64 protein-coding genes (1 of these 64 running past the window's edge) are annotated in these 53048 nt (G+C 69.5%); 37 read left to right on the top strand and 27 right to left on the bottom strand.

Translation table 11 applies throughout. The features are described 5' to 3' along the window. Positions 1–1001 carry the 3' portion of a 2-succinyl-5-enolpyruvyl-6-hydroxy-3-cyclohexene-1-carboxylic-acid synthase gene (menD, locus tag ACQUS7_RS11940; RefSeq protein ID WP_435147279.1) on the top strand. Its footprint begins 772 nt before the window's first position, so only the last 1001 of its 1773 coding nucleotides appear in the window; the start codon falls outside the window, past its left edge; the stop codon is at positions 999–1001. Between the two features lie 21 nt (positions 1002–1022). Here the strand turns inward: menD and ACQUS7_RS11935 are convergent, their stop codons facing one another. Next, the gene (locus ACQUS7_RS11935) at positions 1023–2342 is read right to left on the bottom strand and encodes a PQQ-binding-like beta-propeller repeat protein (RefSeq protein WP_435147276.1); all 1320 of its coding nucleotides are present in this window, start codon (positions 2340–2342) and stop codon (positions 1023–1025) included. Between the two features lie 133 nt (positions 2343–2475). Here ACQUS7_RS11935 and ACQUS7_RS11930 point away from each other — a divergent pair, with 133 nt between their 5' ends. Both ACQUS7_RS11930 and ACQUS7_RS11925 read left to right on the top strand, forming a co-directional pair. Further along, positions 2476–3816, top strand: a complete 1341-nt coding sequence (locus tag ACQUS7_RS11930) for a GTPase (RefSeq protein WP_435147273.1) — start codon at positions 2476–2478, stop codon at positions 3814–3816. Between the two features lie 152 nt (positions 3817–3968). Next, the gene (locus ACQUS7_RS11925; RefSeq protein ID WP_435147270.1) at positions 3969–4715 is read left to right on the top strand and encodes a CPBP family glutamic-type intramembrane protease; all 747 of its coding nucleotides are present in this window, start codon (positions 3969–3971) and stop codon (positions 4713–4715) included. Between the two features lies 1 nt (position 4716). Here the strand turns inward: ACQUS7_RS11925 and ACQUS7_RS11920 are convergent, their stop codons facing one another. Next, positions 4717–5166, bottom strand: a complete 450-nt coding sequence (locus ACQUS7_RS11920) for a hypothetical protein (RefSeq protein ID WP_435147267.1) — start codon at positions 5164–5166, stop codon at positions 4717–4719. A 136-nt stretch (positions 5167–5302) separates the two neighbouring features. Here ACQUS7_RS11920 and ACQUS7_RS11915 point away from each other — a divergent pair, with 136 nt between their 5' ends. From ACQUS7_RS11915 to ACQUS7_RS11900, 4 genes are all read left to right on the top strand, one after another. Then, positions 5303–6250, top strand: a complete 948-nt coding sequence (locus ACQUS7_RS11915; protein WP_435125203.1) for a 1,4-dihydroxy-2-naphthoyl-CoA synthase — start codon at positions 5303–5305, stop codon at positions 6248–6250. Between the two features lie 80 nt (positions 6251–6330). Continuing rightward, complete coding sequence (locus ACQUS7_RS11910) at positions 6331–7260, top strand: NAD-dependent epimerase/dehydratase family protein (RefSeq protein ID WP_435125206.1); 930 nt, start codon at positions 6331–6333, stop codon at positions 7258–7260. A gap of 181 nt (positions 7261–7441) precedes the next feature. Next, entirely contained in the window at positions 7442–7621 is a 180-nt protein-coding gene (locus ACQUS7_RS11905; RefSeq protein WP_435147263.1) for an FmdB family zinc ribbon protein, read from the top strand. 72 nt (positions 7622–7693) lie between these two features. Further along, on the top strand, positions 7694–8482 hold the full coding sequence (locus ACQUS7_RS11900) for a DUF2797 domain-containing protein (RefSeq protein WP_435147260.1): 789 nt from the start codon (positions 7694–7696) through the stop codon (positions 8480–8482). A 230-nt stretch (positions 8483–8712) separates the two neighbouring features. Here the strand turns inward: ACQUS7_RS11900 and ACQUS7_RS11895 are convergent, their stop codons facing one another. Both ACQUS7_RS11895 and ACQUS7_RS11890 read right to left on the bottom strand, forming a co-directional pair. Next, positions 8713–10443: a DNA mismatch repair protein gene (locus tag ACQUS7_RS11895; RefSeq protein WP_435147257.1), complete on the bottom strand. Its 1731-nt coding sequence runs from the start codon at positions 10441–10443 to the stop codon at positions 8713–8715. Positions 10444–10566: 123 nt separating this feature from the next. Then, positions 10567–11997 (bottom strand): FAD-dependent oxidoreductase, encoded by a 1431-nt coding sequence (locus tag ACQUS7_RS11890; protein ID WP_435147254.1) that lies wholly within the window; start codon positions 11995–11997, stop codon positions 10567–10569. 109 nt (positions 11998–12106) lie between these two features. Here ACQUS7_RS11890 and ACQUS7_RS11885 point away from each other — a divergent pair, with 109 nt between their 5' ends. From ACQUS7_RS11885 to ACQUS7_RS11875, 3 genes are read left to right on the top strand one after another with little or no spacing between them, the layout of a single operon-like run. Further along, positions 12107–13267, top strand: a complete 1161-nt coding sequence (locus tag ACQUS7_RS11885; RefSeq protein WP_435147252.1) for a hypothetical protein — start codon at positions 12107–12109, stop codon at positions 13265–13267. Further along, positions 13264–14019, top strand: coding sequence for an ABC transporter ATP-binding protein (locus ACQUS7_RS11880; protein ID WP_435147250.1), 756 nt, complete (start codon positions 13264–13266; stop codon positions 14017–14019). Before ACQUS7_RS11885 ends, ACQUS7_RS11880 begins: the two co-directional genes overlap by 4 nt. Next, positions 14016–15197 carry an ABC transporter permease gene (locus ACQUS7_RS11875; RefSeq protein ID WP_435125223.1) on the top strand — a complete coding sequence of 394 codons (1182 nt, stop codon included), beginning with the start codon at positions 14016–14018 and terminating at the stop codon, positions 15195–15197. Before ACQUS7_RS11880 ends, ACQUS7_RS11875 begins: the two co-directional genes overlap by 4 nt. 225 nt (positions 15198–15422) lie before the next feature. Here ACQUS7_RS11875 and ACQUS7_RS11870 read toward each other — a convergent pair whose 3' ends face one another. Beyond that, entirely contained in the window at positions 15423–15836 is a 414-nt protein-coding gene (locus ACQUS7_RS11870) for a ribbon-helix-helix domain-containing protein (RefSeq protein ID WP_435125226.1), read from the bottom strand. A 152-nt stretch (positions 15837–15988) separates the two neighbouring features. On the opposite strand from ACQUS7_RS11870, the gene ACQUS7_RS11865 reads away from it, so the two are divergent. Then, complete coding sequence (locus ACQUS7_RS11865) at positions 15989–17320, top strand: MFS transporter (protein ID WP_435147247.1); 1332 nt, start codon at positions 15989–15991, stop codon at positions 17318–17320. Between the two features lie 66 nt (positions 17321–17386). Here ACQUS7_RS11865 and ACQUS7_RS11860 read toward each other — a convergent pair whose 3' ends face one another. The 7 genes from ACQUS7_RS11860 to ACQUS7_RS11830 all read right to left on the bottom strand — a co-directional run bounded on the left by ACQUS7_RS11860 (position 17387) and on the right by ACQUS7_RS11830 (position 27342). After that, positions 17387–18967 carry a methyl-accepting chemotaxis protein gene (locus ACQUS7_RS11860; protein WP_435147245.1) on the bottom strand — a complete coding sequence of 527 codons (1581 nt, stop codon included), beginning with the start codon at positions 18965–18967 and terminating at the stop codon, positions 17387–17389. Then, entirely contained in the window at positions 18968–19327 is a 360-nt protein-coding gene (locus tag ACQUS7_RS11855; RefSeq protein WP_435147243.1) for a hypothetical protein, read from the bottom strand. Between the two features lie 90 nt (positions 19328–19417). Further along, on the bottom strand, positions 19418–20578 hold the full coding sequence (locus ACQUS7_RS11850; RefSeq protein WP_435147240.1) for an acyl-CoA dehydrogenase family protein: 1161 nt from the start codon (positions 20576–20578) through the stop codon (positions 19418–19420). Positions 20579–20691: 113 nt separating this feature from the next. Continuing rightward, entirely contained in the window at positions 20692–22491 is a 1800-nt protein-coding gene (gene menE, locus ACQUS7_RS11845) for an o-succinylbenzoate--CoA ligase (RefSeq protein WP_435147238.1), read from the bottom strand. A 112-nt stretch (positions 22492–22603) separates the two neighbouring features. Next, complete coding sequence (locus ACQUS7_RS11840; protein ID WP_435147235.1) at positions 22604–25012, bottom strand: thermonuclease family protein; 2409 nt, start codon at positions 25010–25012, stop codon at positions 22604–22606. Positions 25013–25116: 104 nt separating this feature from the next. Beyond that, positions 25117–25509: a methylmalonyl-CoA epimerase gene (gene mce, locus ACQUS7_RS11835; RefSeq protein ID WP_435125243.1), complete on the bottom strand. Its 393-nt coding sequence runs from the start codon at positions 25507–25509 to the stop codon at positions 25117–25119. Between the two features lie 150 nt (positions 25510–25659). Further along, complete coding sequence (locus ACQUS7_RS11830; RefSeq protein ID WP_435147233.1) at positions 25660–27342, bottom strand: acyl-CoA mutase large subunit family protein; 1683 nt, start codon at positions 27340–27342, stop codon at positions 25660–25662. A gap of 107 nt (positions 27343–27449) precedes the next feature. Between ACQUS7_RS11830 and ACQUS7_RS11825 the strand changes: the two genes are divergently transcribed. Together ACQUS7_RS11825 and ACQUS7_RS11820 are read left to right on the top strand one after the other, a co-directional pair. Further along, positions 27450–27905, top strand: a complete 456-nt coding sequence (locus ACQUS7_RS11825; protein WP_435125247.1) for a CopD family protein — start codon at positions 27450–27452, stop codon at positions 27903–27905. A 135-nt stretch (positions 27906–28040) separates the two neighbouring features. Continuing rightward, the gene (locus ACQUS7_RS11820) at positions 28041–28700 is read left to right on the top strand and encodes an O-methyltransferase (RefSeq protein WP_435147231.1); all 660 of its coding nucleotides are present in this window, start codon (positions 28041–28043) and stop codon (positions 28698–28700) included. A 210-nt stretch (positions 28701–28910) separates the two neighbouring features. Here the strand turns inward: ACQUS7_RS11820 and ACQUS7_RS11815 are convergent, their stop codons facing one another. Continuing rightward, the gene (locus ACQUS7_RS11815) at positions 28911–29684 is read right to left on the bottom strand and encodes a creatininase family protein (RefSeq protein WP_435125252.1); all 774 of its coding nucleotides are present in this window, start codon (positions 29682–29684) and stop codon (positions 28911–28913) included. Between the two features lie 101 nt (positions 29685–29785). Here ACQUS7_RS11815 and ACQUS7_RS11810 point away from each other — a divergent pair, with 101 nt between their 5' ends. The 7 genes from ACQUS7_RS11810 to ACQUS7_RS11780 all read left to right on the top strand — a co-directional run bounded on the left by ACQUS7_RS11810 (position 29786) and on the right by ACQUS7_RS11780 (position 34675). Continuing rightward, positions 29786–30187: a nascent polypeptide-associated complex protein gene (locus ACQUS7_RS11810; RefSeq protein ID WP_435125255.1), complete on the top strand. Its 402-nt coding sequence runs from the start codon at positions 29786–29788 to the stop codon at positions 30185–30187. Further along, positions 30184–30930: a methyltransferase domain-containing protein gene (locus tag ACQUS7_RS11805; RefSeq protein WP_435147228.1), complete on the top strand. Its 747-nt coding sequence runs from the start codon at positions 30184–30186 to the stop codon at positions 30928–30930. The genes ACQUS7_RS11810 and ACQUS7_RS11805 overlap by 4 nt, the downstream gene beginning before the upstream one ends. Before the next feature lie 36 nt (positions 30931–30966). Beyond that, positions 30967–31815 carry a transcriptional regulator TbsP domain-containing protein gene (locus ACQUS7_RS11800; protein ID WP_435147226.1) on the top strand — a complete coding sequence of 283 codons (849 nt, stop codon included), beginning with the start codon at positions 30967–30969 and terminating at the stop codon, positions 31813–31815. 64 nt (positions 31816–31879) lie between these two features. Continuing rightward, on the top strand, positions 31880–32413 hold the full coding sequence (locus tag ACQUS7_RS11795; protein ID WP_435147223.1) for a transcription factor: 534 nt from the start codon (positions 31880–31882) through the stop codon (positions 32411–32413). Beyond that, a complete protein-coding gene (locus tag ACQUS7_RS11790; protein ID WP_435125265.1) occupies positions 32414–33085 on the top strand; it encodes a DUF2110 family protein in 672 nt (223 codons plus the stop codon). Then, entirely contained in the window at positions 33082–33882 is an 801-nt protein-coding gene (locus tag ACQUS7_RS11785) for a DUF5803 family protein (protein ID WP_435147221.1), read from the top strand. The genes ACQUS7_RS11790 and ACQUS7_RS11785 overlap by 4 nt, the downstream gene beginning before the upstream one ends. Positions 33883–33967: 85 nt before the next feature. Beyond that, positions 33968–34675 (top strand): competence/damage-inducible protein A, encoded by a 708-nt coding sequence (locus ACQUS7_RS11780; protein ID WP_435125270.1) that lies wholly within the window; start codon positions 33968–33970, stop codon positions 34673–34675. Positions 34676–34768: 93 nt separating this feature from the next. On the opposite strand, the gene ACQUS7_RS11775 is transcribed toward ACQUS7_RS11780, so the two are convergent. The 3 genes from ACQUS7_RS11775 to ACQUS7_RS11765 all read right to left on the bottom strand — a co-directional run bounded on the left by ACQUS7_RS11775 (position 34769) and on the right by ACQUS7_RS11765 (position 36219). Beyond that, positions 34769–34891: a hypothetical protein gene (locus ACQUS7_RS11775; RefSeq protein WP_435125273.1), complete on the bottom strand. Its 123-nt coding sequence runs from the start codon at positions 34889–34891 to the stop codon at positions 34769–34771. Positions 34892–35014: 123 nt separating this feature from the next. Beyond that, on the bottom strand, positions 35015–35824 hold the full coding sequence (surE, locus tag ACQUS7_RS11770) for a 5'/3'-nucleotidase SurE (RefSeq protein ID WP_435125275.1): 810 nt from the start codon (positions 35822–35824) through the stop codon (positions 35015–35017). Between the two features lie 38 nt (positions 35825–35862). Next, the gene (locus tag ACQUS7_RS11765) at positions 35863–36219 is read right to left on the bottom strand and encodes a PRC-barrel domain-containing protein (protein ID WP_435147219.1); all 357 of its coding nucleotides are present in this window, start codon (positions 36217–36219) and stop codon (positions 35863–35865) included. A 135-nt stretch (positions 36220–36354) separates the two neighbouring features. On the opposite strand from ACQUS7_RS11765, the gene ACQUS7_RS11760 reads away from it, so the two are divergent. The 3 genes from ACQUS7_RS11760 to ACQUS7_RS11750 all read left to right on the top strand — a co-directional run bounded on the left by ACQUS7_RS11760 (position 36355) and on the right by ACQUS7_RS11750 (position 38268). Next, positions 36355–36663: a DUF5798 family protein gene (locus tag ACQUS7_RS11760; RefSeq protein ID WP_435125282.1), complete on the top strand. Its 309-nt coding sequence runs from the start codon at positions 36355–36357 to the stop codon at positions 36661–36663. 75 nt (positions 36664–36738) lie between these two features. Continuing rightward, a complete protein-coding gene (locus tag ACQUS7_RS11755; protein WP_435147216.1) occupies positions 36739–37719 on the top strand; it encodes a PLP-dependent cysteine synthase family protein in 981 nt (326 codons plus the stop codon). 150 nt (positions 37720–37869) lie between these two features. Further along, on the top strand, positions 37870–38268 hold the full coding sequence (locus tag ACQUS7_RS11750) for an OsmC family protein (RefSeq protein WP_435125287.1): 399 nt from the start codon (positions 37870–37872) through the stop codon (positions 38266–38268). A gap of 127 nt (positions 38269–38395) precedes the next feature. Here ACQUS7_RS11750 and ACQUS7_RS11745 read toward each other — a convergent pair whose 3' ends face one another. Next, on the bottom strand, positions 38396–38539 hold the full coding sequence (locus tag ACQUS7_RS11745) for a hypothetical protein (protein WP_435147214.1): 144 nt from the start codon (positions 38537–38539) through the stop codon (positions 38396–38398). Between the two features lie 208 nt (positions 38540–38747). Between ACQUS7_RS11745 and ACQUS7_RS11740 the strand changes: the two genes are divergently transcribed. Together ACQUS7_RS11740 and ACQUS7_RS11735 are read left to right on the top strand one after the other, a co-directional pair. Continuing rightward, positions 38748–39500: a GTP cyclohydrolase IIa gene (locus ACQUS7_RS11740; RefSeq protein WP_435147212.1), complete on the top strand. Its 753-nt coding sequence runs from the start codon at positions 38748–38750 to the stop codon at positions 39498–39500. Between the two features lie 126 nt (positions 39501–39626). Further along, positions 39627–39863, top strand: a complete 237-nt coding sequence (locus ACQUS7_RS11735) for a hypothetical protein (RefSeq protein ID WP_435125296.1) — start codon at positions 39627–39629, stop codon at positions 39861–39863. 94 nt (positions 39864–39957) lie between these two features. On the opposite strand, the gene eif1A is transcribed toward ACQUS7_RS11735, so the two are convergent. Next, the gene (gene eif1A, locus ACQUS7_RS11730) at positions 39958–40242 is read right to left on the bottom strand and encodes a translation initiation factor eIF-1A (RefSeq protein WP_435125299.1); all 285 of its coding nucleotides are present in this window, start codon (positions 40240–40242) and stop codon (positions 39958–39960) included. Positions 40243–40450: 208 nt separating this feature from the next. Here eif1A and ACQUS7_RS11725 point away from each other — a divergent pair, with 208 nt between their 5' ends. The 4 genes from ACQUS7_RS11725 (at position 40451) to ACQUS7_RS11710 (ending at position 42130) form a co-directional block, all read left to right on the top strand. Next, positions 40451–40678 carry a DUF7385 family protein gene (locus ACQUS7_RS11725; RefSeq protein ID WP_435125301.1) on the top strand — a complete coding sequence of 76 codons (228 nt, stop codon included), beginning with the start codon at positions 40451–40453 and terminating at the stop codon, positions 40676–40678. A 43-nt stretch (positions 40679–40721) separates the two neighbouring features. Then, entirely contained in the window at positions 40722–40865 is a 144-nt protein-coding gene (locus ACQUS7_RS11720; protein WP_435147209.1) for a hypothetical protein, read from the top strand. 101 nt (positions 40866–40966) lie between these two features. Continuing rightward, positions 40967–41503 carry a VIT1/CCC1 transporter family protein gene (locus ACQUS7_RS11715; RefSeq protein ID WP_435125306.1) on the top strand — a complete coding sequence of 179 codons (537 nt, stop codon included), beginning with the start codon at positions 40967–40969 and terminating at the stop codon, positions 41501–41503. A 120-nt stretch (positions 41504–41623) separates the two neighbouring features. Then, entirely contained in the window at positions 41624–42130 is a 507-nt protein-coding gene (locus tag ACQUS7_RS11710) for an SLC13 family permease (RefSeq protein WP_435147206.1), read from the top strand. Between the two features lie 135 nt (positions 42131–42265). Here the strand turns inward: ACQUS7_RS11710 and ACQUS7_RS11705 are convergent, their stop codons facing one another. The 8 genes from ACQUS7_RS11705 to ACQUS7_RS11670 form a co-directional block, all read right to left on the bottom strand. Then, positions 42266–43348, bottom strand: coding sequence for a tyrosine-type recombinase/integrase (locus tag ACQUS7_RS11705; protein ID WP_435147205.1), 1083 nt, complete (start codon positions 43346–43348; stop codon positions 42266–42268). Continuing rightward, positions 43345–43548 (bottom strand): hypothetical protein, encoded by a 204-nt coding sequence (locus ACQUS7_RS11700; protein ID WP_435147203.1) that lies wholly within the window; start codon positions 43546–43548, stop codon positions 43345–43347. The genes ACQUS7_RS11705 and ACQUS7_RS11700 overlap by 4 nt, the downstream gene beginning before the upstream one ends. A 393-nt stretch (positions 43549–43941) precedes the next feature. Further along, the gene (locus ACQUS7_RS11695; protein WP_435147201.1) at positions 43942–44163 is read right to left on the bottom strand and encodes a hypothetical protein; all 222 of its coding nucleotides are present in this window, start codon (positions 44161–44163) and stop codon (positions 43942–43944) included. Then, positions 44156–44734: a J domain-containing protein gene (locus tag ACQUS7_RS11690; RefSeq protein ID WP_435147199.1), complete on the bottom strand. Its 579-nt coding sequence runs from the start codon at positions 44732–44734 to the stop codon at positions 44156–44158. Before ACQUS7_RS11690 ends, ACQUS7_RS11695 begins: the two co-directional genes overlap by 8 nt. Beyond that, on the bottom strand, positions 44731–44964 hold the full coding sequence (locus tag ACQUS7_RS11685; RefSeq protein ID WP_435147197.1) for a hypothetical protein: 234 nt from the start codon (positions 44962–44964) through the stop codon (positions 44731–44733). Before ACQUS7_RS11685 ends, ACQUS7_RS11690 begins: the two co-directional genes overlap by 4 nt. Beyond that, positions 44961–45455, bottom strand: coding sequence for a hypothetical protein (locus tag ACQUS7_RS11680; RefSeq protein WP_435147195.1), 495 nt, complete (start codon positions 45453–45455; stop codon positions 44961–44963). Before ACQUS7_RS11680 ends, ACQUS7_RS11685 begins: the two co-directional genes overlap by 4 nt. Further along, the gene (locus ACQUS7_RS11675; RefSeq protein WP_435147193.1) at positions 45452–46012 is read right to left on the bottom strand and encodes a hypothetical protein; all 561 of its coding nucleotides are present in this window, start codon (positions 46010–46012) and stop codon (positions 45452–45454) included. The genes ACQUS7_RS11680 and ACQUS7_RS11675 overlap by 4 nt, the downstream gene beginning before the upstream one ends. Beyond that, a complete protein-coding gene (locus ACQUS7_RS11670) occupies positions 46009–46602 on the bottom strand; it encodes a DUF7563 family protein (RefSeq protein ID WP_435147191.1) in 594 nt (197 codons plus the stop codon). The genes ACQUS7_RS11675 and ACQUS7_RS11670 overlap by 4 nt, the downstream gene beginning before the upstream one ends. A 699-nt stretch (positions 46603–47301) precedes the next feature. On the opposite strand from ACQUS7_RS11670, the gene ACQUS7_RS11665 reads away from it, so the two are divergent. Next, positions 47302–47607, top strand: a complete 306-nt coding sequence (locus tag ACQUS7_RS11665; protein ID WP_435147189.1) for an ArsR family transcriptional regulator — start codon at positions 47302–47304, stop codon at positions 47605–47607. A 49-nt stretch (positions 47608–47656) separates the two neighbouring features. Here ACQUS7_RS11665 and ACQUS7_RS11660 read toward each other — a convergent pair whose 3' ends face one another. Then, on the bottom strand, positions 47657–48250 hold the full coding sequence (locus tag ACQUS7_RS11660; RefSeq protein WP_435147187.1) for a hypothetical protein: 594 nt from the start codon (positions 48248–48250) through the stop codon (positions 47657–47659). Between the two features lie 125 nt (positions 48251–48375). Here ACQUS7_RS11660 and ACQUS7_RS11655 point away from each other — a divergent pair, with 125 nt between their 5' ends. From ACQUS7_RS11655 to ACQUS7_RS11625, 7 genes are all read left to right on the top strand, one after another. Next, complete coding sequence (locus ACQUS7_RS11655; protein ID WP_435147185.1) at positions 48376–48951, top strand: hypothetical protein; 576 nt, start codon at positions 48376–48378, stop codon at positions 48949–48951. 138 nt (positions 48952–49089) lie between these two features. Beyond that, complete coding sequence (locus ACQUS7_RS11650) at positions 49090–49629, top strand: hypothetical protein (RefSeq protein ID WP_435147183.1); 540 nt, start codon at positions 49090–49092, stop codon at positions 49627–49629. Between the two features lie 114 nt (positions 49630–49743). Further along, a complete protein-coding gene (locus tag ACQUS7_RS11645) occupies positions 49744–50220 on the top strand; it encodes a hypothetical protein (protein ID WP_435147181.1) in 477 nt (158 codons plus the stop codon). Between the two features lie 346 nt (positions 50221–50566). After that, positions 50567–50848: a type II toxin-antitoxin system HicB family antitoxin gene (locus tag ACQUS7_RS11640; RefSeq protein ID WP_435147179.1), complete on the top strand. Its 282-nt coding sequence runs from the start codon at positions 50567–50569 to the stop codon at positions 50846–50848. Continuing rightward, positions 50849–51091, top strand: coding sequence for a type II toxin-antitoxin system HicA family toxin (locus ACQUS7_RS11635; RefSeq protein WP_435147177.1), 243 nt, complete (start codon positions 50849–50851; stop codon positions 51089–51091). Positions 51092–51129: 38 nt separating this feature from the next. Beyond that, complete coding sequence (locus ACQUS7_RS11630; RefSeq protein WP_435147174.1) at positions 51130–51489, top strand: homing endonuclease associated repeat-containing protein; 360 nt, start codon at positions 51130–51132, stop codon at positions 51487–51489. Between the two features lie 441 nt (positions 51490–51930). Continuing rightward, positions 51931–53048: surface glycoprotein (locus tag ACQUS7_RS11625; protein WP_435147172.1), on the top strand; the 1118-nt coding region annotated here is incomplete at its 3' end.

Here is a 53048-nt window from a genome sequence, read left to right as displayed (position 1 = left end):
TCCCGGTGCTCGCCGACCCGCTCTCCGGGCTCAGATTCAGTTCGTCGACGCGGGTCGCGCCGGTGCTCGGCGGCTACGACGGCTTCCTCGCGGACGGCGCCCCGGCGTCGTGGCCGGACCCGGAGGTCGTGCTGCGAATCGGCGCGTCGCCGACGTCGAAGCCGCTGCGGCGCTACCTCGCCGACACGGACGCCCGGCAGTTCGTCGTCGACCCGGCGGCCGGCTGGCGGGAGGCCGAGTTCGCCGCCACCGACCTCGTCGTCGCTGACCCGTCGCGGCTCGCCGCCATCGTCGCGCGCCGCATCACCGGGCCGTCGTCGGCGGCGTGGCGCGACCGCTGGGAGGCCGCCGAGCGGACGCACTGGGACGCCGTCGACGACGCCGTCGCCGGCGACGAGCCGTTCGAGGGGCGCGTGCTCGCCGACGTCGCGGAACTGGCGCCGGAGCCGGCGACCGTGTTCGTGTCGAACTCGATGCCGGTGCGGGACGCCGACCGGTTCGCGAGGCCGCGCGCGAAGAGCCTCACGGTGCTCGGGAACCGCGGCGCCTCCGGCATCGACGGCATCACGTCGACGGCGCTCGGCGCCGGCTCCGCGACGACGGACGACCTGACGCTCGTCACCGGCGACCTCGCGTACTACCACGACATGAACGGGCTGCTCGCGCTCGGCCGCTGCGACGTCGACGCCACCGTCGTCTGCGTCAACAACGACGGCGGCGGTATCTTCCACATGCTCCCCATCGAGCGGTTCGACCCGCCGTTCACCCAGCAGTTCAAGACGCCGCACGACCTCGACTTCGCGGCGACCGAGGCGCTGTACGACCTCGAGTTCGCCCGCGTCGACGCCGCCGACCGCGACGGCTTCCGCGACCTGTACCGCGACGCCGTCGGCAGCGACGGCACGCAGGTCATCGAGGTCGACAGCGACGCCGAGCGGAGCCACGCCGTCCGCGACCGCGTCGCCGCCGACGTCGCAGAGCGCCTCCGGAGCGACGAGTAGCGGGCGGCCGAGAGCGGTCACTCAGAACGGCACCTTGAGGAGGTCGCCGCCGGCGGTCGCGAGGTACGCGCCGTCGGCGTCGGCGGCCGGCGTCGGCGGGTACTCGCCGCTGAGCGTCGCGCGCCAGCGCTCGTCGCCGTCGCTGACGCCGTGGGCGTACACGGTCCGCGCCCCGCCGTCGCTGGAGACGACGGCGTCGCCGCCGCGGGCGCGCGGGAGCGCGACGTCCGACGTGTCGGCGCTCCACAGTTCGTCGCCGCTGCCGCGGTCGACGGCGACGACGCTGGCGCCGGCGTTCGTGTACAGCGCCTCGTCGTCGAACGGGACGCCGGTGAGGAGGCCGCCGCGGTCGTACCGCCACCGCTCGGTGCCGTCGGGCGACAGCCGGAGCACGGCGTCGCCGCCGACGTAGAGGTCGTCCGGGGTGCGCAGCGACGACACCGTCGCGTCCCGAAGCGACCACTGCTCGTCGCCGGACGCGGCGTCGAGCGCGACCAGCGACGGCCCGTCCGCGTTCTGCGCGAACGGCTGGAGGCCGACGAACAGCCGGCCGCTTCCGACCGCGCTCGCGCCGATGTCGGCGTCGCCGTCCGGCGAGTACCGGAACCGGTGGGTGCCGCCCGCCAGCCCGAGGCAGTCGACGGCGCCGTACGTCTCCACCGCGGCGTAGCGCCGCCCGACCGCGCCGTCCATGCCGTCGCCGGTGTCGGCGCGCCACCGCCGCGTCCCGTTGTGGAGGTTCACGGCGAACGTCGTCTCCTCGCGGCCGCCGCCGATGGCGTCGTCGTGGGTCGGAATCACCGCCGCGCCGTCGCCGAACCCGGCGACCTGGTGGAACTTCCGGAGCGGCGACTCGTACCGCCAGCGCTCGTCGCCGCCGGGCGTCAGCGCGTGCAGCACGTAGTCGTGCGCGCCGGTGCCGACGCTGACGCCGACCAGCGCGTACAGCGTCCCGTCGTGGACGTGCAGCGACGCCGTCGGCCGGCCGTACTCGGCGTCGACCGTCACCGGCGACTCGAACGTCCACCGCGTCTCCCCGGACGCCGCGTCGAGGCCGTACACGGTGGTGTCGACGACGACGGCGACGCGGTCGGCGACGACCGCCGGGTCGGTCCTGAGGGTCCCGTCGAACGACCGCGTCCACGTCGCCGCCGCGCCGGTGAGTTCGACGCCGGCGGCGTCGGGCGTCTCGCTCGTCGGCGTCGACGACGTCGCCGGGGGCGTCTCAGTCGGGGTGTCGGCGTCGGTCGGGTTCGGCGTCTCGCCGCCGCCGTCGGCGCAGCCGGCGAGCGCGACGAAGCCGGCGCCGGCGAGCTGGAGGGCGCGTCTGCGGGAAACCATGAGTCGGTTCCACCACCGCCGCTCCGGGGTATGTGCTTTGTGGGCAGCCAAGCGGACGGCTGCGACAGGCGGTGCCGTCGGCGGCAGACCGTGCGGCCGTCGGTGTTTTCCGGGCGCCGTCGCACAGTCCGGTGTGAAACGAGTCGTCATCGCGGGCGCCGCGGGCCGGGACTTCCACGACTTCAACGTCGCCTTCCGCGGCCGGGAAGACGCCGAGGTCGTGGCGTTCACCCGCGCGCCCGGACAGAACCTCGGCGAGGCCGACGGCGGCTTCCGGCGCTACCCGGCGGCGCTCGCCGGCGACGGCTACCCGGACGGCATCCCCGTCGAGCCGGAGGCCGACCTCGAACGGCTGGTCCGCGACCGCGACGTCGACGAGGTGCTGTTCTCCTACTCCGACGTCAGCCACGAACACGTCATGCACGTCGCCTCGCGGGCGATGGCGGCCGGCGCCGAATTCCGGCTGCTCGGCCCGGACGCCGTGATGCTGTCCGCTGACGTCCCGGTGCTCGCCGTCGACGCCGTCCGCACCGGCTGCGGGAAGTCGCAGGCGTCGCGGGCGCTCGCCGCCGAACTCGACTCCCGCGGCGTCACGCCCGTCGTGGTCCGCGAGCCGATGCCGTACGGCGACCTCGTCGAGCGCCGCGTCCAGCGGTTCGAGACGCGCGCCGACCTCGACGAGGCCGGCGTCACCATCGAAGAGCGCGAGGAGTACGAACAGCACGTCGACCGCGGCCACGTCGTCTACGCCGGCGTCGACTACGAGGCCGTCGTCGAGCAGGCGGCCGCCGAGGCCGACGTGCTGGTGTGGGACGGTGGCAACAACGAACTCCCGTTCGTCCGGCCGGACGTCCACCTCGTGCTCGCCGACCCGCTCCGCCCCGGCGCCGAAACCGGCTACCACCCCGGCGAGACGAACCTCAGGCTCGCGGACGCCGTCCTGCTGAACAAGGAGAACAGCGCCGACCCCGACGACGTCGACGCCGTCGCGTCGGCGGTCCGCGAGACGAACCCCGATGCCGACGTGCTGCACGCGGATTCCGTCGTCACCGTCGACGACCCAGACCGGGTCGCGGACGCCCGCGTGCTGGTGGTGGAGGACGGCCCGACGCTCACCCACGGCGACGCCGCCTTCGGCGCGGGCAGCGTCGCCGCCGAGCAGTTCGGCGCCGCCGAGCGCGTCGACCCGCGGGACGCCGCCGTCGGCTCCATCGCGGACGTGTTCGACCGCTACGACCACCTCGGGCCGGTGCTGCCCGCGATGGGGTACACCGACGAGCAGCGCGCCGACCTCGAAGCCACCATCCGGCGCTGCGACTGCGACGTCGTGCTCGCCGGGACGCCGCACGACCTCGGCCGAATCGTCGACGTCGACGTCCCGGTCGTCCGCGTCCGCTACCGCATCGAACCGCACGAATGGTCGTTCGCCGGGTTCGTCGACGACCACGCCGCCGAACTCGGCCTCGACGACTGACCGCCTCGCTCTCTCCCCGCCCGCCTCTCACCGCTCCACCAGTTGCCTGTCCGACAGAACTAAGGCGGAGTGTAAAACAGGCTTTACTGTCAAGCGAACTTTACGGAAAGCGAGCTTGACGATAATGCCGCACAGACGGCCCTCCAGCAACCATGTCCGAATCACGCTCCCGAGACTGGCTCCCCGTATCGTCCGGCAGCTACGGCGTCGCCGCCGCGCTCGCGGTGGCGGCGTGGGTGCTGCTCGAAGTCGCGTTCAGACACGGCGTCGCCGCCGTCCTCGCCGACCCGCTCGGCACCGCCCTCGGCGCGGACATGGCGGCGACGCTGCTGTTCCTCCCGGTCGCCGCGTTCGTCATCACCGAACTCGGCTCGGCCGCCGGCGTCGACCGCGCCGACTGGGACTACGACGTGGCGCTGCGTCCGCTCGTCGCCGGCGTCGGCGGCACCGTCCTGTTCTTCGCGCTGTACCTCGCCGCGCTCGCCGGGCTGGTCGCGGCGCTCGGCGCACCTCAGTCGGCCGGACTCGGCGGCGGCGGTGCCGGCGGAACCGGGACGCCGACGTGGGCGCTCGCGTTGTTCGTGGCCGTGAACGGCGTCGCCGTCCCGGTCGCAGAGGAGCTGGCGTGGCGCGGCGTCGTCCAGACGGCGCTGACCGAACGCCTCGGCGTCGCCGCCGCGGTCGCCGTCACCGCGGTCGCGTTCGTGCTCAAGCACCTCGTCGTCGACGCGCCGGTGCTGCTCGGCGCCTCCGCGCTCGTCGTCGGGACGCGGCTGGCGTCGCTGGTGCTGCTGTCGACCGTGCTCTGTCTGCTCCGCGCGAGATACGGCACCGCGAGCAGCACCGTCGCGCACGTCTGCATGAACGTCCCGGCGTCGCTCGCCGCCCTGCTGGCGTAGGTCACCGCGACAGCCGACCGCTCCCGACGTACGCCAGCGCCAGCGCCCCCGCGAGGACGACGACGCTGGCCGCGGCCTCGGGAAGCACCGACGCTCGCTCGTTCGCCAGCCCGACCAGGAGCAGCACCCCGGCGGCCGCGGCGGCAGCGGGGTGCGCCGCGAGTTCCCCGCCGAACAGCCGCGCCGACCAGTACAGCATCGTGACCTGTGACGCCAGGACGTCGCCGAGCGGACGGTTCTCGTCGGGGTTCTCCGCCGGTTCGGCGTCGGCGAGCGCCGCGGCGTCGACCGCGACGACGTCGCCGGTGTGGACGCGTCGGCCCTCACCGTCCGCGACCCGGAGCAACGCGGCTGTCTCCGCCTCCTCGTCGACGCCGACGACGCGGTAGGTGCCGTGGGGGTGGTCGCCGCCGGTCAGCCGGACGTGGTCGTACACGGCAGGCGCGGTCATCACCGCCGACGTCGCACGCGACCGCCGTAAATCCGGAGGGCGGCGCTCGCGGTGTTCACGCTGGTCCCGCCTCGCGGTCGGCGGCCGCGCGCGGCGAGACGGACACTTTTTGCGGTCGGCGGGCGCGCCATCCAGTATGAGCGACGACGACCGCACCGGCGACGACTCGGTTTCGGCGCTGTTCGACCCGGCGCGCTGGGAGCCGGTGGACGGCAGCGACGCGTTCGACGACGTCACGTACCACCGCGCGGTCGACTCCGCGACGGTCCGCATCGCGTTCGACCGGCCGGCCGTCCGGAACGCGTTCCGGCCCGGCACCGTCGACGAACTGTACGCCGCCCTGGAGGACGCGCGGAAGCAGGCGGACGTCGGCTGCGTGCTGCTCACCGGGAACGGGCCGTCGCCGAAGGACGGCGGCTGGGCGTTCTGCGCTGGCGGCGACCAGTCGGTGCGCGGCGAGTCCGGCTACGAGTACCGCGGCGGCGACGAGGCCGACGAGAGCGAGGACGAACTCGTCCGGCAGGCGAAGGCCGGCAGGCTCCACGTCCTGGAGGTGCAGCGGCTCATCCGGTTCATGCCGAAGCCGGTCGTCGCGGTCGTCCCCGGCTGGGCGGTCGGCGGCGGGCACTCGCTGCACGTCGTCTGCGACCTGACGCTGGCGAGCGACGAGCACGCCAAGTTCCTGCAGACCGACCCGGACGTCGCGAGCTTCGACGGCGGCTTCGGCTCCGCCTACCTCGCCAAGCAGGTCGGCCAGAAGAAGGCGCGGGAGGTGTTCTTCCGCGGGAAGACCTACTCCGCCGAGGAGGCGGTCGACATGGGGATGGCGAACGAGGCGGTGCCGCACGACGACCTGGAGGACGTGGCGCTGGAGTGGGCCGACGAGATGACCGCGAAGTCGCCGACGGCGATGCGGATGCTGAAGTACGCGTTCAACATGACCGACGACGGCATGGTCGGCCAGCAGCTGTTCGCCGGCGAAGCAACCCGGCTCGCCTACATGACGCCGGAGGCCCGCGAGGGCCGCGACGCCTTCCTCGACGGCCGCGACCCGGACTTCTCCGACTACCCCTGGCACTACTGACGCGGCGCCGCAGGGCTCCGGGGGCCGTCAGCGACGCGCCGGACCGGAAGACACTTTTCGCCGTCCGCCTCCCTCCCGACATGAACCTCTCCGGGAAGTCCGTGCTGGTGACCGGGGGCGCGGGCCTCATCGGGTCGCACCTCGCGTCGTCGCTCGCGGCGGACAACGACGTCCGGGTCGCCGACGACTGCTCGAAGGGCGACCCGGGTCGGCTGCCCGACGACGTCGAGTTCGTCGAGGCGGACATGACCGACGAGGGCGACGTGGCGGCGGCGGTCACGGGCGACCTCGACGTCGTGTTCCACCTCGCGGCGTACACGGACACGAACTTCGACGACGACCGGCGGCTGTTCGAGGAGAACTCGGAGATGACGTACAACGTCCTCGAACGGATGGACGAGGTCGGTGTCACGAACGTCGCGTTCACGTCGTCGTCGACGGTGTACGGCGAGGCGCCGCGGCCGACGCCGGAGGACTACGCACCGCTGGAGCCCATCAGCATCTACGGCTCGTCGAAGCTCGCCGACGAGGCGCTGCTTTCGACGTACGCGCACAGCTACGGGTTCACGGCGTGGGTGTTCCGGTTCGCGAACATCGTCGGGCCGTACCAGCGCGGGAACGTCGTCCCGGACTTCATCCAGAAGCTGCAGGCGGACCCGGAGACGCTCGAAATCCTCGGGAACGGCCGGCAGGAGAAGTCGTATCTGCACGTGACCGACTGCGTCGACGCCATCCGCCACGTCGTCGAACACGCGGAGCGCGACCTGAACACGTACAACCTCGGGTCGCGGACGACGACGTCCGTGAACCGCATCGCCGACATCGTCGCCGACGAGATGGGGCTGGACCCGACGTACGAGTACACCGGCGGCGACCGCGGCTGGACCGGCGACGTCCCGAAGATGCGGCTCTCCGTCGAGAAGCTCTCCGCGCTCGGCTGGGAGCCGCCGGCGTCGAGCGACGACGCGATTCGCCGCGGCGTCCGCGACCTCCTTGACGAACTCGCCTGACGCCGCCGATGCGGCCGCCGCCGACGGAACGACCCGCGCCGTCGTGACCTCGGGCGACCGAACGACCTGCGCCGCCGTAGCCGCCGGCGACGTGCGTCGGACGGCCGTCGTCTCCGCGTCTCGCGCGCGTCGGCCTCAGCCGAAGATTCACATGGGAACGGACGCCTAGCCCCGCGTCAACATGGGGATCGTCGAAGCGGTCGCCAGGGCGGTGGTCGGCGGCGAGTCGGGGGTGGCGGAGGACACCTTCCGGTACCGCTGTGTCGACTGCGACACGGAGTTCGAGCGCCCGAAGACCCGGATGGTCCGCGTCCGGTGCCCGGAGTGCGGCTCGATGAACCTCCGGGACGCGGCGGGGTGACGGCGCCGCCGCGTTCGGCCCGGTTCGCCCCGCATAGACACGCCTTTAGCGGACGGGGCGCTACGAGGGGGCGTGCAAATCGTCGGGTACGAGACGCCGGACGGCGCGCTGTACGTCACCGACAGCGACGCCGCCCCCGACGCGGCGGACTCCGCTTCGGTCGGCGTCGACCGCGTCGCGCTGGAGCCGGGCGATAGCCTCGACTGGACGCTCGGCGACCGGCACTGCGCCGGCACGATACACGACGGTAGCCACGTCGGCTGTGACGCCGCGGCGGCGCCGTACTGCCGCGACCACCGGTCAACGTGGGTGTGCGCGCGCTGCACCGGGACGTGCCTGAAAGACGAGATGGACTGCTTCGACGACCACGCCGTCTACCTCGCCGCGTTCGCCCCGGACACCGTGAAGGTGGGCGTGACGAAGGAGTGGCGGCTCGACACGCGGCTCCGCGAGCAGGGCGCCGACCGCGCCGCGCACGTCCGGACCGTCGAGAACGGCCGCCTCGCCCGCGAAATCGAGGCCGGCATCGCCGAACACATCCCGGACCGGGTTCGCGTCCCCACCAAAATCGACGGGCTCGCCGCCGCGGTCGACGACGACGCCTGGGACGCCGTCCTCGCCGACTACGACCCCATCGAGACGTTCAGCTTCGACTACGGACTCGGCCTCGACGACCGCCCGGTCGCGGAGACGCTCGCCAGCGGCACCGTCGTCGGCACCAAGGGCCGCATCCTCGTGCTGGAGAACGCGGGCACCGCCTACGCCGTCGACATGCGCGACCTCGTCGGCCACGAAATCCGCGTCGGCGACGACGGAGACGCCGGACGCGACGTCCAGTCGAGCCTCGGCGCGTTCGGCTGACCCGCTGGACGTCGACGCTGCGGCGCTCGCCGCAGCCAGGTGGTCGGCGCCGCGGCGCTGCGCGGCTACGCGCCGGCTCCTCGTTCCTCCGCGGCTCGACGCGCATCGACGGTGAGCAGCGCCGCAGCCGCGACGAGCAGCAGCGTCGGCGCGACGAAGAACCAGCCGACGCTGAACAGTCCGATGAGCGAGACGACGGCGCAGACGGCTCCCGGAGGGGCCGCGTCGGCTCAGTTCCAGTCGGCGTCCGAGAGCGTGCGCTGGACGGCTTCCTCGCCGACGGCCGCGGCGAGCCGCTCGAACCCCTGCCGCTCGGTGCGGTCGGAGGCGTTCGCGACGAGCCGGGAGACGATGAACTCCGGCGTCGACTTCCCGACGGTGCCGAACCGCGGCTGGTAGTCCACCTTCAGTTCGAGGTCGCTGGTCAGCCCCTCCGCGAAGATGCCGTCGACGCGGGCGACGTCCGGCAGCGGCGACAGGTCGTCCGCGAGGTGCGTGACGTACGCGCCGAGCGCGCCGCGGTCCACGGTGAGCTCGACGAGGCCGTTCAGCAGGTCGGCGGCCCGGCCGGGCTCCGTGATGGCCTCGAACTCGTCGACGAGCATCAGCGTCCGGCCCTCGCCGGAGAGCGGCGGGACGATGGACTTCAGCGTGGATTCGAGCACGCCGGCGTTGAACGACGCGTGCCGCCGGTGGAAGACGACGGTGTCGAACGTCCCGACTTCGGCCGCGGCGGCCGGCACCGGCAGCCCCATCGACGCGAGCACGACCACCTGACACAGCGTCTCCAGCAGCGTCGTCTTCCCGCCGGAGTTCGCGCCGGTCAGCACCGCGACGCGGTCGCCGCTCGGCGCCTCGACGTCCAGGCCGTGGTCGCCGACGGCGTACGTCACCGGCTGGACGTCGTCGCCGAGGAACAGGTTCCGGGCGCCCTCGACGGCGACGCCGTCCTCCGCGTGGCCGGGTCGCGTCAGACCGTACTCGGCGGCGAACCGGCCGAGCGACAGCTCGAAGGCGATGTCGCTGACCGCGAGCACCGCCGCGTCGACGTCGTCGCCGGCGGCCTCCACGTCCGCCTCCAGCTCCTCGCGCACCTCGGCTTCGCGCGCCGCGACCTCGTCGGCGAGCGAGTCCGCGAGGCCGCGCAGCGTCGCCGACACGAAGTCCGCGGTGTCGACGGCGTCCGACGGCGCCGCGGACTCGACGCGGCCGCGCGTCAGGTCTGTCTCGCTGGCGACGTACTCGACGACCGCCGACTGGAACGCGTCGGCGTCGCGGACGCCGCGCTCGCGGACGGTCTCGATGACGTCGAACGCGGAGTCCGCGAGGCTCTGGGCGGCGTCGCGGTTCTCCCGCAGCCGGTCGAGCGTCTCGTCGGCGCCGGCGGCGACGTCGCCGTCGGCGTCGAGGTACTCGAGCGCGGCCTCTGCGTCCCGCAGCGCCGCGTCGTCCATGTCGTCGAGCGCCGCGAACGTCCCGCCGGTCAGCCCGGCGTCCCGAAGCGCCAGCGCGCACGACACCGCCGCCCGGTCCGTGCCGCCCGCCTCGTCGTAGGCGTCGAACGCCGCGAGCACGTCCTCGCGCGCGGACTCGTCCAGCCCCGCCCAGGCGTCGCGCGCCTGCAGCACGTCGTCGAGCCGCGACTCGCGGTCGTCGGGGTTCGTCAGCGGCGTGAGCACCCGGACGCGGTCCGAGGCGTGCTCCGTGACGGCGTACTCGCTCGCGAGCGTCAACAGCCGGTCGTACACGTCCCGGGCGTCGCCGGTCCCGAACAGGTCCATCCCGGCCGCGCCGTTCGCCCGGCGGAGCACCCGGACGGCGCGGCCGCGCGGCACCCCGGCGTCCGCGAGCGCCCGGACGTCGGCGGACTCGATGGCCGCGACGGCCGCCGCCTCCCCGACCGCCTCGCGGAGCGTCTCGGCGGTCTTCGGGCCGACGCCCCAGTAGTCCTCCAGTCGCATACCCGCCCCTGTGGCGCCGACCCCTTAGTCGCTACCGATGCATCGGCGACCTGACGTTCAGACGCTGCCGCCGCGACCGTCGCTGTCGGTGTTGCTACCGCTGTCGCCGTCTCAGTCGCCGTCTCAGTCGCCGTCGAGGGCGCCGTTCAGGACTTTCGCGGCGACCAGGACCGGGTCCCAGACCGGCGAGAACGGCGGCGCGTACGCGAGGTCGAGCCGTTCGACCTCGCCGACGGTCATCCCGGCTTCGAGCGCCGTCGAGACGGTGTCGATGCGGATGGCGGCGCGGTCCTCGCCGGCGATGGCGCCGCCGAGCAGCCGGCCGGTGTCGCGGTCGGCCGTCAGCGTCACGGTGGTGTCGTCGCCGCCGGGGTAGTAGCCCGACCGGGAGCCGGCGGTGACGGTTTCGCTCACCGGGTCGAAGCCGGCGTCGCGCGCCTCGTCGTGGTCGACGACGCCGGCGCGGCCGCACTCCACGTCGAACGCCTTGACGACCGCGGTGCCGACGACGTCGCCGACCGGGGTCGGGTCGCCGGCGACGGTCGCGCCGACGGCGCGGCCCGCCCGGTTCGCGGTGAGGCCGAGCGGCACCCACGTCGACTCGCCGGTGACGGCGTGGCGCGCCTCGGCGCAGTCCCCGACGGCGTACACCGACGGCGCGGACGTCCGGCCGTAGTCGTCGACGGCGACGGCGCCGCCCGCCCCGAGGTCGACGCCGGCGTCCGCCGCGAGGCCGCTGTTCGGCTCGACGCCGACGCCGACGACCGCGAGTTCGACCGGGAGCGCCCCGCCGCCGTGGCTGACCGCCGACAGCGCCCCGTCGTCGCCGCTGAGCCGTTCGACCGGCGTGCCGAGGTGGAGCGTGACGCCCTGCTCGCGGAGGTGGGTCTCGACGCGGTCGGCGACGGCGTCGCCGAACGCCGGCAGGACGTGCGGGCCGCGCTGGAACAGGTGGACGTCGACGCCGTGGGCGGCGAGCGCCTCCGCGGTTTCGACGCCGACGTAGCCGCCGCCGACCACCGCGGCGCGCTCGGGCGGGTCGCGGTCGGCGTACCGCCGGACGAGCGACGCGTCCGTGTAGTCGTTCCCGACGGTCTCCGGGTCGACGGCGCCGGGCGGTTCGAGGAACGCGCGGAGCGCGGCCGCGGCGTCCATGTGGTGCAGCGTGAACGCGCCGTCGAGGTCCGCCCCCGGAATCGGCGCGGTCGCGCGGGCGCCGGTGCCGAACAGCAGGTCGCCGTACGGCTGGTCGAACTCGCCGTTCGGCCCGCGGACCGTCACGGTCCGCGCCGCGGTGTCGACGCCGACGACCTCGCGTTCGCGCCGCAGGTCGATGCCGCGGTCGCGGATTTCGGTCGGCGTCAGCGACGTGAGCCGGAGCAGGTCGTCGACGTCGCCTTTCACGTAGTATGGCATGCCGCAGTGGGAGTACGACACCCAGCGGCCGCGCTCGAACACGACGACGTCGCGGTCTGCGTCGGTCTCGCGGACGAACTTCGAGGCCGCCGAGAGGCCGGCGGCGTCGCCGCCGATGACGACGAACGGGTCGGTCATGCGTTCCCCGTCGGCGGCCGGCATAATAAGCCCCCGCCAGCCCTGAATGAACGGTCGTTCAATTCCGGTACCGATTTACCGGCGGAGGAACCTCGGACATCTGAGCTTCATGCCCCGCACTGCAACCCACGTCCTTCTCGCGTCGCTGGTGCTGCTCGCCGGCGTCGCGGCCCCCGTCGCCGCCGACGGCTTCGTCGTCGTCACGGTCGACAAACCGAACGAGGAACCGGTCCCCGAAGAGCCGTTCACCCTCAACGTCACCGTCTCGAACGCGGAGGGAAGCGCGAACGCCTACACCGTCACCGACCTCGAAATCCTGGAGGGGCGGAACAGCTCCTCCGAAGAGGTGGAGACGAAAGACGTCTCCGAGCGCGTCGCGCCCGGCAACACCGCGGAGCTCTCCATCGAGCCGACGCTGAACGAAACCGGGACGCACCGACTGTACGCACATATCACGCTGCTGGAAGCGGACGGCGACCGACGACGAATCGTCGAACCGGTGTCCGTCACGGTGTACCGACCGAGCCCGCAGCTCGAACTGTCAGTCGAGGAGGCCGTCGCGGGCGCCGAACGCTCCGTGAACGTCACCGTCGCGAACGGCCTCGACGTCCAGCTCAGCCAGCTCGACCTCACCGTGTCGACGCCGGCGTCGAACGTCACCTTCGGCGCGACGAACCGCGTCCGGGCAGTGCTCGCCGCCGAGAGCGCCGCGACGTTCTCGTTCCCGGCGAAAGCGGTCGCCACCGGCCGCTACCCGGTGACCGTGACGCTCCGGTACTCCGAGAGCGGGAACCGCCGCACCGTCACCGAGACGTTCAACGGCGACTTCACGGCGCCGCAGAACCCCGGCCGCATCCGGCTCACCGGCGTCAACGTCGTCCGGAACGGCGACGTCCTCGCCATCTCCGGCAGCGCCGCGAACATCGGTGGCGACCAGGTGAGCAGCGTCGTCGTCAGCGTCCAGAACGCCGACGGCGTCACCGCCGCCCAGCCGCAGCCGGACTACTTCGTCGGCACCGTCGACGGCAGCGACTTCGTCTCGTTCGACCTGAACGCGAAGCTCACCGGCGACCGGACGACGGTCCCGATTCGCGTCGAGTACGTCGTCGACGGCGTCCAGCAGTCGTACACGACGGAGATACAGGTCGGTCAGGAGGCGCTCGCGACCCCTGAGCCCGCGAACACTGGCGGCTCGTTCCCGACGCTGCCGGCGCTCGTCGGCCTCGCGGTCGTCGCGCTCGCCGCGGTGGTGCTCTGGCTCCGCCGATGACACCCGACAGCGGCTCGGCCACCGGTTCGGCCGGTAGTTCTGACGGCGGATCGGCCGGCGACGTCGACCCGGTCATCGCCGGCGACGACGTCGTCAAGGAGTACGAGACCGGCGGCGAAACCGTCCGGGCGCTCCGCGGCATCGACTTCCGCGTCGACCCCGGCGAGTTCGTCGCCATCGTCGGCCCGTCCGGCTCCGGGAAGTCGACGCTGCTCAACATCCTCGGGCTGCTCGACGTGCCGAGCGATGGCGTCGTCACGCTCCACGGCACCGACGTCGAGACGTTCACCGACCGCGAGCGCACCCGGCGCCGGAAGGAGGTCATCGGCTTCGTGTTCCAGAGCTTCTACCTCATTCCGACGCTGACCGCGCTGGAGAACGTCGAGATTCCGCGGCTGCTCGACCGGACGCCGAAGCAGACCCGCGAGACCGCCCGCGACCTGCTCGAACGGGTCGGGCTCGGCGAGCGCGTCAGCCACTACCCGGACGAGCTCTCCGGCGGCCAGAAGCAGCGGGTCGCCATCGCGCGGTCGCTCGTGAACGAGCCGGAGCTGCTGCTCGCAGACGAGCCGACCGGGAACCTCGACCGCGACACCGGCGACCAGATCCTCGAGGAGTTCGAGCGTATCACCGACGAGGGCGTCGCCGTCGTCACCGTCACGCACGACGACTACGTCGCGGAGTTCGCCGACCGCGTCGTCAACCTCATCGACGGCACCGTCCGCGAGGACGGCGAGGTGGTGACCGGATGAAGCTCCGAGAGCGGCTCTGGGGGAAGTTCCCGCGGCTGCTCATCGCGCGCCGGAACCTCACGCGCGCCCGGACGCGGTCGGCGCTCGCCATCGCCGCCATCGTCATCGGCGTCGTCGCCATCGGCGCCATCGGCGCCGGCGGCGTCGCGTTCAAGCAGTCGCAGCTGCAGACCATCGGCACCATCGGCTCCGACCTCCAGGTGTACCCCGGAGAGGACAAAGAGCCGGCGGTCATCACGGAGGCCGACGTCGCCACCATCGACCGCGTCACCGGCACAGCGGAGATAATCCCGCTGCAGCAGGGGAGCGGCCAGGTGGTCCAGCGCGGCGAGACGTCCGGAAGCGTGACGCTGTACGGCGTCAGCAACCCGAAGCGGCTGTACACGGTCGCCGAAGGCAACGTCCCCGGGAACTGGCGGAACGGCGCGCTCGTCGGGCAGACGCTCGCCGACCAGTACGACCTCGAACCCGGAAACAAGGTGACGGTGCGCCGCACCGTCACGCGGAACGGCGAGACGCGGACCATCGACGAGACGTACCGCGTCGCCGCCGTCCTCGAAGACGAGGGGCAGGCGTCGGTCGCCCGCCCGAACCAGGCCATCGTGCTGCCGCCCGGCGTGTTCGCCGACGACATCTACATGCAGGTCGTCGTCCGCACCGACGACGTCCGCGAGGCGAACGCGACCGCAGAACGCATCCGGGAGGCGTTCAACGGCCGCCGCGAACGAATCGCCGTGTTCGAGCGCGGCCAGGTCGCCCAGCAGATCGACGAGGCGTTCCGGCTCATCAACCTCTTCCTCGTCGGCATCGGCGCCATCTCGCTCGTCGTCGCCGGCGTCTCCATCGCGAACGTGATGCTGATGTCCGCCATCGAGCGCCGCGAGGAGATCGGGGTGCTGCGCGCCGTCGGCTACGAGAAACTCGACATCCTCCGCGTCATGCTCGCGGAGGCGGCGCTGCTCGGCATCATCGGGTCGGCGCTCGGCGCGGCGCTCGCGTTCGCCGCCGTGCTGCTCATCAACGACGTGCTGCTCGGCGACCCGCTCGCCGCGGCCGCCGGCGGCGTCCCGTACATCGTCGGCGGCGTCGTCTTCGGCGTCCTCGCGAGCATCGTCGCCGGCATCTACCCGGCGTGGAAAGCCGCGAACGAACGGCCGGTCGAGGCGCTCCGCGGCTGACGCCGACACCGACGTCGGCCAGTCAACGGCGTCGATGCCGGCGCCGATGTCGACGTCAACGCCGACGCGGCGGTCGCTCGTCGCCGCGCCGTTTTCGGTCGCCGATTTCAGTTCCACCCCTCGCCTCGTGTCCGGGTCGTCGCGGACGCGACCCGGGAGTCGAGCGTCGACACTGCCGGACGAAGAGCCGGTCGGCGCCGCGTCGCCGGTCCGGTTCTCGGCGGTTCAGTAGCCGTCGGGTGCGGGCTGTCCGCTGCCGCCGCCGCGTTCGCGGTAGCCGCGGAGGAGTTCTTCGAGAATCATGCCGGGGCGGTCGGTCGGGTCGTAGTTCTCGTCGATGAACTGCTCGGCCTCCGCGAAGTCGTTCCGGAGGCCGTACTGCCGCACCGTGATGACGGCGCTCAGGAAGTCACGGCCGCCGTCGGCGCCGATGAGCACCGGCTCCTCGTCGAGGTCGAGTTCCTCGCGGAGGTCCGCGTAGTTGAACGTCTCCGGCTCCCAGTCGTCGTCGACGAGCGCCAGGACGTACTCCGCGGAGAACCGGTAGAACTCGGACTTGCTCTCGAAGACGCCGTCGTCGACGAGCCGGTCGATCTCCTCGACCACCGCGTCCGGGTAGCGAACCGTGTCCTTTGCCATGAGATGTGCTCCTTCGGTGAAGATTCCGCTCGAAGAATATCAAGTCTTCGGGGTCGGTGAAAGTACCGGGGCGGCGAGCCCGTCGGCGGCCCGTCGGCGACGCGCTCGCCGGAACCGGGCGGTTCACGTGCGGCGTCCCCGAAGCCGTCGGCGTGAAGCGTCCGTCGCTCGACGCCGTCCGCGGCTTCGACCGCGCCGTCTACGTCGTCGCGGTCGGCCAACTCATCAACGTCTTCGGCTCCGGGCTGGTCTACCCGTTCGCGACCGTCCACTTCCACCTCCAGGTCGGCATCGCGCTCGCCGTCGTCGGCCTCGGCCTCGGCGCGCGCAGCGTCACCACCGCCGCCGGCACCGCCGTCGGCGGCTACCTCGCCGACAGCGTCGGCCGCAAGCCCGTGATGGTGTCGTCGATGGCGCTGTCCGCCGTCGCGCTCGCGTCGTTCGCGTTCGTCCCCGCGCTCGCCGCCGCGGTGCCGCCGGGGGTCGCTGCCGCCGCCGGCGTCTCCCGCGTCGGCGTCGCGTTCGTCGGCGTCTGCGTCGCCTCCGGCTTCGTCGCCGGCCTGTACACCCCGGCGTCGTCCGCGATGACCGCCGACCTCACCGACGCGGAGGCGCGCGACCGCGGCTACGCCCTCCTCAAGTTCACGAACAACGTCGGCTTCGGCGCCGGGTTCGTCGCCGGCGGCGTCCTCTACTCGCTCGCCAGCGTCTCCGTGTTCCTGCTCGACGGCGCCACCTCCGCCGTCGTCGCCGTCGTCCTGCTGCTGTACGTCCCACGCAGCGACGTCGGCGGCGACGAGGAGGCTGACGCCGACGTCGACTCGTCGGCCGAGTCCGGGGCGTCGCTGGCGCGGTGGTGGGCGGCCGCGACCCAGCCGCGGGTGCTCGCGCTCGCCGCCATCAACCTCGGCATCGCCGTCATGTACGCGCAGATGCAGACGACGGTCCCCATCGTGGCGAAGGAGGGGCTCGGGCTGACCGCGGCGCAGCTCGGGACGCTGTACGTGCTGAATCCGCTCACCATCGTGCTGCTCCAGATTCCGCTCGTCGACGCCGTCGCCGGGTGGCGCCGCACCCGCGGGCTCGCGCTCTCCGCCGCCTTCTGGGCCGTCTCGATGGTGGTCGCGTGGGCCGCCGACGTCGGCGTCGGCCCGGTCGCGGTCGGCGTCGCGCTCGTCGGCGGCCACCTCGTGTTCCGCACCGTCGGCGAAATCCTGCACTCGCCGCTCGCCTCCTCGCTGATGTCGTCGCTCGGCACCGACGCGGAACGCGGCACCCAGTTGTCAGTGCTGGAGATGGCCAAGCGCGTCGGCATCGGCCTCGGCTCGTTCTTCGGCGGCCTCTTTTTCGACTACGGCCTCTCGACGGCCTGGTGGGGCGTCCTCGTCGTGGTGTGTCTCGGCGTCGCCGCGGCGCTGCTGCTGTTCGAGCGGTCGGTGACGCCGCAGGAAAACGGGGCGTTCGGCGACGCGACTGAGTCGTGACGACCCGGCGGCGGAGCGGGCCGGGACGGCGGAGCGAGCCGGATCGGGACGGGCCGGGGCGCGGCGCTACTGGGTGCCGTTTCGGCCGCCGTCCGCGACGGCCGCTCGGTCCGCACCTGGGTCCGCGTCGGCGGTGATGCGGTCGCCGTCGACGTCGCCGCCGCTGCCGGTTTCGAACCGGGAGAGCTGCCCGGAGAGCGCCGTCGAGAGGTCGGCGAGCCCCTCGGCGCGGTCGGAAATCTGGGCGGTCGACGCCGCCGCCTCCTCGGCGGCCGCGGCGACGCCGTCGGCGGTGTCCGCGGCGGCCTCGCCGGACTCGGCGGCCTGCTCGACCATCGCGACGACCTCCTCGGTCGAGGCGGCCTGCGAGTCGGTCGCGTGGTTTATCTCCTGGACGCCGTCGTCGGCGGCGTCGATGCGGTCGCCGACGGTTTCGAGCGCGCCGAGCGCCTCGTCGACGGTGTCGCGGCCCTCCCGGACCTGCTCGCCGGTCTCGCGCATGTTCTCGGCGGTCCGGTCCGTGGCGGTCTGGATGTCGGTGACGAGCCCCTCGATGTCGCCGGCGGCGACCGACGCCTCGCCGGCGAGCGCCTTGATTTCGTCCGCGACGACCGCGAACCCGTCGCCGGAGGCGTCCGCCCGCGCCGCCTCGATGGAGGCGTTCAGCGCGAGCAGGTTCGTCTCGCCGGCGATGCCGGAGATGACGTCGACGATTTCGCCGACCTCGGCGACCTCTCGTTCGAGCTGTTCGACCTGCTCGACGGCGCGGGTCGCGCGCTGCTCGACGGCGTCCATCTCCGCGAGCGCCGCCTCCGCGTAGCCGCTGCCTTCCTCGCCGGACTCGGCGGCCTGACTGGAGACGGCCGCCACCTCCTCGGCGGACGACGCGACCTCCTCGACGGTCGCGGACAGCTGACTCATCTCGTTTGCGGCCTCCCGGAGCCGGTCGCCCTGCCTGACGGTTTCGGCGGACACCGACTCGACGTCGTCGCTGACGCCTTCGCTCACCGTCCGAATCTGCTCGGCGCCGGCGACGACCTCCTCCGAGGCGTCCGAGACGCGCGCGGCGGCGGTCTCCGCGTCGAGGACGAGCGCCTCGATGTCGTCGAGCATCTCGTTGAACGACCGCGCGATGTCCGAGAGCGCCTCGCTCTCACCGCCGTCGTCGAGCCGGACCGTCAGGTCGCCGTCGGCGGCGGCCTGCATCGACGACCCGAACGCCGCCGCCTTCGACTCGATGGCGTCGTTCAGCGACGCGGTCCGCGCCTGCGCCCGCTCGGCCTCGGTGCGCGCCGCCTCGGCGTCGCTGGTCGCGGCGCGGGCGCGGGCGGCCTCCCGCTCCGCGTCGGCGCGGGCGGCCTTCGAGTCGTCGACGACCGACAGCGTCCCGGAACTTCCGACCGCGAACGCCGCGACGGTCGCCGTGAGCAGCGACACGCTCACCGTGTCCAGGACGGCGCCGCCGAACCCGGCGTGTTCGGCGAGCACGACGCCGGTCCAGGCGACGCCGAGGCCGGCGGCGAGCAGGTAGTTCGCCCAGAACCCCGACTCCACCTCGGCGTCGCGGTAGTTCAGCGCGGCGTAGCCGCCGGCGACGACGAACCCGACGAAGCCGACGAGGTCGAACGCGACCGAGAGGTCGACCATTCACGCCACCTCCTCGGCGTCGACGCCGCCCGCGACGCCGGCGCCGTCACCGGCTGCTGCGTCGTCGCCGACCGACTGTTCGTCTCCGCGCAGAATGTGTCCGCGTCGGCGGTAGGCGGCGTACGCGAACACGACGCCCGCGCCGGCGACGCCGACGGCGTGTTCGAGTTGCCCGAGCACGTCGCCGAGCACGACGTGTTCGAGGTTCGTGACGACGGCGCCGAAACACAGCAGGACGTAGCCGAGCGTGAACAGCCCCGACCGCTCGGTTCGCTGCGTGACGACCGGCAGCAGCCCCAGTATCGCGACCACCACCAGTACCAGTTCCTTCGCGTCTAACGCCTCAAATTCGAGTGCCATGCCGTGGCGGCGCCGACGACGGATATAACGGAAACGGCTCGCGTATCAACCGTGATTCGCGGAGAGAGCGCCTGAAACGGCGGCTCGCTGTCAGTTCGACTGGCGGTAGATGAGGTTCCGCTGAATCTCGCTGGCGCCCTCGTAGATGACCGGGATGCGGACATCGCGGTAGACGCGGGCGATGCGGCGGTCCGAGAGGATTGAGCGGCCGCCGTGCAGCTGCATGCCGCGCTCCGCGCAGTCGACGGCGGTTTCGGTGGACTTCAGCTTCGCCATCGCGGCCCACAGCCCGGCGTCGTCGTTGTCGGCGACCTTGTCGGCGGCGCGCCAGTTCAGCGCCCGCGCGGCCTCGAACTCGGTGCGCATGTCGGCGAGGTCGTGCTGGACGGACTGGAACTCCGAGACGTTGCGCGCGAACGCCTCGCGGTCGTGGACGAACTCCCACGCCTCCTCGATGGCGGCGGCGGCCAGCCCGAGGCCGTGACCGCCGACGACGACGCGGCCGTGATTGAAGAAGTCCGCGAGCGCGTAGAACCCGCCGCCTTCGGCGCCGACGAGGTTCTCCTCGGGGACGAAGCAGTCCTCGAAGACGATGTGGCCCTGCTTGGAGGCGCGCATCCCCATCTTCTCCGGGATGTGCTCGGCCTCGTACCCCTCGCTGTCGGTCTCGACGATGAACAGCGAGTAGTTCCCGTAGCGGTCCTCGCCGTCGCCGGTCTTCGCGTAGACGGTGAGCCAGTCGGCCTCGACGGCGTTGCCCACCCAGTACTTCTCGCCGGTGAGCTCGTAGCCGCCCTCCACCTTCTCCGCGGCCGTCGTCATCCCGGCGAGGTCGGAGCCGGTCTGCGGCTCGGACACCGCCAGCCCGGAGAGCTGGTCGCCCTCCGCGACCGGCCGGACGTACTGTTCGGCCTGCTCGTCGGTGCCGTACTTGTAGACCAGTTCGTTGCCGAACGACGCCAGCATCAGCGTCAGGCCGATGCCGGCGTCGGCGCGGTAGAACTCCTCGGCCATCGCCAGCATCTCCTGGAGCGTGAAGCCGCTGCCGCCGTACTCCTCCGGGATGTCCTGGGCGACCAGCCCGGCCTCCTGACCGGCCTCCAGCACCTCCCACGGGTACGTCCCCGACCGGAAGTGCTCCTCCGCGACCGGCGCGATGTGCTCGTCGGCGAACTCGCGGGCGCGTCGCTTCACGTCCAGTGCGTGCTCCGGGACGACCGACTCGTCGAGCAGTCCGAGGTCTGCGCTCATACCCCACGGTTCGCTCCGGCGGCCTATAACGCTCGTGAAACCCCTCCCCCCGGGCGAGCCGTTTATCGCGGCGTCACCGCCGAGCCGGTCACGTCGTCGCGCGAGGCTTCGCCTTATTCGTCGTCACCAGCGTCCGTGTCGACTTCAGCGTCCGTGCCGGCATCGTTGGCCGGGTCGGAATCTGTGCCTGGGTCGGCATCGGCGCCCGAGTCGGTATCGGCGCTCGGTTCTGCGTCGCCGTCAGCGTCCGCAGCGGGCTCCGCGTCGTCGTCGCCGAGGCGGTCGCGGAGCGCGGCGCGGTCGACGGTTCCGGAGACGGTCCGCGGCAGTTCGTCGTTGAACCGGACAGTCCGCGGGAGTTTGAAGCCGGCGAGTCGGTCGCGGCAGAACGACTCGAGGTCGGCGGCGGAGAGGTCGGGGTCGTCGCGGACGACGAGCGCGGCGACCCGTTCGCCCCACTCCTCGTCGGGGACGCCGGCGACCGCGGCGTCTCGGACCCCGGCGTGTTCGCGGATGACGGCGGCGACTTCGCCGGGGTCGACGTTCTCGCCGCCGGTGATGATGCGGTCGTCGCGGCGGTTCAACACGTACACGTAGCCGTCGTCGTCGCGGTAGCCGACGTCGCCGGTGCGGAGCGCGCCGTCGACGAAGGCGTCGCCGCCGCGGTCGCCGTAGTACGACGAGGCGACGGCCGGGCCGCTCACGACGAGTTCGCCGGACTCGCCGTCCGGGACCGGGTCGCCGTCGTCGTCGACGACTGAGAGGTCCATCCAGAACAGCGGCCGGCCGACGGTGCCGACGCGGTCGAACGCCTCCTGCGGGCGCGCGGTCGCGATCTGCGACGCCGTCTCCGTCATCCCGTACGTCGGGTGGACCGGGACGGAGTAGTCCCGGCAGCGCTCGACGAGGTCGTCCGGCGCCGGCGCGCCGCCGAGCAGCACGACGCGCAGCGAGTCCGACAGCGTCCCGCGGGCGTCCAGCATCCGCTGGAGCATCGTCGGCACCAGCGAGACGCCGGTGACGTCGTACTCGCGGAGGTCGTCGGCGGCGCCGCCCGGGTCGAACTCGCGGCGGAGCACGACGCTCGTCCCGTACAGCGCCGCGCGGTACAGCGGCATGATGCCGCCGGTGTGGTGCAGCGACAGCGTCGCGAGATACCGGTCGCCGGGCTGCACGCCGAGCCGGAACGCCGACGCGACCGCGGACGCGAGCACGTTCTGCAGCCGCAACACGACGAGCTTCGGGTCGCCGGTCGTCCCGGACGTCGACAGCATCAACAGCGGGTCCGACAGCGACCACGTCGCCGACTCGAACGCCGCCGGCTCCGTCGTCCGGAGGTGTGCGACCTGCTCCCACTGCGGTTCGTCCACCGAAACGACCGGTATCGACGGCCTCGGCGCGTCGCCCGAACCGGCCTCCTCCTGCCCGCCACCTCCGTCGCTCTCGTCCACGCTGCTCTCGTCCGCACCGTTCTCGTCTCGCTCGTCCGCTTCGGCGTTCCCGTTCGGGTCCGCGTCGCGGGCGGCGTCGTCGCCTCGGGCCTCGTCGGCGTCGATGCCGCTCGCGGTCGCTTCGACGGCCGCTCGTTCCGTGTCGGCGTCACACAGCACCGTCGTCACGTCCGCGGCGTCGAGTTTCGGGGCGAGTTCGGCCGCGGTGAGCCGGTCACCGAGCGGGACGAGCCGGACGCCGAGCCGCATCGCCGCGTGGACGAGCGTCACGTACTCCGGACGGTTGCTCATCACGACGCCGACGTGGTCGCCGGCTTCGACGCCGAGCCCGGCGAACCGGCCTGCCATCTCGTCGGCCGCCGCGTCGAGGTCGGCGTACGTCCACCGCGTGCCGGACCAGGCGGTCACCAGCGCCTCGGCGTCCGGCGTCGTCGCGGCACGGTGTGACAGCCAATCGCGCATACCGGTTCGTCGCGGAGGAGGGTTACTGGTCTTTCGCCTTCGCGTCGCGCCCGTCGTTAACGCCGGTGCCCCGCGGGTCGGCGCCGACGCGCACAAAAGAGGGGTGCGGCGTTCAGCCGAGCAGACCGCCGACGAGGCTGGACTCGTCGTCGCTGTCGCCGCCGCGCCCCGACTGCCCGTCGGATTCGTTGTCGAACCAGCCCGAGCCGGTACCGTTGCCCGGCGGCCAGTCGCCGTCGTCGCGCCCGGGCGGCCAGTCGCCGTCGCTGCCGTTACCCGGCGGCCAGTCGCCGTCGTTACCGCGTCCCGGCTTGCCGCCGCCGTTCTCCGACCCGTTTCCGTGGCCGTCGGCGCGGCAGACGCCGCCGCGTCCGTAGCCGCGACCGCCGCTGAGCGGGCTGTCGCTACGGCCGCGTCCGTTCTCGCTGTCGTCGTCTTCGCCGTCGTCGCCGCTGCCGCGTCCGTGGCCGCCGGCCGGACTGAACAGCCGGTAGTCGTCGTCGAAGTTCGACGTGACCGGGATGGTTTCACGGCCTGCGAGGTTCGACGCCGGGTCGACGACGCGGTCGTCGTTCAGCCGCAGGTCGGAGCAGAGCGCGGCCGCGACGTCGTTGAGGTGGCGGCGCTGCGCCGCGGGGAGCGCGCCGCCGACGAGGATGACCGCGCCGCCCCGTCGGACGAACGACCGGACCCGGTCGAGGTCGTCGTCGGTGAACGGCTCCGCGGGGGCGGTGACCAGCAGCGCCTTGCCGAGCCGGAGAATCCCGGAACCGAGGTCGTTCACCTGCTCCAGCCCAGTGTCGACGCCTTCGAGGTAGCGCATGTAGAACGGGAGGTCCTCGCCGTCGAGGCCGAGCGGGACGCCGGACTGGCCGTGGCCGCCGTCGTTGACGACGGCGCCGGGCCGCATCGACAGCGCGTCGAGCAGGTTCGTGACGAACGCGAAGTTCCCGTAGCCCGACGTGTCCGCCGGGAACCCCTGCGACTGCTCGTAGTCGTCGTCGAGCAGCGGCGTCGCCACCATCGCGACGCGGCTGTCGGCGTCGACGCCGACCAGCGGCAGGTCGTCGTAGCGCACGCTGCCGCCGCGCTGTTCGGCGGACGACTCGGCGTACACCGGGACGCGCTCGTCGTCGATGCGGCCGTCGGCGGTCGCGACCGTCGCGGCCTCCGGAGCGAACAGTTCGTCGACCGGTCCGTTCCGAATCTCGGAGGAGGCCTCCGGGTCCGACTGCGCCCAGACGCCGCGGCCCTCGAACCGGGCGCGAAGCTCCCGCTTCAGAAGGTCGTCGTGGCGGCTCGCCCCGGAGTCGTACACGCGGGCGCGGCCCGCCGAGACGGCGCGGGTCGCGTAGTCGGTGTCGCGGCCGCCGTCGCCGTCGGCGTCGTAGGCGACGTAGCCGAGCAGCCGGCCGTAGTCGCCGCGCAGCGGCTCGTTCGGGTCGAACGTGAGGTCGACCGTCGCGCCGCCGAGCGCCTGCGTCGCGAACGCGGAGCTGGCGGTGCCCTGCTGGCCGAGGTAGTCGTACGACTCGACGCCCTCCCACTCCTCGGCGAGTTCGGCGTCGCGGGCCGCCGGCACCTCCGGCGAGTCGATGCCGACCAGCCGGACCGTGTCCTCGTAGCCCGACGGGAACCGGACGTCGACGGTGTCGCCGTCGGTGACGGAGACGACGTCGACGGTGTACGTCTTCGACGGGTCGATTTCGAAGTCCAGCCCGGGCCGGTCCGCGAAGTAGTCGAAGTCCGGGTCGAACCGGTCGGTCACCGGGACGAACGGGACGCCGGCGTTGTTGGCGTCGTCGACGACCTGGTCGTCGTTGAACCGGAACGGCGCGCCGAGCGCCGCCGCGACCTCGTTCATGTTCGCGGTCGCGTCGTAGTCGCTGTAGTCCGACTGCGTGAACAGCAGGACGCCGCCGTCGAACGACGAGAGCGCGTCCAGTTCCGCCGCCGTGAACGACTCGGAGGCGGACGTGACGACGACGCCGTCCGCGTCCGGCAGGTCAGCGAGCAGGTCGTCGGTGCCGGCGACGTCGTAGCCGTTGCCGTTCGCGTAGTCGATGAACTCCGAGTGCCGCCCGGAGTTGTAGTACTGGCCGTGGCTGTCGTCCCACAGCACGGTGCCGGAGCCGACGACGTCGTCGAGCACCGACAGGACGAACTCCTCGTTGCCGGCGTTGAACTCCGCGTCGTCGGAGACGATCGGGGCGCCGAAGCCGACGACGCCGTCCGCGGCGGCGACGAGCGGAATCGGCCGGTCCGCCGGGTACGACACGGCCGCCTCCGCGCCGCCGTTCCCGTCCGCGTTCGTGTTGCTCGCGGTCGACTCCGCTCGGACCGCGACGTACCCCGCGTCGGCCGCGACGGGGTCGCCGTCGGCGTTCAGCAGGCTCGCCGTCGAGTCGAACACGAGCTGCTCGATGCGTCCCGAATCCGTCGCTGCCCGGACGGGCCGGCCGGCGACGGCGAACGCCCCCGCGCTCGCCCCGACCGCCCCGAGGAAGGTGCGTCGTTGCACGGCCGTCGAACGCGAGCCGACCGGCATAAATCCACGGTGAAGAATATATAAAATATCCTGTTGGGGTGCGTTGGGAAACGTTGACGAAGTGAGTCGGTCGCCGGTCAGTGCTCGACGAACTCCACGAGCACCCCGCCGGTCGACGCCGGGTGGCAGAACGCCACCTCGTGGCCCCACGCGCCCGGCCGCGGCTCCTCGTCGACGAGGTCGACGCCGAGGTCGCGGGCGGTCGAAAGCGCCGCGCGGACGTCGTCGGTCGCGACCGCGACGTGGTGTATCCCCGGGCCGTTCCGTTCGAGGAACCGGGCGATTGCGCCGCCGGAGTCGGGGTCGAGCGGCTCGAGCAACTCGACGTAGACGTCGCCGACCGCGACGAACACGACAGTCATGCCGTCGAACTGCTCCTCGTGGGACACCTCGGCGTCGAACAGGTCGGTGAACAGCGCAGCCAGCCCCGCGGCGTCGTCCGTCGCGACGCCGACGTGGTCGAAGTGCATACCGAGGCGTGACCCGCTCGCCCCATTAATCTACGTCCACCCGGTTCGTCCAGTTCGGACGCCCGGTTCGTCCAGTTCGGGAGTCCGGTTCGTCCAGTTCGGGCGCTCGGTCCATCCGGTCCGTCAGGCCTGCCGGTCTGCTCCCCGGTTTCAGAGCGCGCTGCCGGGCTGATACTCGCCGAACTCCTCGCGGAACACGCCGCAGATTTCGCCGACCGTCGCGTACGCCTTCACGGCGTCGACGATGTACGGCATGACGTTGTCGTCGCCGCGGGCGGCCTCCCGGAGCGCGTCGAGCGCCGAGTCGACCGCTTCGGTGTCGCGGGACTGCCGGAGCTCTTCGAGCCGCTCCACCTGCGCCTGCTCCTCCTCTTCGCTCACGGACTCGAGGTCGACCTGCGGCTCGTCGTCGACCTCGAACTCGTTGACGCCGACGATGACGCGTTCGCCCTCCTCGATTTCGCGCTGCCGCTCGAACGCAGTGTCCTGAATCTGCCGCTGCACCCACTGGCTCTTCACGGCGTCGAGCATCCCGCCGCGCTCGTCGATCTCGTCGAGGATGCCGAACGCCTCCTCCTCGACGCCGTCGGTGAGGCTCTCGACGTAGTAGCTGCCGGCGAGCGGGTCGATGGTGTCCGCGGCGCCCGACTCGTGCGCCAGAATCTGCTGGGTGCGCAGCGCCGTCCGCACCGACTGCTCGGTCGGCAGCGACAGCGCCTCGTCCTTCCCGTTCGTGTGGAGGCTCTGCGTCCCGCCGAGCACCGCAGCGAGCGCCTGATACGCCACGCGGACGACGTTGTTCTCGATCTGCTGGGCGGTCAGCGTCGACCCGGCGGTCTGCGTGTGGAACTTCAGCTGCTTCGATTTCGGGTTCTCGGCGCCGAACCGCTCCTCCATTATCTTCGCCCACATCCGCCGCGCGGCGCGGAACTTCGCGACCTCCTCCAGGATGTTGTTGTGGGCGTTGAAGAAAAAGGAGAGCTGCGGCGCGAACTCGTCGACGTCGAGGCCGGCGTCGATGGCGGCCTGCACGTACTCGATGCCGTTTCCGAGCGTGAATGCGACCTCCTGGGCCGCGGTGGAGCCGGCCTCGCGGATGTGGTAGCCGGAGATGGAGATGGTGTTGAAGTTCGGGACCTCGGCGGTGCAGAACTCGAAGATGTCCGTGATGAGCCGCATCGACTCCTCCGGCGGGTAGATGTAGAGGTTCCGCGCGATGTACTCCTTCATGATGTCGTTCTGGATGGTGCCGCGCAGCGCCTCCCGGTCGACGCCCTGCCGGTCGCCGACGGCGACGTACATCGCGAGCAGCACGGACGCCGGCGCGTTGATGGTCATCGACGTCGACACCTCGTCGAGCGGGATGCCGTCGAAGACGCGCTCGAAGTCCTGCAGCGAGTCGATGGCGACCCCCGACTTCCCCACCTCGCCGGCGGCCATCGCGGCGTCCGAGTCGTACCCCATCTGCGTCGGCAGGTCGAACGCCATCGACAGCCCCGACGACCCCTGGTCGATGAGGTAGTTGAACCGCTCGTTCGTCTCCGCGGCGGTCCCCATGCCGGCGTACTGCCGCATCGTCCACAGCCGGCCGCGGTGCATCGTCGGGTAGACGCCGCGCGTGTACGGCTCCTCCCCGGGGAAGCCGACGTCCTTCTCGTAGTCGACGTCGGCGACGTCCTCGGGCGTGTACAGCCGGTCGACGTCCTGCCCGCCGGTGTCGGTGGTGAACTGCTCTTCCCGCTCCCCGAACCGGTCCAGCGTCGGCGAGAGCGTCTCCGCCTCCCACTCCCGTTTCGCCTCGCGGATCTCCGCCAGGTCGTCGGGGTCGAACATGCACGACCGATGAAGGCCCGACGGCTTCAAACGTTCGACGCTGCCCGCGGCACGCCGCCGGGTCGCTGTCGCCGGGATTTAAGCCGGTGCCGGCACAGCCACGTACCATGTCAGTTGCGCTCACTGCGGCGTACGTTCTCCACACGCTGTTCGCCGGGCTCTGGGTCGGCGGCGTCGTGCTCGCGACCTGGAAACTGCTGCCGCTCGCGAAAGCCGGCGACATCGCCCCGGAAACGTTCAGCGCCGTCACCGACGGCCTGTCGACGCTCACCCGCGTCGGCGCCGTCGTCTTCGTCGCGACCGGCGGCCACATGGCGGCCGAGGTGTACGGCTCCGAGGGGCTGTTCACGCCGCCGGACGGCCACGTCGTCCTGTCGATGCTCGCGCTGTGGCTCGTCATGGCCGGCCTCGTCGAAGTCGGTGCCAGCAAGGCGCGCTCGGCGCTCGACGAGGACAAGGTCCGCACCGGCGCCCGCGACGCCGACGCCTTCCTGAAAGCCGCCAGCGCCGTCGGCGTCGTGCTGCTCGTTCTCGGCGGCTACCTCGCCAGCCCCGGGCTGTAACGGCCGTCTGAGTGTCCGAGTCGCCGCCGACCGCTCCGCCCGACGGCAACTCTCCGCTCGACGACTCCGTCGCTTCTCCGGTTCCGTCCGGCGGGTGACCCGAAGGCTCACGGGGTCGCCCGACAATCGGCGCGTATGGTTCTCCCCAGCGACGTCTCTCGGTTCGTTCGCGCCGCGGGCCCCGAACACACCGACGTGCAGGCACGGATGGCGGCGTTCGCCGACGAGCACGACTTCCCGTCCATCGGCGCGGAGGCGGGCGCGGTGCTTCGGCTGCTCGCGCGGCTCACTGACGCCGAAACCGTCTTCGAGTTCGGCTCCGGCTTCGGCTACTCCGCGTCGTGGTTCCTCCGCGGCGGCGCCGACCGAGTCGTCCTCACCGAGTTCGACGCCGACGAACTCGACGCCGGCCGCGAGTTCCTGTCGGACGCCGGCCTCGCCGACCGCTGCGTCTTCGAACACGGCGACGCGATGGAGACCGTCGAGCGCTACGACGGCCCGTTCGACGTCGTGCTCGTCGACCACCAGAAGCAGCGCTACCGCGACGCGTTCGACGCGGTCCGCGAGAAACTGCCGGTCGGCGGCGTCGTCGTCGCGGACAACGTCATGGCCGGCCCCGTCGACTTCGACGCGCTGCTCGCGCACCTCGAAGGCGACGCGGACGCCGTCGACGCGGACGACGAGTTCTCCCGCGGCGTCGCCGACTACCTCGACGCCGTCCGCGACGCCGACGGCTTCGAAACCGCCGCGGTGCCCGTCGGCGAAGGGCTCGCGGTCACCACGAAAACCGAGTAGCTGAGCCGTCGTCCCTCGACGCGACCCCGCTGGGGCGAGAGTTTACGGCGGAAGCCGCGGCCATCCCGCCGCATGCGGTGACGACAGCCCCGCCGCGTACAACGGTTGTGCGGCACAGACGCGGCGGGGGAGAGCCGGTGCCGCCTGTTCGCCAACGGACAGCGCCGCAACGCTCGGGTCGCGACCGCCGCGTCGCGGCGGCGGTCGGCCTCACTCCACGTGCGGCTCCGGCATGAGCGACGCGAACGGCTGCTCGTCGAGCCACTCCAGCAGCGCGACGAGCTGGTCGGTCGCCGCCTCGAACAGCTCCGCACCGTCCGCCGGCGTCGCGTCGGTCTGGTCGCCGAAGACGCCGTTCTCGGAGTTGTCGATGCTGTCGTAGAACGTCCGCGAGCCGTGCCGCACGGTGTCGGCGTCCGCGAGGTCGACGCGGCCGCCGTCGCGGGCCGATTCGAGCTGGTCGGTCCGTACCAGCTCCTCGGCGATGTGCATCACCATCGCCGTCTCCTTCGGGCCGCCGTGCGGCCCGTTGTGTTCGAACAGGTCGTCGACGAGCTCCGGAATCGACTCGTCCCACATCCACTCGACGGCGTACGCCGTCTCGTCCCTGCGGAGCCGCCGCCCGACTTCGCGGAGGTGCTGGACGTTTCCGCCGTGGGCGTTCACGTAGACGACGCGGTCGACGCCGTGGTACGTGAGGTTCCGGGTGAAGCTCTCGACGTAGTCGCGGAACACGCCCGGTTCGACCCACATCGTCCCGTGGAACTGCCGGTGGTGTTCGGACACCGCGATACGTACCGGCGGCGTACACAGCAGGTCGGCCCGGTCGGCGGCCGCCTCCGCCAGCGCCTCCGCGATGAGCGCGTCGGTCGCGAGCGGCAGGTGCGGGCCGTGCTGTTCCGTCGAGCCGAGCGGCACCACCGCCGTCGAAGCCCGGTCGAACGCCTCACCGAGTTCCGGCCAGGTCTCGTCTGCGAGTTGCATGGCTCCGCGGAGGGTCCGTCGCCGGAAGAAACGTCCGGGTCGGCGGGCGACGGCTTCGCCGGTTCGCCACGCTTTTGCTCCGCCCCGCCGACCGTCCGCGTATGTTCGGAGGCGGCGGGATGAACCCGCGCAAGATGAAGCAGATGATGAAGCAGATGGGTATCGACGTCACCGAGATCGACGCCGAGGAGGTCGTCATCCGGACGGCCGACGAGGAGCTCGTGTTCGACGGCGCGCAGGTGACGAAGATGGACGCGCAGGGGCAGGAGACCTACCAGGTGGTCGGTGAGCCGACCTCCCAGCCTCGCGGCGAGAGCGGCGCGTCCGCCGAGTCTGCCGGCGCAGTCGAGTCCGGCGAGACGGAGGCGTCGGGCGACGACGGGATTCCCGAGGACGACGTCGAAATTGTGGCGCAGCGCGCCGGCGCGAGCAAGTCGGACGCGCGGGAGGCGCTCGAAGCCGAGGACGGCGACCTCGCCGCCGCCATCTCCCGGCTGGAGTGAGCGACACCGCGTTCCTCCTGGTCCACGTCGACTCGGACCGAGAGTACCTCCGCGCCGCGGGCGACGAACTGCAGACCGACCTCGGCGTGCTCACCGTCCCGGAGGACGCCGAGTCCGGCGACGTCCTCGAGACGCACCTCGGCGAGCGGTTCCTGGTCCGGGCGCTCCGTGGCCCCGACCTGTTCAACCACTTCGAGCGCACCGGCGCGCCGATGATGCCGCGAGACGTCGGGCTGGTCGTCGGCCACGTCGGCGCGCAGTCGGGCGACCGCGTCCTCGACGCGGGGACCGGAACCGGCGTGCTCGCGGGCTACCTCGGCCGCATCGGCGCCGACGTCGTCACCTACGAGCAGGACCCGGAGTTCGCAGACGTGGCCCGCGAGAACATGCGGCTCGCCGGCGTTGCCGACGCCGTCGACGTCCGCACGGGCGACGTCACCGAGGAACTCGACGAACTGACCGGCGGCGACGGCTTCGACCTGCTGACGCTCGACACCGCCGACGCCGCGGACGTCGTCGAACGGGCGCCCGACCTGCTCGTTCCGGGCGGCTACTGCGCGGTGTACGTCCCGTTCGTCGAGGACGCCCGCGACGCCGAACTCGCGGCGCGCGACGCCGGCTTGAGCGACGTCGAGACGCTGGAGACGATTCAGCGGCAGATGCAGGTGGACGACCGCGGCACTCGGCCCAGCACGGCCGGGGTCGGCCACACCGGCTACCTCCTGTTCGCACGGAGCGGATAGGTAAAATTAAACCAGGGCGGTCAAAGAGCCGAACCGATGGTCGACGGCCCGCCGGTGACGCCGGACGCGCTCACTGACCGTCTCCTCCGCTCCGACGGCGCTGACAGTTCCGACAGCGACGGCTCCGCCCCGGATTCCGGGCCCCGCGTACTCGCGGTCGCGCCGCCGAAGCCGCTGATTCGCGCGGTCATCGACCGGCTCGGCGACGACGCCCCCGACGGTTCCGTCCGGCTGCTCCTCACGTCGGACGGCACCGCCGTGTTCGACGAGTTCCTGGCCGCGTCGACCGCCGCGGACGCCGTCGCGGCCGGCCGACTCTCCGTCCGGGTCGCCGACGCGGTTCGGGAGAGCGTCACGGTCACGGCCGACGCCGTCTTCGCGCACGTCGCCGCCGGCGACGACGTGCTCGCCGCGACGACGACGGACGCGGAGCTTCTGGCCGCGATGCGGGCGAAGTACGGCGAGGCCTGGGCGGCCGCGGACCCGTACGACGTCGGCGTTCCCGGCCGGACCGCGCTGCTCGATTCGTTCGCGGAGCGCTGGCCGGACGCTGCGGCGACGCTCCGGGACGCGCTCGACGGCGCCTCGTCGCTCCGACGCGGCGACGAACTCGACCCGGTCGCGGCCTGCACGCTCGTCGCCGCGCGGCACGAACTGCTCACCATGCACCTCGGCGAGTGGGCGGGCGACGTCGGCTTCTCCAGCCGGACCGAAATCTCGCGGGCGAAAGAGCGGCTCGTCGCCGCCGGCGTCGTCGACACCGAACGCATCCCGGACGGCGTCGGCCGGCCGAGACAGCGGCTCGTCCTCGCGGACGACGAACTGGCGGACGTCCCGGCGGCGGCGCTGTTCGACGCGGCGCGCGACCGGCTCGACGACCGGTAGCGCCGCGAGCCGAGCCACCGGCGTATTCGGAGCTTTTAACCGAATCCCCGTCGGATTACCGGTAATGGCTTTTGAGGAACTCCTGGAGGACCCGGTCATCCAGAAGTACCTCCACGAACTCGTCGGTCCCACCGGCATGCCCGTTGCCGCGGCGCCGCCGGACGGGGAGGTCACCGACGAGGAACTCGCGGAGGAACTCGGTCTCGAATTGAACGACGTCCGCCGCGCCCTGTTCATCCTGTACGAGAACGACCTGGCGGAGTACCGTCGCGTCCGCGACGAGGACTCCGGGTGGCTCACGTACCTGTGGACGTTCCACTACGAGAACGTCCCGGAGAACCTGGAGGAGGAGATGTACCGGCTGCTCGACGGGCTGGAGCAGCGCCGCGAGTACGAGTCCGACCACCAGTTCTACCTCTGTGAGGTGGACTCCATCCGGTTCGAGTTCGAGGAGGCGATGGAGTTCGGCTTCGAGTGCCCCGAGTGCGGCTCCCCGCTGGAGTCGATGGAGAACTCCCGGCTCGTCGAGGCGATGGAGTGGCGCATCGACCAGCTCCGCGACGAGCTGAACGTCGAACGCGACGAGGCGTCCGCGTAGATGGTCGTCCTCGCAACGAAGTGCTACGTCGAGGGCGACGCCCGCGACCGCGCGCTCGACGGCATGCGGTCGCTCGTCGCTGACGCGCTCGGCGACCTCGACGTCGACGCCGACGTCGGCGTCAGGAGCGACGACTTCGTCGCCGTCACCGTCGCCGGCGACGACGCCGCAGTCGCCCGGAACGTGCTGCGCGAGCAGTGGGGCGAAATCACGGACCACTTCACGGACGGCGACGTCTACACCGGGACGCTGCGCGCGTGGGACGACGACGGCTTCATCATCGACGCCGGCCGCGACGTCCACGTCGCCACGGATCGGCTCGGGCTCGGCACCGGGACGCCGTCGCAGATCCGCGACCGGTTCGGCATCGTCCAGCACGTCCCGCTGAAGTTCGTCTACGACGACGACGGCGACCACGAACTCGCCGAGGAGACGCGCGACCGGCTGTACGAGTGGACGCGCGGCACCGGTCGCGTCAACGTCAACAGCGCGACGCGCGCCGAGGTCCGCGCCACCGTGAACCGCGCCGGGCACGCCCAGGACATCGTCACGGTCGAACGGCTCGGGCTGCTCGAACAGAGCATCATCTGCACCGAAAACACGGACCCGCCGGGGCTGCTGGCCGCCATCGGCGGCTATCTCCCCGCGGAGCTGAAAGCCGTCATCCCATGACGAACCGTCGACGCCTCGCTGCCGCGGCGGCGCTCGTCGGCGTCGTCCTGCTGTCGGGCTGTCTCGGCGTGTTCGGCGGCTCCGTCTCCGACCAGCGACTCGACCAGGAGCCCGCCGGCGGCAGCTACGCTTGGAACCAGTCCGCAGACGTGCACATCACGGTTCACACCGACGCGACGTTCGAGGCCGTCTACACCGTGAACCGCTCGGAGCTGACGCTGTACCGCGAGGACGGCCTCGGCGGCCGGAACCCGCTGTCGGTCCGCGCGGTCCGGTACCGCTACCCGAACGGCACCGTCATCAACGGCTCCACGCTCCAGGAGCGCGGCGCCGTCGAACAGACCCGGTCGGCGGTCGTCATCCGGTTCCCCGGCACCGGTGACGTCGAGGGCGACCAGGTGGCGTTCACGGCGAGCAGCTCGCCGAAGCGGTTCTCGCTGCCGACGTACGTCGACGGCTCGTACGAGGTCGTGCTGCCGCCGAACCGCCGCGTCTCCATGCCGGTGTTCGGGCAGGTGAGCCCCGGCGACTACGACACCCGCGTCGACGACGCCGGCCGCCTCCACATCACCTGGGCCGACGTCGGCGCCGAGCACGTCGTCGTCCAGTTCTACACGATGAACGACCTGCGGCTGCTCGCCGCGCTCGTCGGCCTGCTCGCGCTCATCGGCGGCGGCGGCCTGCTGTACTTCCGGTACCAGATCCGGGAGCTCCGCCGGCAGCGCGAGGAGCTCGGCCTCGACGTCGACATCGAAGACGACGACTTCGGGCGCGACCCGCCGCCCGGCATGCGGTAACGCCGCCGCTCCCGGTCGGCGACCGTGGGAGCCGGCCCCGCTGCGGCCCGCGGAACTTATCGGGCCGCCGGCGCTGTGTCCGTGTATGAACGCCGCTATCGTCACCGTCGGCGACGAGCTGCTCGCCGGCGACACGGAGAACACGAACGCGACGTGGCTCGCGACGCAGCTCACGGACCGCGGCGTCGACGTCGAGCGCGTCACGACCGTCCCGGACCGCGTCGCCGACATCGCCCGCGTCGTCAACGAGTACCGCGCGGAGTACGACGCCGTCGTCGTCACCGGCGGCGTCGGCCCGACCCACGACGACGTCACCATGGAGGGCGTCGCGAACGCGCTCGGCCGGGAGCTCGCCGTCGACGACGACGCCGAGGCGTGGCTCACTCAGCACGGCGGCTACAGCGGCAACGAGCTCGACGACGGCACCACGATGCTGCCGCGCGGCGCGCGCCCGCTCCACAACGAGGTCGGCGTCGCGCCGGGCTGCGTGGTCGACTCGGTGTACGTCTTCCCGGGCGTCCCCGCGGAGATGAAGTCGATGTTCGCGTCGGTCGCGGACGACTTCGTCGGCGAGCGCAGACACACCGAGACCGTGGAGACTGCCGAAGCGGAGTCGACGCTGCTCGACAGGCTCGCGCGGCTCCGCGACCAGTTCGACGTCACCGTCGGCTCGTACCCGTCGGACACCGTCCGCGTGAAGCTCACGGGCACCGACGAGACGGAAGTCAGGGAGGCGGCCGCGTGGCTCCGCGACCGAGTCGAACCGCCGGCGGCGACGACCGACGGTTCCTGAACCGCCGGCTCGACGGCGGGTCGAGACGCGGCGAGAAGTTCGGTGGCGCGACCGGTCGGCCAGTCACCGTGACGCGCCGCCTCCGGGCGTCCGTCAGCGGTACAGCGACAGCAGCCAGCCGGCGGTGATTAGCAGGCTCACGACCAACACGACGACGGCGACCGGCCCGGTCGGCAGCGCGGTGCCCGAGCCGGCGGCGAGCAGCAGCGGATTCATGGTGAGCGGCGCTTCCGGCGCGCTCAGCATAAACGTGTCCCCTTCGCGTCTCCCGCGTCACCAGCGTCGCCCGAATCGTCCGTTTCTCCCGCCTCACCCGCGGCGCCCGCGCAGCCGTCTCGGTCACTGCGTCGCCTGCGGCTGGTACGTCTCCGCGAGTCCGTCGAGCGCCTCGTGGTGCCGGGTCGTGTGCGGCGCGGTGAGCGGCGAGACAGAGATGTCGCCGTCGACGACGGCGCGGCGGTCCGTCCCGGCGGGGTCAGGGACGTCGCCCGCGGCCATGCGGTCCCAGACGCGGTCGAGGAGTTCGATGGTGTCGCCGTCGCGTTCGGCGGTCATCTCGTACAGCGTCGACGGCCGCGTCACTTCGAGCGCCGCCGGGTCGTCGTCGTCCGGCCACGGCGCGTTCACGTTCAGGTAGTCGGCCTGCTCGAACACCCCGGCGTCCGGTGCGTGTTCGGCGAGATACCGGGTCGCCGCCGCGACCTCCCGGAAGTCGTCGACCGCGACGTCGACGTCTGTGTAGTCCTCGCCGGTCCCGGCCGGGACGTACAGCGACGCGGCGATGGCGGGAACGTCGAAGAAGGCGGCCTCGACGGCGGCCGAGACGGTGCCGGAGCGGCCGAGGACGTACGCGCCGAGGTTCGCGCCCTTGTTACAGCCGGCGACGACCATGTCGACGTCCGGGCACAGCGACTCGAGGCCGGCGACGGTGCAGTCGGCCGGCGTCCCGTCGATGGCGTAGCCGAGTTCGTGTTCGTGGACCGTCACCGACGTCGACAGCGACCGGCCGACCGCCGACCGGTCCTCGGCGGGCGCCACGGCGACGACCTCGCCGAGTTCGGAGAGCGCGTCGTACAGCGCTCGGAAGCCGGGCGTGCCGATGCCGTCGTCGTTCGTCAGGAGAAACCGCTGCTCGCCGCTCGAACTCATGTCGAACCGGTCCGGCGGTGACGGGAAAAGCGCCCCGGTCAGACGACGACGTCGCCGTCGACGTCGTCCCCATTGCCGGCGGCGTCCCGGTCGTCGCCGCCCGGGCCGCTCCCCGGCGCGCTGTCGAGCGACCGGGCGGCGTCTGCGATGCGCCACCGGAGCACGACGGCGTCCTCGACGCCGCGGATGCCGCGGTACGGGATGCGGACGCCCGCCGCGTCGTCGGGCAGCTGGCCGACGGTGTCCTCGTCGACGTCGCCGAGCGCGAGCGCCGGCGCGCCGTCTCCCTCGAGGTCGATGACGACGTCGACGACGCGGCCGACGCGGTACCCGTCCGCGGTGAACACCGTCTTGTCCGCGAGGTATGTCAACGGCGTCTCGGGGCCGACGGGCATGACAGCCGAACGGTTCGCGTCACGTCACTTAAACTCTTCCCGGAGCCGGGAGTGTCGCCGACGGTGCCGCGGACGCGACTGACCCGGGAGCCGCGCACCGCAAGACCCACGGTCCGGGGTCGACACAGCCGGAGTATGGGCCTCGGAAGCACGGCGAAGAAGATTCAGACGGTGGCGGACGTCGCCGAGAAGGTGTACACGAAGGTGAACGAGATTCGCGACCGGGTGGAGCAGCTGCAGTCGTCGGTGCAGACGACCGAGGAGCGCGTCACCGCCCTCGAACGGGAGTTCGCGGAGCAGCGCGCGCTCCTCGAAGCCGTCGCGGAGGCGCAGGACGTCGACGTCGACGAGGCGGTCGCGGCGGCCGACCCCGGCGCCGTGGAAGACGCCGCGGCCGGCGACGATTCTTCCGACGCCGGCGACGTCGACGACTCTGACGCCTGAGACGCCGCCGAGTTCGGGGCGGGCCGCGCCGCCCGGATAGAAAAGTACGTAACCGGGGGCAATCTTTGCCTCCGTATGACCACGCACCGCGAGCCGCTCGACTCCGTTCTGGAGGCGGTCGGCGAGACGCCGCTCGTCCGGGTGCACGCCGCCCCGGAGGAGGTCCCGGTGTACGCGAAACTGGAGTCGTTCAACCCCGGCGCCTCCGTCAAGGACCGCATCGGCAAGCACATGCTGGCGTCGATGCTCGACGACGGCACCCTCCCGCCTGGCGGCACCGTCGTCGAGCCGACCGCCGGCAACACCGGAATCGGGTTCGCGGTCGCCGCCGGCCAGCTCGGCGTCGACGCGGTGTTCGTCGTCCCGGAGCGGTTCAGCGTCGAAAAGCAGCAGCTCATGCGCGCGCTCGGCGCCGACGTCATCAACACGCCGAGCGAGGACGGCATGGGCGGCGCCGTCGAGCGCGCCCACGAACTCGCCGCCGAACTCGACGACGCGGTCGTCCCCCAGCAGTTCGCGAACCCGCTGAACGCCGAGGCGCACTACGAAACCACCGCTCCGGAGGTGTTCGACGCGCTCGACGGCGAGGTCGGCGCCGTCGTCGCCGGCTGCGGCACCGGCGGGACGCTGATGGGGATGGCCGACTACGCGCTCGAACGGAACCCAGAGACGCACGTCGTCGCGGTGCAGCCCGAAGGGTCGACGTACGGCCGGCTGTTCGGCGAAGACCCCGAGGCCGACGAGTACAAGACCGAGGGAATCGGCACCCACGACGTCGCCACCAACGAGCTGTTCGACCCCGAGAAGGTGGACGACCTCAAGACGATTGCCGACGAGGACACCCACGCCGAGATGGCGCGGCTCGCCCGAGAGGAGGGCCACCTCGCGGCGTCCAGTTCGGCGGCCAACTGCCTCGCCGCCGTCGAAGTCGCCCGGGAAATCCGCGACGGCGACGTCGACGCGCCGCACGACACCGTCGTCACGCTGTTCCCCGACTCCAGCGAGCGCTACCTCTCGAAGGGCGTCTACCGGTCGTTCGAGGAGTGGGAAGGGTAGTCGGGCGCGCGCCGCGTCTTCGCCGCTGCGTCCGCGCTGCCGCGTCTACACCGCAGCGTCCGCGCCGCCGAGCGCGTCGTTCGGGCGTGGGTCGGTTCCATACCGCATCGGCAAGGTTTACGCCGCGAGCGGTCCATGGTCGAACCGGATATGACGGACATCGAGACTTCCACCATCAGCGAGGAGGGGTTCGCGAGCACGAGTCAGGTCGGCGACTACGACCTCACCATCGACGCGACCGGTGAGACCGGGCCGGACCCGAACTCCGTGCTCGTCGCGGACTACGCATCCTGCTTCCTGCCGGCGTTCCGCGTCGGCGGCCAACAGCGCGGCCACGACGACCTCGGCAAGATTCAGATCGACGCGGAGGCGACGCTGGACGACGACGACGACCTCGAATCCATCAGCTTCGACATCTTCGTCGAGGCCGACGTCGACGACGACACCCTCGCCGACATCGTCGAGCGCGCCGAGGGCATCTGCCACGTCCACTCCGCGCTCCGCGAGGGGCTCCACGCCGACATCACGGCGCACGCGGACGCCTTCTAAGCCGACCGCGGCACCGCCCCGATTCGACCCGACTGACCCGATTCGGGGGCACCGCTGCTCTCTACGTTTTCTCCAGAACGAGACCGGACCGAAGAGCCGCGCGTCCGCGGAGCCGTCGGCCGCGGCGCTATTCGGTGTCGCGGTAGGCTCGGTACGTCATCGCGGTGCCGTCGATGATGACGACGTCGTCGTCGGCACCGGTGACGTCGGCGTCGCCGACGGGGTCGTCCGGCTCGTCGCGGAAGACGTACGGTGAGTCGCGCTCTTCCATGGTATCGGATAGCACGGACTGCCGTATAAGTCTTTGTCAGACGTTCACACGCTGAAACACGAGTCGTGCGTCCCGCCGCACCCCGTCGCCCGTCTCGTCGTCACGCCTCACCGCCGCCTTACCGCCGCGTCGCGCCGGCGGAGCGCCGGGCGTTCCAGATTCGTGAATACGAACGTACTTGAGAGGGACGGCCCGATAGCCCGGTATTGTGACGGCGACGCAGCTGACGCTGATCCAGATCGACAACTACGGCCCGTGGACCGTGACGCCGGAGCCGCGCCGGGAGATGGACCTCCAGACCATGCAGTCGCGGCTGTTCGCCGACCTGGCGCAGTTCGTCGGGTCGCGCGACGGCTACGTGTTCTTCACGCGGTTCGACAACATGGTCGCGGTGACGAACGGGCTCGACCGGACGGACCACGAACTCCTCCAGGAGTCCATCGGGAACCGCTACCCGGTGACCGTGAGCCTCGGCATCGGCGTCGACGACGACCCGGCGGAGGCGCTCGAAGCCGCGACCGAGCGCGTGCAGGCCGCCGGCTCCGCACAGTCACCCGAACGCACCGAGGCGCTCGCCGGCGAGTTCATCGCCGAGCCCGCCGACGCCGACGTCCACATCGCGCACTTCGACGTCAACGACGCGACGACGAAGTACACCGACCGGCTGAACGAGTTCGACTCGTTCATCCGCATCGAGCAGGCGTACGCGTCGCTGATGCGGTACATGCGGGAGGCGCACGGCGCGCTCTCCTTTTTCGTCGGCGGCGACAACGTCATCGCGGTCTGCCCGGACCTCGACGGCGACGACTACCGCGCCGCCATCGACCACGTCGCGACCGAGGTCGGCGTCGACCTGAAGGTCGGCGTCGGCGCCGCCGCGACGCCGCAGGAAGCCGGAATCGACGCCAAACACGCCCTCGAAGACTGCCGGTACGAGGGGACGCTCGTCGAGTTCGCCTGACCGACCCCGGAAGCCGCCGGGGCGGAGCGAACCGCCGAAGGGTTCTTTCCGCGCTGCCAATAGATTATTTCACCGGCAAGTCCTGGGAATAGTCTTATGGTGTCGGCGGGAGTCGGCTCCGACGAGATGCCGGGCGAGACCGTGTTCGTCTGTACGGACGACGACTGCACCGCGGGGCCCTGGGAGGGCTCCCACGACGCGATGGCGCACTGCGCCGAACACCGCGGGCACGCCTACACGGGCGTCCCGCGCGCCGACGTCGACGCCGACGTCATCCCCGAGACGCCGACCGAGGCTCGCGACAACCGGAATCTCCACCACAAGGGCGACCCGAAGGGCGCGCTCGCCGAGGACACGGACTAGTCGTCGACGCCGCTCCCTGATTCGAACGACGGCGGCGGCGCTCCGCGGCGAAAATACTCGGAGTAGTCGGCGGCGACCGTCCGAACGAAGCGGCTCAGTCGATGTGGCCTTCTTCGCGGAGCTGCTGGGCGGCGTCGCTCTCGTAGCGCCACTCGACGTCCGCCTTCTCGTCCTGCCAGTCCCACGGTTCGATGATGACGACGTCGTCCTCGCGAATCCACGTCCGGAACCGCATCCGCCCCGGGATTCGGCCCATTCGCTCCTTCCCGTCCTCGCACCGAAGCCGCACGCGGCCGCCACCGAGCATGTCGGTGACGACCGCGAACATCTGGTCGTCGTCGGGCATTCGAAGCGCCCGACGTCCTGATTCGTTGCTCATGCCTTACGTAGGGTGAGCAGCGTCTTAAGTAGCCGGGTTCCACGTAGTACCAGACAACACGGCCTGTGGCGACCGACCGGCCGACCGAACCGCGGCGACCGAACCGCGACGGCGACTCCCCGCCGGGCCGCTTGCAGGGTCAGCGGTCGGAACTGCGGCCGGTCGGATTCGCCGCGGGATTGATTAGGACTGAACCGTAGGCGGTCGTATGGACCTCGACACCGACGAACTCCTGTCGTCGCTGACGCCGCGCGAGGAGAACTCGGCCATCAAGTCGTTCCAGAACACCGTCGCCGTCGCCTGCCCGGCCTGCGGCGAGCCGTTCGACGACCTCGTCGTCTGCAAGCAGAACCCGACCAGCCTCGACCTGTCGAAACAGCTCGACCTCTGCGTCGGCGTCGAGGAGGAACAGGCGTTCATCTTCACGCACGCCTGAGTCGGCCAGTTCACTTTTTGTACGACGGCGCGGAGTTCCGACGATGCCAGAAGCGAAGCCTGCGGACGGGCCCTGCCCGGAGTGCGGGTCGACGGCCACGTACGAGCGTCCGGACGGGACGTTCCTCTGCCGGGACTGCGGCTTCGAGTCGCTCGCCGTCGACGCCGTCCGCGACCGGCGGGAGTAGCGTCGAACGCGGAGCAGCCGCGACACCACCCGAGCGGTCACCGGGCCGCGAGACCGCCGCTCCCCAGTACGACTATGTCGCCGGTCGATGAGAGGAAACCCATGCTCACACGACTGCTCGACGGAGGCGACGTCGCCTCGCCGTCGGGCGCGTACATCGCCGAGGCGGTCTACGGAGCGAACGACGGCATCGTCACGACGTTCGCGGTGGTCGCCGGCGTCGCCGGCGCCGCGCTCGACCCCGGCATCGTCGTCGTGCTCGGCGTCGCGAACCTGCTCGCCGACGGCTTCTCGATGGGGATGAGTAACTACCTCAGCCGTCGCTCGGACCTCGCCTACCAGGCCGCCGTCGGCGCCGCCGGCACGGACGGGAAGACGCCGACCCGCACGGCCGCCGTGACGTTCCTCGCGTTTGTCGCCGCCGGCTGGACGCCGCTGGTCCCGTACCTGCTCTCGCTCCGGCCGCTGTTCGAACTCTCCGTGCTCACCACGGCCGCGGTGTTCTTTCTCGTCGGCGCCAGTCGGACGTTCGTCACGCGCCGAAGCTGGTACCGGAGCGGCGCCGAGATGCTCGGAATCGGGCTGCTCGCCGCGTCCGTCGCGTACGCGGCGGGCGCGGCGCTGAGCGGCGTCGCGTGACGATGCCGCCCAGACAGTCCGTCTCGCTGCTCGCCGCGGTCGCCGCGACCGGCGCGGTCCTCGCCGCGCCGCTGAACGGCCTCTCGCCGGCCGTGCCGACGCTGCTCGCCGCCGACTGCCTTGACTGGGACGACGTCCGCGAAAATCAACTGGGGGACGCTCCTCCTGCTCGGCGGCGGCCTCGCGCTCGCGGACGGCCTCGGCGCGACGGACGCGACGCGGTGGCTCGCAGACGCCACGTTCGGCACGCTCGTCGGCGCCCCAATCCTGCTCGTCACGCTCGTCGTCGTCGCCGTGACGGTGCTGCTCAGCGAACTCGCCTCGAACACGGCTGTCGTCGCCATCTTCGCGCCCGTGCTCATCACCATCGGCCCGCGGTACGCCGACGTCCTCGGCACGTCGACCGCCACCGCAGCCGCCTTCCTCGCAATCACCGGCGCCGTCGCCGCCAGCTACGGGTTCGCGCTCCCCGTCGCCACGCCTCCGAACGCCATCGCCTTCGGAACCGGAAGCATCGGCCGCGAACACATGCTCCGAGCCGGCGTCCGACTCGACGTCATCATGGTCGTCGTCTCCACGGCGCTGATGCTGCTCACAGTCCGGTACACCTGGACGCTGCTACTCTGAGCAGCCACGTGGCGTTTTGTTTCTCTGGAGCACCTCTCGGGAATGATACAAAACGGCTAAGATGTGGATGGGGTCGGAGGGACTTGCCGTCGCAGCATCTGAATCTGTGTCGGCAATCAGAGAGGAGTGCGAAACTCATTCCGAGTCCTCCTCGTCGTCAGCGTCGTCGAGGTCAGTCGGGTGCAGATGCTCCTCGATGTCGATCTCCTTCGTCTCGTCACGCCGCCGCTCCAGCTCGTCCGCGTAGTCCGGCACGTCGTAGTACCGCCGAATCGTCTGCGGCGTCGCTGCGACGCGCTTCGCGACCGTCTCCTCGTCGAACCCCAGGTTCCGCTGCCACGTGATCGACCCGCGGCGAATCGCGTGCGGCGGCCGCGTCGACGGGCACTTCCCGGCCTGATCCCGCGGGACCCACGAGCAGTTCGGTCGGCGCTTCTCGTGCGGGCACTCCGTCGCCATGCACGGCTGCGTCGCGAGGTACATCCAGCCGCGAACAGTGCTGTCCACGGGACGGCCGTGGTTCGACGTGAACAGCGGCTCACGGCCGTGTTCGTCCCGCTTGTCGATCCGTTCTCTCGCGATATACAGGTCGAGGACGCGGCGCGGCTGCTCCGACAGCTGGACGTTCCGCTCGTGGCCGTTCCCGCGTTTCAGTCTCGTCCCGGACTCTGGACGATTCCGGAACTTCAGCACGCCCTTCTCAGCGTCGTAGTCGCCGAGATCGAGCGCTCGAAGCCCTGCCTGCCGGCATCCGACGTGCCAGAACACCTCCAGGACAGCGTGGCGGCGCGTCCCTCGCCACGAGGCAGAGGACCGGTAGAACTCGATGAGGGTCCGTGCGTCCTCCGGCTTCAGCTGCTGGTCGGACGTCTCCTCTTCGTCGGTCGTCTTGAGGGGCTCGACGGCGAGATGCAGCCCAAGGTCGAGGACGCCCTGGCTTTCGAGATACTTCAGCCACGTCCGGACGGTCTTCTGACGCCCTGCAACCGTGACTCGCGAGTAGTCCTGTTCCAGTAGGTAGTCGGTGAATCCGCTGATCGTCCACCGTGTGAGGTCGTCGACCGTTTCGAGGTCCTCCTCCTCTGCGTAGTCCTCGAAGACGCCCAGGTTCCGGCGGTACGTCCGCTCCGTCCCGCCGTTCCAGTCCGGTCGTTTCCGGCGCAGGTAGAGGTTGATCGCCTCCGCGATCGTCAGGTCTGACGGTGGTTGACGGTTCATAGGAACCTCCCTGCGTCCCATGAGTCCGGCTTCACAGCGCCGACCGAACCGATGGAGCAGCCACACTCAAATTTCGTCTCCGCGTCAGCGGTAGTGGCTGCGTCGTTTCGAGTGACGACGACGAACTCACCGCAATCGTCGCACTTGACCGGCTCGTACTCGAACTCTCTCGGACCAACGCAGTCTTCCGATTCAGCCACGATGGACCACCTCGCCGCACCGCTCGCACCGGTAAAACTCTCGTTTCCGGCCGACCGCGAGAACCACTTTCGACAGCGGCCCGTGGCCGACTACCCTGCACACGACTGAGCGGAGAACACCGCGGTCGCACCCATCACGCGCCACGGTTCTCACCTCGATTTGCCTCGAAGCAACCAGCGTCGACTCGCTGGTTCTCGACGAGCTTGTATTCAAGCCTCCGCACGCGGAGTCCTCGAAGCGGGTTCTCTTCCTCGCAACTTGCGCAGTGCGTGCTTGCGAAGAACTCAGTCGAATCTGCCTCGTGGCGGATGGTCAGGCGGAACAGGGTCGGAGCCTTGCATCCGTGGCACTTGAGGAAGATTAGCCCGTGCTGAATCTCACGGCCAGAATCGTCACTCATCGTCTGAACCCCGCTCGTAGGGAACGACCTCGAGCTCACCACGCACGACGACCTTCTCGGGCAGAAACCCGGCGTCGTTCGGTTCCCCGACGACCGAGACGCACGCGTCGCCGATGGTCCCGGTGCCAAGCATCGACAAGTCGCCGCCATCGGTGATGACGCAGTCGACCTCGACCGTCTCGTGCGGGGTTGCCCGTCCGGATTCGTCACTCATCGAGCATCACCTCTTTCGCTCGCTGAACGCGGTGGAACTGCTCGGTGTCGCCGCCGCTGTCCGGGTGGGTTTCCTTCACGCGCTCACGGAACGCCCGTTTCACCTCGTCGTCGGACGCGTCCGGGTCGACGCCGAGGACGGCGTGCGGTGCCGGTTCGGCTTCGACCGTGTCGTCGCCGGAGGGGAGCCGGGCGTTCGCGAACTCCGTGGCGCCGGTGGTGACGGGCCGCTGCTCCATCTTCCGCTTCTCGGCGACGTACAGCCCGACGGTCCGGAGGTTGTCGCGGACTCGGCTGTACGCGTCGCAGGCGACCGCGTACTGATCACCGTCCATCGACCACCGGAGGACGACGCCGGGGTCGTCAGGTTCCGGCTGGTTCGCGTACGGGTAGTTCGGGTTCCGGGACTGGTGGTCCATCGCCGTGGAGAGCCGCCAGTCGTCGACGCCGAGGCGGTCCATCTGCGCAGCGAGGTCCTCGATCGCGTCCGACAGGGACACCTCGAAACTGCGGTTCCGCGTCCGGTCCGCCGTGGCTGTCCGGTCGAACTCGGGCGGCCAGTCGACGCTCACGCGGATTCACCTCCGTTGCGGAGGTCGCTCCCGTCGTCGGCGTCGAGCAGCTGCTTCGCGGGACCGGACACGGTCCGATTCCCGTTCGGTGCTCGTCGCTCCGGCGTCGGTCCGGTCCAGCCGCAGGTCCTGCAGCGGTAGCGGCGCTGTCGGTCGCGGAGGCCGCTGCCGCGCGGATGGACTTTCGGGGAGTCGCAGTCCGGGCACACCTGGATCTTGTCGTCCGTCACGCTGACTCACCTCCGAGGGCTGCGACGGCGTCCTGCAGCATCTCCTCGTCGGCGCCTTCGGCGAGCGCCACGACCTCGCGCTGCAGGTCGCTCCGCGTCTCCGGACGTCCGCCCGGCCATGGGACGTTGTGGACCTCGGTCCACAGCTCGTACATCGCGGTCTCGTCGAACCGGACCGAGACGCGGCCGGCGGTTTCGGTCTGGAATCGGAGCACCCACGGTGCGCCCTCGAAACCGAGCGGGCCGTACGCGACCGTCCGCGCCTCCGCCACCGAGTACGTCGTCGCGTCGCGCTGAGCGGACCCGCCGTCTGCGACCGTAAGCCGAGACAGCCCGCGGTCGTCGAGGGCGTAGGCGTGCGTCTCGCAGTAGAACTCCGTCTGTGAGACGCAGCCGCGGTCGCGGGTGAACTGGTACTCGACGGGCTCGGTGCAGTCGTCGTCCGCATCGCACGTCTGCGCGCCGTCGGTTCCGGGCCGGTGGCCGGTCATCGCGCGTCACCTCCGACGCACCGCTTCGCGTCCGCGATCTGCGCCGACACGTCACGGTACCACTTCGCGGCCTGTTCCACGCTGGCGGTGTGGCCCTCGCGAACCGCCGCCTCGTACGCGTTCCGCGCTGATTCGCGCTCCTCGCGGAGATCGTCGAGCACCGGCGAGTACGTCCCGCCGTCGGTGACGAGCTGGTCGTCGTGGTCGGTGGGGTCGGGGTCTGAGCGGAGCCGGTTGATCTTCGCGACGAGGACTTGTCGTGACTGGCTTGCTTTCGCCTCGTCCTGAAGGATCGCGTCGAGGTGGTCGTCAGTTGCCGGCGCGACGAGTCCGTGCCAGACGACGATCTCCTCTGCGGAGAGAAGTTCGTCGTACGCGCTGTCCAACTCGGCGACGTCGAACGGGATGCGATCCTTTCGAGCCTGCGCCTTCAGGTTGTTCGTCCCCGCCCACACCGAGCTGTAGACGTTCTGCTCGCCGTTCGGTTCGGGTGCCGTATTCTCGTGAACCCAGTCGAGAACATGCCGGGCCGCGCGTCCGTACTCTGCGTCGCTCACGCTGCCTCACCTCCGACGTCGTCTGGGTCGACGTTCCGAGCTTCGGATTCCATGCGGTTCCACGCGTCGTGGACGGCCTGTTCGGTCTCCCGGTCAGCCGGGACGCCGCAGCCGTTGCATCGAACCGGGTCGCCGGGGGCCTGCGACCACTTCGATTCGCCGCAGTTGTCGCAGGTCGGCGGTTCGGTTTCTGCTCGGGCCCGAATCTCGTTCCAGACGTCCCAACTCCGGTTGTAGACGTAGTCGTGCCACTCGTCAGTGTGCGGCCTGCAGCCTTCGGCGAGAAGTTCGGACAGCTCGCGCTTCTCAGCGACGAGGTCCTTGCCGGACAGCTCCTCGACCGGCGTCCGGTCCGTGGTAATTGGAGCGTCAGGGTACGCCTCCCCGCCGTCGGTGACGAGCTGGTCGTCGGTGTCGCGGTCGTCGCTGCGGGGTGTTCGCGTGCTTCGCGCGTCGCGGACGTCACCGGTGCCGTCGCGGATCTTGTCTTCGCAGAACGGGCAGACGCGCACCGTCTCCATGTCGTCGGGTGCGAACACGCGGACGTAGTCCGCGCTGACCGCGGACCCGCAGTTCTCGCAGTCGGGCATCACCGACCACCTCCGTGGGCCGCGGCGCGCTGTTCAGTTTCGCTGGACTCGCAACGCTCATTTGGTGGGCTGACCTTCCGTAGCATGGCTTCCATAGTGGAGCCGCGGCCGTGGTGTCGTGACGGCGTTCCTGCCAGGGGGTGCGTCACGACACGTTGGCCGTCGGCCGTGCAGTGGTTCCGCCGGAAGGGGCTTAACCGCGAGCCACGCACGCGGTGGAAGTGAAAGTAAACCGCGAGCGGCTGCCGTCCGGCGATTCGGTTTCCGCGACTGTCCGTTTGGTCGAAATCCCTCATGCAGAGCCACCCCCGTCGCTCCCCACGAGGTTCCTGACGAACAGCGGGTTGAGCGAGCAGCCGCAGCCGCTCGCCTCGTGCCGGCCCGGGCCGGTCGTCGTGATCCCCGTGACCGCTGCGCCGCAGCCGGGACAGGTCGGGGTCGATGCGTCGTTCCGTGTGCAGGCTTCAAAAGCCCGCGGCGTGTCAGTTGACATGCGTTGGCCGGTGAGAGCCGCCAAATCAGGCCCGTGCTGGTTCCACGGGTCTGCCTACTTCTCAGACCTCGACCAGCGAGGCCCGACTCAGCGGCTCGTGACTCCATCTGTAAATCGCACATGTAATAAGCGTTTGGAGTATACAGATGTAATAGGCGTATGCAAGATACAAACATAACCAATATGAAAGCATTTGTAGTCCCCACATGACCAAGAAGACAGTGAAGCTCGTCGTCCCGACCGATTTCGAGATACTTGAGGCGATGAGCGATGGGAAGCGGCAGAGTGCGCCGAACCTCGCCGAAATTCTGGACCGCGACTCTCGCTATATGAATAACCGCCTTTCTGAACTCTCTGCGGGCGGATTAGTCGAGAAAGTCGGACCCTCTGACCGGTCCGGTATGTACGTGATTACCGAGAAGGGCCAAAGTGCGTTAGAACATCAGGAGGAGTATTCACACCAGACGGCGGAGGAGTTCGACGAGAAGATTTCAGGCCCCAGTGAGGAGTGATGGACCGGGTGTTGAAATTGTTCGCGAAGTTCTCGCAAGCAGGGTATGATTACACTGAATCCGGGGAGTGCTTCGAACGGAAATAACCGCGTAATTTCCCCAGTATTGTGAGTGAAAGGACTCCGACGAGTATCAGGCCGATCCCGCCGACCAAATCGGGCATCCCGCTGAGATAGTTCTGCCCGAGTAGTTCTGAACGTGCTGACTGAACCGCGAAAATCTGCATACCGAACCCGACCAACAAGGCACTAAAACCAACGTTATGAGCCACCATCTCTTCCGATTCCATTCTTCTTACAGGCCCCTGGATTTCTTCGACCGAGGCTGCGATTTCAACTGGTGATTTCAGGCTTGGAGTCAGGAAGAATATCGCTGCCAAGACGTCGATGTAGAGCCCGTATATTTGGGTTGAAAGCACTACGAAAAGGTCGAGAACTGCCAGAAGAACCAGTAGAGATACTAAAGAACATATTAACGGAGACCCAATTTCTTGGTAAGTCGCCGTGAGTCTTAACCGGGATTGTTCCAGCTCCTCTTCGTCGACCTCGTATCTATCTGCCCAGTTCGGATTCGGGATACATTTCACAAGGCTCTCTACTAGCTGACTTTGCTCTTCACGTTCCGATGAGCCACTTTTGTCCATCAACCGTCTATTCAAGCCCGAAAATTTGGTATTACCGGTGTAATTAGTCCGCGCGTTTTCGGATAGGCGCACTGGCGTATTGTTGGCAGAAATACTAAAACCGCTCACAACACGTCATTTGTCAGATGGTACTCACGGAAGCTCTTGTCCGAGAGAAGGCCAAGGTGTTTGAGAATCATGAGCTGCCGGATCTCAGCGAGGAGGATGTAGACTTTGAGCAGTCTCTGCTTGATTCCCTCCCCCAAAGACTCCAATCAGGGGAGGCTGGATTAGCGGAGATTGAGAAGGTTATAGAGTGGAAGCAGGCGGAAGCAGCAAATCGGAGAGCCGCAAATGTGAATCACCTTCGCAAGAGTTCTGAGGAGGAGGTGCGAGAGGCGGTCCGAGAGGCTCTGGCCCACGATTCGGTGGCCGGCAAGATCGAAGCTCTTGATGAAGATGATCGGCTCCTCGGTATCGGGTTCAGAACGGCGAGTTCGATTTTAATGTTTACCGACCCGTCCAAATACACAGTCATAGATCATCGCGCGGTTCGAACCCTGAACCAGGAGGGGTATCTCGATATCGAGCCGGATTCTACCTTTTCGACCGAGGATTACATCTACTATTTGGGAACCTGCCGGACACTAGCCAGCCATTTCCGTATTTCTCTTCGACGACTTGATAGGGCCCTCTGGGTTATCGGCCAGGAATCTACCTGAGTCTCTTTCACCATGTTTTCAGGCCTCATAGCCGGAGGTCTGGGAGGGCTGCTGGTCTGGCTCGTGTGGGTAGCTCCGGCGTAGTTCTGAGTACTTCCCCGCCAACGCTTATCATCAGTCTACCAAGATTATCTGGTGATGTCGATTCCAGAATCACCTGAGACTCACGCTCCATTTGAGGAATACTCGGTTCCAACTTGGATGGAAGTGGTCGCTTTTCTGGTTCTCCTATCTCTCGCTAGTTTGACCCTGATCAACCTCGACCTTGGAGTAACAGTTGGACTAACCGAGTTTCTGATTGCATTCTGTGTGAGCTTCTTCGCCTCTCTATTCGTCCACGAATCTATTCATTACGTCACAAACTCCCTGCTGGGATATGACCCCGTTTACATCTGGCCTAACAAGGTGATTGCTCCGAATGTTCACGTGAATCTTCGCCACATCATCCCGATTCTGTTTGCTCCTCAGCTCCTCTCGCTTGTCTACGTCGGCATACTGCTGATCGGCGTGGGTCCCGTCCTAACGGTTATAGCAACTGTTGGATTTGCGTTCAACCTCATCGGGGGAAGGTCAGACATGGTTTGGATTGCCCTACGGCTCACCTGGCCGAAGGGAACGCGAGTCGTCGTAAATAAGGAACTCACCACTTACGTCGCGTTCCCGAAGGAATCAGCCTGATCTCACCCGAGATTCCCGGGCAAATCTGAGATCGTGTCCTCTCACAAACACTCAAGTCGTGCTATGTTGAGAAACCCGAGTATACAAGGTCTTCCTGTCTCTCTAGCGGTGTGAATGAGTCTCTCGGGGTGGAATATTGTGCTTCAGTCTGAGTTGACGGACCCGGATATTGCCCTGAAACTCTTGGAGATCGCGGCTCTGCTCTTGCCGTTGGTGCTGATTGCGAGCCAGTTTCTCTTCCGGCACGGTAAGACCAATATGGGGGAGCAGGCTCGGAACCAGCTGGTGCAGTATCTCTCTATCGCCTCACTTGCACTCCTGATCACGGTGGCCCTCGCGACGGGTGAACTCAGTTCGACGACGTCCGGGTTTCTGTGGGTCGCGATTGTGTCGCTATTCATGTCGTTCGGGACACTCACTCTGGCAGGTATCACTGCATTCACTGCTGAGTACGACCCGATTCGATCGATACTGGGGGAGTTCGAATCAGAAGATGAATCTCCTACTGAACAGGTGGATTTAGGACACTTCGAATCTAAAGACGAACTAGAACCGGAGCCAGCAGGAAACGGCTCGGACCACGAAAAATGAGTCTTGCGCGCCAAGAACTACGGAAACTCGAGTATTTCGCAAAGGTGGGTACCGTTGCGACTGTCCTGCTGCTCACCCTGTGGCTCGTCTCAATCGGCATGTCGTTGTTCTCTCCAGTCTCCCGGCTCTTCTTCGGAGTTGCTCTGCTCGCAGCTATTCTAACCGTCCTCGTTAGAGGCTACATCATCTTCCGCGTCTAATTCTGCGGTTCTCATAGTCGACGGTCTGGGAGGGCTGCTGGTCTGGCTCGTGTGGGCGGCGCCCGCGTAGGAACGTTTAACTGAGACGGGAGAGGTGTGTTCAGGCTTGACCGAACGCTTATCCGGTGGCTGTGCGAACTGAGTGTATGGCGAGTGCGGCGGACGAGAACCACGAGTCCGGGGTTGAGTTCATTGTCGAGGACGACGGGTCGATTACGGCCCGTGACCTCGAAACGGGGCTGGCTCGCGGTGGTGAGACGAAAGCCGAGGCGCTGTCCCAGCTGGCGGAGGTGCTGGCGCTCCATGAGGGCGGCGGCGAGCCTATTGAGGACCCGGACGCGTTCTTGGCGGACGAGGCTGGACTCGACGCCGACGACGTGCAGGCGGCGCGCGACGAGGCCGACGAACTCCCCGACTTTCTCCAGTAGATGCGGACCGTGTTTTCCGGCAGGGAGGTCATCTCCGTGCTAACGAGCTTCGGCTACGTCCCGGTCCACCGCAAAGGGAGTCACGTCCGCCTGCGCTACGAGAACCCTGATACGGGCGAGGTGCGGAACGTCGACGTCCCGATGCACGACGAAATCAAGATCGGGACGCTTCGGTCTATCGCGGAGCAGTGCGGCGCGGACGACTTCGAAGCGTGGTGCCGCTGGGTCGACGAACACTGCTGAACCCCAACACTAATGTGTTGGATTATTGAGTGGGCAGTATGCGCTACAGCGACGACGACCTCCTCGCGGACATCCGCGACGTCGCTTCGAAGCTCGGGACGACGCCGACGCTGCAGACATACCGCGAGCACGGGTCGCACTCCGCATCGACGATGTACGACCGCTTCGGGTCCTGGAGAGACGCGGTTGACGCCGCAGGATTCGACCCCCACGACCCGATGGAGAAGATTTCAGACGAAGACCTCATTGAAGAGCTGCGCCGACTCAGGGACGAACTCGGTTCGGAGCCTTCGGCTGGCGAGATGAACGAGCACGGGAAGTACTGGGTGTCGACGTACCGCAACCATTTCGAGTCGTGGTCAGCGGCACGCCGAATCGCCTTCGTTGACGAAGAGTAGCAGTCAGCGTGGGCATCCTCACGCCACAGACCGCAGCTGAGAGACTGCTGTTGCTCGTGGTTTGTAACGGTCAGGGGCAGGCGAATTCCCTACCCAAGGAAAGCGTGCCTGCCCGCTGCGGGCCCACTTGGTCTGACGGGCCCGGGTGTCTTATGCGTTCGGTTCGCTTGAATGTACGGTCGCTTTGAGGCGGCTGTCGGTGGATTCCTGAATCGGCGAGAGACGCCGTCTCTGTGGCTTGTGAAGCGTTGTCACTCGTCGTGACACCACACAAAGTATTTACCGGGGTAACTGATTGTTGCTCATACCCCTACCCGAAGCGTCAGCGATTGAGTATCCGTGGCCAGCCCCGTTCGCAACCAATACGGTATTGGGAATGGTGTTCGGGATGGCCTGAAAGCCGGGAGAAAAACGCTGCCGCGATGCAGAACACAACACACAATGACAGACTATAACGACAAAATCCGCGCGCTGTTCCTGACAGCGCTGATGGTGTTCAGCGTCTTCGCTGGGACCGTCGCGTTCTCAGGCGCAGCAGCTGCTGGTAACTCGAGTACCGCCAGCAGCCTCTCCGTCACACCCAGCACGGTCGCGCCTGGGGAGACGGTCACAGTCAGTGTAACGACATCAACTACAGGGAAAGACGTCGTCTTCGCGTTCGACACGAACGACGACGGTACCATTCAGTCCGGTGAGATCCTCGGCGCCATCCAGGACGGTGGCTCCGCGGACACCGACGACTCGGACAACGCCGTGCAGGGGACGTTCCAGATCCCCACCGGCCTGACTGACGGTGTAACGTACGAAGTCGTCGCCATCGAGGAAGACGGCACCTACGGCAGCAGTACCACCGAAAACGGCCAGTCGGACATCACGACGCCGTTCTCGGTCTCTGGTGCTGACACCATGGACACCGTAACGGCTGAGACCAGTACCAGCCCTGGTGCGCCGACGTTCCGGAAGGCAACCCACTACGTTAGTAGTAACCCCGCCACGGGCAGCATCATCGAGCTGGCATTTACGGACCAGATCGTCGACGACGGTGACGAGACGGTTCGAGTCGGCCTTGAGGACGGCAGCACCACGACCTTCGGTGCAGCCGCCGTTACGGCCGGCAGCTCCCGTGTTCTCGTGAACACGTCCAGCACGCACTACACGAACATCAAGAACGTCACGCTCACTGGCACCTGGAACGACGCATCTGGGTACACCCCGAGCACCACGACGATCAGCGCGAAGTTCGCGCCCACCACCGTTCACGGCTTCTCGGGCACCGTCACGACGTTCAACGGCTACGTTGGTTCCAACGTCGCCATCGTGGTCGGTTCGCCGAACACGCAGGTGAGCATCAAGGGTCCGGGCGTCGACCGGAACCGTGGCTCCGGCGCTGGTAGCCACGTGTACGTGCTCGACACGGACGGCTTCGAGGTCGGTACGTACAACTTCACGGTTGGCTCCAACAAGGAGCAGCTCGAACTTGCGGACCTCGGCCTGACGGTCGAGTCCGACGAGAGTTCGTTCACGACCGCGCAGAACGTGACTGGTGTCGTCCAGGCTGA

The organism is Halobaculum sp. P14, assembly GCF_051195155.1.
GTDB lineage: Archaea > Halobacteriota > Halobacteria > Halobacteriales > Haloferacaceae > JBNTKA01.
The sequence above is the reverse complement of the archived record's forward strand: the minus strand, read 5'-3'. Positions and strand labels throughout refer to the sequence as shown.

Excerpts from the sequence above, each read along its gene's own strand:
- mce (WP_435125243.1), bottom strand. The coding sequence starts at position 25,509 with ATGCACTTCGACCACGTCGGCGTCGCGACGGACGACGCCGCGGGGCTG.
- ACQUS7_RS11915 (WP_435125203.1), top strand. The coding sequence starts at position 5,303 with ATGAGCGACGACGACCGCACCGGCGACGACTCGGTTTCGGCGCTGTTC.
- ACQUS7_RS11855 (WP_435147243.1), bottom strand. The coding sequence starts at position 19,327 with ATGGCACTCGAATTTGAGGCGTTAGACGCGAAGGAACTGGTACTGGTG.
- ACQUS7_RS11895 (WP_435147257.1), bottom strand. The coding sequence starts at position 10,443 with ATGCGACTGGAGGACTACTGGGGCGTCGGCCCGAAGACCGCCGAGACG.
- ACQUS7_RS11880 (WP_435147250.1), top strand. The coding sequence starts at position 13,264 with ATGACACCCGACAGCGGCTCGGCCACCGGTTCGGCCGGTAGTTCTGAC.
- ACQUS7_RS11705 (WP_435147205.1), bottom strand. The coding sequence starts at position 43,348 with ATGAACCGTCAACCACCGTCAGACCTGACGATCGCGGAGGCGATCAAC.
- ACQUS7_RS11725 (WP_435125301.1), top strand. The coding sequence starts at position 40,451 with ATGGACCTCGACACCGACGAACTCCTGTCGTCGCTGACGCCGCGCGAG.
- ACQUS7_RS11790 (WP_435125265.1), top strand. The coding sequence starts at position 32,414 with ATGGTCGTCCTCGCAACGAAGTGCTACGTCGAGGGCGACGCCCGCGAC.
- ACQUS7_RS11800 (WP_435147226.1), top strand. The coding sequence starts at position 30,967 with ATGGTCGACGGCCCGCCGGTGACGCCGGACGCGCTCACTGACCGTCTC.
- ACQUS7_RS11815 (WP_435125252.1), bottom strand. The coding sequence starts at position 29,684 with ATGCAACTCGCAGACGAGACCTGGCCGGAACTCGGTGAGGCGTTCGAC.
- menE (WP_435147238.1), bottom strand. The coding sequence starts at position 22,491 with ATGCGCGATTGGCTGTCACACCGTGCCGCGACGACGCCGGACGCCGAG.
- ACQUS7_RS11825 (WP_435125247.1), top strand. The coding sequence starts at position 27,450 with ATGTCAGTTGCGCTCACTGCGGCGTACGTTCTCCACACGCTGTTCGCC.
- ACQUS7_RS11910 (WP_435125206.1), top strand. The coding sequence starts at position 6,331 with ATGAACCTCTCCGGGAAGTCCGTGCTGGTGACCGGGGGCGCGGGCCTC.
- ACQUS7_RS11850 (WP_435147240.1), bottom strand. The coding sequence starts at position 20,578 with ATGAGCGCAGACCTCGGACTGCTCGACGAGTCGGTCGTCCCGGAGCAC.
- ACQUS7_RS11635 (WP_435147177.1), top strand. The coding sequence starts at position 50,849 with ATGCGGACCGTGTTTTCCGGCAGGGAGGTCATCTCCGTGCTAACGAGC.
- ACQUS7_RS11670 (WP_435147191.1), bottom strand. The coding sequence starts at position 46,602 with ATGCCCGACTGCGAGAACTGCGGGTCCGCGGTCAGCGCGGACTACGTC.
- ACQUS7_RS11905 (WP_435147263.1), top strand. The coding sequence starts at position 7,442 with ATGGGGATCGTCGAAGCGGTCGCCAGGGCGGTGGTCGGCGGCGAGTCG.
- ACQUS7_RS11665 (WP_435147189.1), top strand. The coding sequence starts at position 47,302 with ATGACCAAGAAGACAGTGAAGCTCGTCGTCCCGACCGATTTCGAGATA.
- ACQUS7_RS11750 (WP_435125287.1), top strand. The coding sequence starts at position 37,870 with ATGACGGACATCGAGACTTCCACCATCAGCGAGGAGGGGTTCGCGAGC.
- eif1A (WP_435125299.1), bottom strand. The coding sequence starts at position 40,242 with ATGAGCAACGAATCAGGACGTCGGGCGCTTCGAATGCCCGACGACGAC.
- ACQUS7_RS11870 (WP_435125226.1), bottom strand. The coding sequence starts at position 15,836 with ATGGCAAAGGACACGGTTCGCTACCCGGACGCGGTGGTCGAGGAGATC.
- ACQUS7_RS11775 (WP_435125273.1), bottom strand. The coding sequence starts at position 34,891 with ATGAATCCGCTGCTGCTCGCCGCCGGCTCGGGCACCGCGCTGCCGACC.
- ACQUS7_RS11760 (WP_435125282.1), top strand. The coding sequence starts at position 36,355 with ATGGGCCTCGGAAGCACGGCGAAGAAGATTCAGACGGTGGCGGACGTC.
- ACQUS7_RS11720 (WP_435147209.1), top strand. The coding sequence starts at position 40,722 with ATGCCAGAAGCGAAGCCTGCGGACGGGCCCTGCCCGGAGTGCGGGTCG.
- ACQUS7_RS11875 (WP_435125223.1), top strand. The coding sequence starts at position 14,016 with ATGAAGCTCCGAGAGCGGCTCTGGGGGAAGTTCCCGCGGCTGCTCATC.
- ACQUS7_RS11650 (WP_435147183.1), top strand. The coding sequence starts at position 49,090 with ATGTCGATTCCAGAATCACCTGAGACTCACGCTCCATTTGAGGAATAC.
- ACQUS7_RS11640 (WP_435147179.1), top strand. The coding sequence starts at position 50,567 with ATGGCGAGTGCGGCGGACGAGAACCACGAGTCCGGGGTTGAGTTCATT.
- ACQUS7_RS11765 (WP_435147219.1), bottom strand. The coding sequence starts at position 36,219 with ATGCCCGTCGGCCCCGAGACGCCGTTGACATACCTCGCGGACAAGACG.
- ACQUS7_RS11755 (WP_435147216.1), top strand. The coding sequence starts at position 36,739 with ATGACCACGCACCGCGAGCCGCTCGACTCCGTTCTGGAGGCGGTCGGC.
- ACQUS7_RS11810 (WP_435125255.1), top strand. The coding sequence starts at position 29,786 with ATGTTCGGAGGCGGCGGGATGAACCCGCGCAAGATGAAGCAGATGATG.
- ACQUS7_RS11780 (WP_435125270.1), top strand. The coding sequence starts at position 33,968 with ATGAACGCCGCTATCGTCACCGTCGGCGACGAGCTGCTCGCCGGCGAC.
- ACQUS7_RS11925 (WP_435147270.1), top strand. The coding sequence starts at position 3,969 with ATGTCCGAATCACGCTCCCGAGACTGGCTCCCCGTATCGTCCGGCAGC.
- ACQUS7_RS11860 (WP_435147245.1), bottom strand. The coding sequence starts at position 18,967 with ATGGTCGACCTCTCGGTCGCGTTCGACCTCGTCGGCTTCGTCGGGTTC.
- surE (WP_435125275.1), bottom strand. The coding sequence starts at position 35,824 with ATGAGTTCGAGCGGCGAGCAGCGGTTTCTCCTGACGAACGACGACGGC.
- ACQUS7_RS11695 (WP_435147201.1), bottom strand. The coding sequence starts at position 44,163 with ATGAGTGACGAATCCGGACGGGCAACCCCGCACGAGACGGTCGAGGTC.
- ACQUS7_RS11830 (WP_435147233.1), bottom strand. The coding sequence starts at position 27,342 with ATGTTCGACCCCGACGACCTGGCGGAGATCCGCGAGGCGAAACGGGAG.
- ACQUS7_RS11645 (WP_435147181.1), top strand. The coding sequence starts at position 49,744 with ATGAGTCTCTCGGGGTGGAATATTGTGCTTCAGTCTGAGTTGACGGAC.
- ACQUS7_RS11885 (WP_435147252.1), top strand. The coding sequence starts at position 12,107 with ATGCCCCGCACTGCAACCCACGTCCTTCTCGCGTCGCTGGTGCTGCTC.
- ACQUS7_RS11795 (WP_435147223.1), top strand. The coding sequence starts at position 31,880 with ATGGCTTTTGAGGAACTCCTGGAGGACCCGGTCATCCAGAAGTACCTC.
- ACQUS7_RS11715 (WP_435125306.1), top strand. The coding sequence starts at position 40,967 with ATGCTCACACGACTGCTCGACGGAGGCGACGTCGCCTCGCCGTCGGGC.
- ACQUS7_RS11630 (WP_435147174.1), top strand. The coding sequence starts at position 51,130 with ATGCGCTACAGCGACGACGACCTCCTCGCGGACATCCGCGACGTCGCT.
- ACQUS7_RS11890 (WP_435147254.1), bottom strand. The coding sequence starts at position 11,997 with ATGACCGACCCGTTCGTCGTCATCGGCGGCGACGCCGCCGGCCTCTCG.
- ACQUS7_RS11680 (WP_435147195.1), bottom strand. The coding sequence starts at position 45,455 with ATGACCGGCCACCGGCCCGGAACCGACGGCGCGCAGACGTGCGATGCG.
- ACQUS7_RS11785 (WP_435147221.1), top strand. The coding sequence starts at position 33,082 with ATGACGAACCGTCGACGCCTCGCTGCCGCGGCGGCGCTCGTCGGCGTC.
- ACQUS7_RS11660 (WP_435147187.1), bottom strand. The coding sequence starts at position 48,250 with ATGGACAAAAGTGGCTCATCGGAACGTGAAGAGCAAAGTCAGCTAGTA.
- ACQUS7_RS11935 (WP_435147276.1), bottom strand. The coding sequence starts at position 2,342 with ATGGTTTCCCGCAGACGCGCCCTCCAGCTCGCCGGCGCCGGCTTCGTC.
- ACQUS7_RS11735 (WP_435125296.1), top strand. The coding sequence starts at position 39,627 with ATGCCGGGCGAGACCGTGTTCGTCTGTACGGACGACGACTGCACCGCG.
- ACQUS7_RS11920 (WP_435147267.1), bottom strand. The coding sequence starts at position 5,166 with ATGACCGCGCCTGCCGTGTACGACCACGTCCGGCTGACCGGCGGCGAC.
- ACQUS7_RS11655 (WP_435147185.1), top strand. The coding sequence starts at position 48,376 with ATGGTACTCACGGAAGCTCTTGTCCGAGAGAAGGCCAAGGTGTTTGAG.
- ACQUS7_RS11745 (WP_435147214.1), bottom strand. The coding sequence starts at position 38,539 with ATGGAAGAGCGCGACTCACCGTACGTCTTCCGCGACGAGCCGGACGAC.
- ACQUS7_RS11820 (WP_435147231.1), top strand. The coding sequence starts at position 28,041 with ATGGTTCTCCCCAGCGACGTCTCTCGGTTCGTTCGCGCCGCGGGCCCC.